Genomic DNA, 56076 nt, shown 5'->3' on the forward strand with positions numbered 1-56076 from the left:
AGACGGTCGTCGACCGCGACGAGCTGACCTTCCACATCGAGCGCGAACACCTCGTCCGCGTCGAGCCCGGCCCAGCAGTGGGTGAGCAGGGCGAGTTCCAGCGCGGCCTTGGCCGGGCGGTGGGCGCCGTCGGGCTCGCGGGCCGCCCGGCCCGGCGCCGGGCCCCGGCGCGCGAACGGGTCGAAGTCGTCGAGGTGGCGGACGAGCCAGCCGAGGGTGCCGTCGGAGAGCCGGCGCAGGCCGGGGGCGCGGTGGAGGGCGGATCCCGTGGTCACAGGCGCCCCGTCTCGTCGAGGTAGTCGAGCAGCGCGGCGTCCACCGTGTCGTGGAAGGCGGCGAGGGTGCGGCGGTCGTCCTCGCGCCGGTAGAGGTCCTCGCAGCCGATCCAGCGCTCCCGGGTGAGGGCGGCGGGCAGGTAGCCGGTGGTGACGGTGCCGACCTCCCAGTCCGGCCGGCCCGCCGTCTCCCAGCAGCTGGCGAGCGTGCCGTCGGCGCTCACCACCGCGCCGTAGCGGCCGTCGCCGTGGCCGCAGGTGGCGCAGGGCCGGTGGGCCTGCGGGCGGACGACGGTGAAGCCGAGGTCGAGCGCCCGGCGCTGCCAGCGGGTGAAGCGGTCGGACAGCTCCCGGGTGTGCCGCAGGTCGTTGCCGTAGCCGACGCCGACATCGCCGACCTGGGCGAAGTAGAGGGTGCAGCGGGCCGGGTCGAGGGAGCCGGCGAGCCGGCCGATCAGCGCGTCCACGCCCTCGTGGGTCTCCTGGGAGACGTTCACCCGCAGCTGCCAGTGCAGCGGGGAGGCCGCGGAGGCGCGGGCGAGGTTGCCGACGATGGTGTCGAAGGTCCCGCCGCCCTCGGCGCGCCGGATCCGGATCCGGTCGTGGTCGGGGCGGTCGCCGTCGAAGGTCACCTGGACGGAGCGCAGTCCGCGCCCGGCGAGCCGTTCGGCCAGCGCGGGGGTGAGCAGGGTGGCGTTGGAGATCATCCAGGCCGAGGCGAGGCCGTGGCCGGCGGCCCGTTCGAGGAGTTCCAGGCAACCGCGCGGGTTGAGCAGCGGCTCGCCGCCGAACAGCAGGATGCGCAGCTTCTCCAGGCCGGCGTCGGCCATCCGCCGCTCGGTGAAGTCGAGGATGTCGGTGATGGTGCGCGAGGTCAGCCGCTTGCGGGCGATCCGGGGCGGGCGGCTGCCGCCGTCCTCGTCCTGGGCGGTGTTCTGGAAGCAGTAGCCGCAGCCGAGGTTGCAGTGGGTGCTGGTGAGGACGGTCAGCGCGTAGCTGCGCGGGGCCGGGGCGGTCAGCAGGCCGCGTTCGCGCAGCCCGCGTTCGGTGCCGGGGCGCAGGGTGCCGTCGGCCGTCAACTGGCCGGGGCGCAGCCGGGCGAGGCCGCCGCCGGGGCCGAGGAACCACCAGTTCCGCTCGCCGCGCAGCAGGCGGGAGCCGCCCTCGGCGGTGGCCGGCGCGGGGCTCACCGGGCACCCGCCGACGCCGGGACCGTCGGCCGGCGGTGCAGCAGGACCACCGTCGCCAGGGCCACGACCAGGGTGGACTGGTAGGACGCGCGGAAGAACGTGAAGGGGTCCGCGCCCGCGCCCGCCCGGTCGGCGGCGGAGCGGCCGGGGACGGCGCCGTCGGGCCGCTGGACCTCGGCGAGCATCCGCAGGCCGGCCGCCCCGGACGGGGTGCTCAGCGGGTCGAGGCCCAGGCAGTGCTGGGCGAGCAGGAGCTTGCCGGTGAGGTCCCACTCCTCGCGCCGGACGCACTGTTCGGTGAGCCGGAGGACCCGGTCGCGGGCGTGCGCGAGGTCGGCGGCGCGCAGGCCGGGCTCGCGGAAGCCGAAGTCGGCGAGGTGGAAGACGGTGTGGGTCACGTTGCACACGTCCAGTTCGGCGAGCGGCCGGTCGTCGCCGTGAGCGGCGAGCCGGCTGATCCGGTAGAGCTCCGGGTAGTCGGCCAGGCGGTGCGGCACCCCGGCGAGTTCGGCGTAGTAGCGGGTCTCCAGGTGCAGGTAGGGCGACTTGCGGCGCGGGGTCAGGAAGTCGCCGGCGACCGCCTCGGCGAGGACCGCGCGGTGCGGGCCGTCGGCGGCCGCTCCGGGCGGGGCGAGCGCGCCGTACATCAGCCGGAACTGCCGGGCCCAGCGCGGCTCGGCGGCGAGCAGGCGCGGGTGGTCGGGGCTGCGCCAGACCCGGTCGACGGTGGCGGTGACTCCGGCGAGGTCCGGGTCCGCCGGGTCGGCCTTCGCCCAGGCGCGGCGCAGCAGGGCGAGTTGCAGCAGCGCCTTGACCCTGGGGGTCACGGGCAGTTCGGCGCGGCCCGCCGGTTCGTCAAGGAAGCCGCAGTGCAGGCCGGTCCACCGCCGTGCTCCCGCCGAGAGGCTCGTGACGGCCGCGAGGTCCGGGTCGGCTGGTCGCGTACCCATGGTTCTCCCTTGAGGTTGCGGGCTGCTGGGCGGTCTGCTCGACGAGGTCGGCGGCGCGCCGGGCGCTGCCGGTCTCGGCCCCGGCGAGGCGGCGGCCGAGGCGGCGGGCGTGCTCGCGCAGCCGCTCGTCGTGCCAGGCGGCGTCGAGCAGGGCGGCCGGGTCCGGCCGCGGCGGGCGCGGGAGGTGGACGGCGGCGCCCTCGCGCAGCAGGGCGCCGGAGAGCACCGGTTGCTCGGAGCCGTTGGGCGTGACGCCGAGCGGGCGGCCGCGCAGCAGGGCGCCGAGGACGGGGGCCGAGGTGCCGGCGGTCAGCACCAGGCCGGCGCGGTCGACGAGCGGCCCCAGCCAGGGTTTGCGGACGAGCAGGATGTCGGCGTCCGGGCCGGGCCGCGCCTCCCCGGTGCGGCCCTGTTCCACCACGGCCTGGTAGCGGCCGCCGGTGAAGGTCGCGTTGAGGCGGGGCCACGGGGTGCCGCCGCCGAAGAAGCGGCCGAGGTGGACGTAGACGACGGGCTTGCCGGTGCGGGCCAACGCGGTGTCGACGGCGGCGAGTTCGGCCGGGTCGGCGGCGGGCTCCCAGGCGAGCGGGCCGACGTGGTGGACCTGTGGCGGCAACTCGGCGCCCGGGTGTTCGAGTTCGGGGACACCGCGGAGCAGCAGCACGTCACCGAGCAGCGGGGAGTCGGCGGGTGAGGCGTCGCCGGGTGGCGTCGGGCGGGGCGCGAGACCGGCCTGCTCGCGGGTGGCCGCGTACAGCGCCAGGGTCTCCTGGGTCCGGTTCTCCCGGGTGCGGCCGTACTGCGGTTCGTCGGCGCCGCCGGAGCGGTAGGTCCACAGGTGGACGGAGAGCCCGATCACCACCACCGGCACGTCCAGCACCTCGGCGGCGAGCAGCGCGCCGTTGCACAGCACCGAGGTGACCAGCAGGTCGGCCCGGGCCTGCCGGGCGGCGCGCAGCACGGCCCGGTACTGCGCGAGGCCCGTGACGCCCCAGCGGGCCGCGTCGAAGGCCCGCTCGCCGCCGAACTCCTCCGCCGCCGCGAACGGCAGACCGGCCTCGGCCGCGAACGGTGCGGCGCCGGCGCGGCCGAGCACCGAGACCCGGTGGCCGCGGCGGCGCAGCTCGCGCCCGGCGGCGAGCGCCGGGTAGAGGTAGCCGCCGTCACTGAGCGGGCAGAGCAGGATGTTCACGGAGCCTCCGGGCCGGGGCGGGGGGCGTGGCGACGGGCGTCGTGGCGGACGGCGCGGTGCGGGTCGGGGGCCGGGCCGGACGGGAGGCGAGCGGACCACCCGGCCGCCGGCGGCTCGGGCCGGGGCCGGGTGGTCCGCTCAGGCGTCAGGACGCCACGTCCCTACGGACCGCGTCAGAGCGCCGCGCTGTTGTTGATGATGCAGATGTCCTCGACGAGGCCGTCCTCCTCCTCGATGCCGTGCGCGACGACGTCGACCTCCTCGTCCTCGGCCTCGGTCGGCTCCGGGTTGATGGACTCGGGCATGGTGTCCTCCCTCTGCAGTGCGGCGTCCGCTACGCCGGCCCGGGGCCACCGTAGGGAGGCCCGGTATGGCGGCGCTTGGGCGGCGGTTCGATTTCGGTATGACGGTTGGTCAGCCGCCGTTCGCCGGTGGTGCACGCGCTGTTCGACGTGGGCCCGCGCCGGCGTTCGGCGGTGGCGCACCGCGACCCGCCCGGCGGTGGCGTGCCGGGACCGTCTCAGTGGTGGCGCGCCGGGACCCGTTCGGCGGCCCGGGCGGCCCGCTCCCGGGCGTAGGCGTAGAGCAGCGCGGGCATCGCGTAGCGCACGGTGCCCGCCGGGCCGGGCGTGCCGGCCAGGGTCAGGATGCTCGCCTCCAGGAGGTCCTCCAGGGTGCGCGCGGCCGTCCCCGGGTCGCAGTCCAGCACCGCCGCGGCCCGGTCGAGCGTGAACACCGGCCGGGCGAGCAGCCCGAGCCGCAGCACCGCCCGGTGCCCGGCCTCCGGCAGCTCCCCCACCGATCCGGCCAGCCGCACCCGCACCAGCGGGTCGCCGCCGCACAGTTCGTCCAGCAGGGCGCGTCCGCCGGTCAGCCGGGCACCGTACTCGCCCAGCGGCACGTGCCGCAGGAAGGCCAGGCGGTCGGCGACCAGCCGCACCCCGAGCGGCAGCAGCCCGGCGGCGCACACGATCCGGGCGGCGGCCTCGCGGTCGGCCTCGACGCGCTCGGCGCCGATCGTCCGCCCGAGGAACTCCACCGCCTCGTCCACGGCGAGCGGCGGCAGCCAGAACCGGTGGGCGCCCTCCAGGCCGATCAGCCCGGGCCGGGCGGTGACCACCACCGCACTCTCCCCGGCCTCCGGCAGCAGCGGCCGGACCTCCGACTCGCGGCGGGCGTCGTCGACGACCACCAGGGCGCGGCGGCCGGTCAGCCACAACTGCCAGGCCCAGCGCGGGTCGCCGCCACCGCCGCCGCGCCCGGCGGGGGCGGTGGCGGCGAGCAGTTGGCGCAGCACGTCCTCCGGCGGGCGCAGCCGGCCGTCGTCCCCGCGCAGCCGCACGAACAGCCGGCCGTCCGGGAACCGCTCGCCGAGCCGGTGCGCGGTGTGCACGGCGAGCGCGGTCTTCCCGGCGCCGAGCGGTCCGCTCAGCACGGCGAGCCGGCCGGCTCCGCCGGTGAGCACCTCGGCCAGGCGGTGCCGGACGGCGGCACGGCCGGTGAAGGCAGGCGGGTCGACGGGCAGCAGGTGGGGCGGCGCCGGGCCCCCGACGGCGGCGGGCCCGTACGGCGCGGCCGGAGGGGGCGGGGCGGCCGGCCCGGACGGGGCGGCGGTGCGCGGCAGGACCGGGCCCGCGTCGCAGAGCAGCGCCCGGTAGAAGCGGGCCAGCGCCGGGCTGGGCGGCAGGCCGAGCTCATGGGCGAGCAGCTGGCGCAGCTCGTCGTAGACGGCGAGGGCCTCGAAGCGGCGCCCGGCCTGGCAGAGCGCGGCCATCTGCAGCATCCGCAGCCGCTCGCGCAGCGGGTGGCGCTGGGCGGTCTCGGCGACCCGCTCGATCGCCTCCGCCCCGCGCCCTGCGGCGAGTTCGGCGTCCAGCCAGTCCTCGAACACCCCCAGGAAGCGGCGGTCCAGGCGCTGCGCGGCGGCGTCGATCAGCGGCACGTCCCGGAAGCCGTCCAGCGCGGGTCCGCGCCAGAGCTCCAGCGCCTGCGCGAACGCCCCGGCCCGGGCCCGCTGTTCGAAGCGGAGCGCGTCGAGGCCGTCCTCGCCTGCGTGCAGGACGTAGCCGCCGGCCTGGTGGCTGATCCGCACGGCCGGGACGGCCCGCTCCCCGGCGCTCCCGGGCTCGGCCCCGAGCAGCCGGCGCAGCCCCGAGACGTACACCTGGAGGTTCTTGCGGGCGGTGCGCGGCGGCGCGTCGTCCCACAGCGCCTCGACGAGCGTCTCGGCCGACAGCCGGGTGTTCGCGTGGGACAGCAGTGCCGTCAGGAGGACCTGTTGTTTCCGTGATCCCGCGTCGAGCTCCCGGCCGTTCTCCAGCACGCGGAGCGGGCCGAGAATCCCGAATCCAACCGTCATCTCACGCCAACTTGATGACGAAGGAATGCCCTTCCACCTCGGCGTCCGAAACGGCGTCCAGCCGCTGTTTCACGGAATTGAGGACGGCCACCTCGTCCTCGGTGAGCCGGGACAGCACGTCCTGCTGTTCCAGGGTCAGCAGGTCGACCGGATTGCCCGCCTGCCGGAGGGCGTTGAGGGCGTCGAAGGTCATGGTCCCCTCCTTCTCGGATGCCAGATCATCATCACCGCCGCCCCGGGGCCCGTCCATGAGACCTTTGGGCCAGGAATCACCGCCGGTCGCCGGTGCGGGGGCGGACTCCGCGAGAATCAGCGCGAGCAGTCCGGCCTGCAGTCTTGACCGGAGTCCCAGTTTCGCCAGAATGGCGGTGACGAACCGTTTGACGGTGCGTTCGCTGATATGGAGTTCGTAGGCTATCGACCGATTGTCGTATCCGAGGCCCAGCAGGTGCAGCACGGCGCTCTCGCGCGGGGTCAGCGCCCCGGCGAGCGACAGCGCGGCCGCCGTCGGCCGTGGCGCGCCACCGGGCACCCGGGGGCTCCCGCACGCCGGACAGACCGGATCTCCACCACCCATCGACAGGATCCCCCCTCCGGCGGCACAGCACTGCGGTGCCCTCATGCTGACGCCCGCACCGGGCACCGGCAAGAGGGCGGGCGCGTCAGGAGCATGCCACCCGTGCGCGGCGCCGTTTGCCGGTGCCGCTCGCCGGGGTGCGGGGGTGTCGTCACCGATCGGCGCCGTCACCGGTCACCCCGAGGCCGCCCGCCTCCTCGACCGGCCGGGCGGCTTCGGCCCCGGCCGGGCCTGCCGTCAGCGCCGCTCGGCGTCGGGGGCCGGGTCGGGAGCGGGCGCCGTGCCGGGGGCGGGCGCCGGGTCGGGAGCGGGCGCCGTGCCGGGGGCGGCGTCGGGGGCCGCCTCGGCGAGGGCGTCCAGCACCGGGCGGATGAGCGGGTGGCCGTCGGCCCCGGCCCGGACGGCGGCGAACACCCGGCGGGTGGCGAGGGCACTGTCGACGGGGCGGACGGCGACCCGGGCCAGGTCGACGCCGAGCAGCGCCGAGCGCGGCACCAGCGCCACGCCCGCACCGGCGGAGGCGAGGGCGACGACGGCCCGGAAGTCGTCGGAGGAGTGCACCAGGCGCGGCTGGAACCCGGCGTGCTCGCAGGCCAGCAGCACCACGTCGTGGCAGGGGTTGCCCGGGTAGGGGCCGATCCACGGTTCTCCGGCGAGGTCGGCCACCGCGATCGGGCCCCGGCCGGCGGCCAGCGGGTGGGCGAGCGGCAGCACCGCCTCGAACGGTTCCGCGTACAGGGGCACCCGGGTGAGGCGGGCGTCGTCGGCACGCGGAGCGCCCCGGTACTCGACCGCCACCGCGAGGTCGGCGCGGCCGTCGAGCACCATCGGCAGGCTGGCGTCGCCCTCGGCGTCGAGCACCTTGAGCCGGACGCCGGGGGCGCGGGCGGCCAGGGTGCCGATCGCGGGCGCGAGGACGAGCGAGATCCCGGTGGCGAAGGAGGCGACGGTGACCTCGCCGGAGACGCCCGCGCTGTAGGCGGCGAGGTCGGCCTCGGCGCGTTCGAGCTGGGCGAGCACGGCGTCGGCGTGGCCGAGCAGGATCTCCCCGGCGGCGGTGAGCCGCACGCCGCGGCCCTCGCGGGCCAGCAGGTGGTGACCGGTCTCCTGCTCCAGCGCGGCGAGCTGCTGCGAGACGGCGGAGGGGGTGAGGTAGAGCGCGGCCGCCGCGGCGGTCACCGTCCGGTGGTCCGCCACCGCTCGCAGGGTCCGCAGCCGTCTCGCGTCGATCACAGCCCCAATTCTGCCAGCGCCCCCGCGCCTGCCGGGGCGGGGGTGAAGAGCCGGGGAAGGAGTGGCCCCGTGAAGTGGGAAGTCGGACCGGCCGACTTCCCGCTCCGCGGGGACACGCCCGGGGCTGCTCCGGGGCTGCTCCGGGGCTACTCCGGAGGGCTGCGGCGGACGGCCGGGGCGGCGGGGCGGGTCACCCGCTCCGAGGCGGGCGGTCCGGGCGGGGCGGCGGGGTCGCGGTCGGTGGGCAGCCGGCCGGTGAGCAGGAACGCCACCAGGCACCCGGCGAGCAGCACCGCCACGCCGCCGACCGCGTCCAGCACCCAGTGGTTGGCGGTGGCGACCACCACCAGGAAGGTCGCCACCGGGTAGAGCACCGCCACCGCCCTGACCCATGGCGTACGGGCGGTGCCGACCACCACCAGCGCGCACCAGGCCGCCCAGCCGATGTGCAGCGAGGGCATCGCCGCGTACTGGTTGGTCAGCGCCGTCAGCGCGCCGAGCGGGGACTCGCCGGGGGCGCCGCCCGGCTCCTCGTGCAGGCCGGTCCCGGGCACCAGCCGGGGCGGTGCGAGCGGGTAGCCCCAGAAGCCGAGCAGCGCCAGGCCGGTGGCCGCGAACAGCACGGTGCGGGCGGTGCGGTAGCGGGCCGGGTGGCGGACGTAGAGCCAGAGCAGCACGGCCAGCGGGACGGTCACGTGCAGCACCCGGTAGTACTCCTGGGCGAGGTCGCGCACCCAGTCGCCGGCCCGCAGCGCCCAGCCGTTCAGGGCGGGCTCGATGTCCAGGTGGAGGGCCTGCTCCAGGCGGTAGAGGCGCCGCGCGTGGTCGGTGGCGTCGGCGACCCGGTCCGGGGCGGCGTTGCGGATGTAGGTGTAGACGCCGTAGCCGACCTGGATGAGCAGGAGTTCCAGGACGGGGTTGGGCCGGGAGACCGGGCGCAGCCGGGCCGGCAACAGCGGGAGGCGTGGGGGGCCCAGGCGCCCGAGCGGGCCGGTGCGCCGGGGCGGGGGCGGTCCTGGGGCGCGGTGCAGTCGCCACCGCGGGTCGGTGCGGCGGCGGAACGGCAGGGCGGTGGCGGCGGCGAGGGCGAGCAGGACGGGGGTCTCGCGCAGCAGCCGGCTGCTGACCGGCTCGACGCCGGGGTCGAACAGGGTGGCGGGCAGCAGGGCGGCGGTGACGGCGACCACCGGCCACAGGGCGCGGTCCTCGGGGCGGCGGCCGAGGCGGCCGGTGGCGGCGAGCAGCAGCCAGCCGAGGTCGGCGGGGCCGGCGACCGGGGCGGCGGCCACGGTCGCGCAGCCGACGACGCCGACCGCGAGCAGCGGCTGACCGTCGGCGGCGAGGGCGCGGGCACGGCGCAGCGCGAGCACCGCGACGGCGGCGGCCACCACGAGCCGCAGGGCGAACAGCGGAGCGGACGGTCCGTAGGGGCCGAGCGGGCCGGGGCCGGTGAATCCGTACCGGAGGCGGAGCAGGAAGCAGAGGGCCGCGGCGGTGGCGGCGGCGGTCAGCGCGGCCCGGGCGCGCAGGAGGGGCGCGAAGAGCAGCGCGACGGGGTGCAGGGCGGCGGCCGCGCCGAGCGCAAGACCGCCCGCGCGCCGGGGCAGCACCTCCAGCAGCACGAGCGCAATGACCCAGACCCCGCGAACGGCGTCCTCGGGGCTCCCCCGCAGTGCGGCGCCGACCAGCAGCGCCGCCGCGCCGACCGGCCCGACGGCCGCCGGCACCGGCACCCCGGGCGGCGGCCACCGGGCGACCAGCGCACCGGCGAGCGCGACCGCGCCCAGGGCGGCGACCACCAGCACGGGCCGCCGTCCGGCGGTCCACGTCACCACCGCGCAGGCCGTCAGCGCCGCGACCCAGCAGACCGCCGTGACCACGGCCCTCGGCCTGCTCCCCGCCATCCCGCTCCTCTCCCGCCGCCCGCCGCGCCCCCTTCCCGCCGACTCTCTGCGCCCACCCGACACCCCGCACCCCGAGCACCCCCACCCGGGTGGCGCCACGGGGCGCGCCGACACTTCGCACCGTGCCCGGCGCCGTGCCGGAGAGGTCGTGGAGGGGCACCCGGAAACGGCCCCGGAGACCGCGAACGGGAGTGGGAAGTCGGGCGGGCCGACTTCCCACTCCCGTGGCGGGAGGGTGGGACAGATGGTTCGGAGGCCGTGCAGGCGTTGGCGAGCCCGTGGCGCGTCCGGTTCCGAGCGGACGCGCCACGGGCGATCAGGGGGGGCGGGCGGCTACTCGCCCAGGGCGGCGCGGGCGTCGATGAAGGCGGCGACGGCGCGCTCGACGTCCTCGGTGCTGTGCGCGGCGGAGAGCTGCACCCGGATCCGGGCCTGGCCGTGCGGCACGACCGGGTAGGAGAAGCCGATCACGTAGACGCCGCGCTCCAGCAGCAGTTCGGCGAGGCGGCCGGCCTCGGCGGCGTCGCCGATCATCACCGGGGCGATCGGGTGGTCGCCGGGCAGGATCTCGAAGCCCGCCTCGGTCATCTTCGCGCGGAACAGCGCCGTGTTGGCCGCCAGCCGCTCGCGCAGCTCGTTCGACTGCTCGACGAGGTCCAGCACCTTCAGCGAGGCCGCCGCGATCACCGGCGCGAGCGAGTTCGAGAACAGGTACGGCCTCGACCGCTGGCGCAGCAGGGCGACGATCTCGCGCCGCGCGGCGACGTAGCCGCCGGAGGCGCCGCCGAGCGCCTTGCCCAGCGTGCCGGTGATGATGTCGACGCGGTCCATGACGCCGTGCAGCTCGGGCGTGCCGCGGCCGTTCGCGCCGACGAAACCGACGGCGTGCGAGTCGTCGACCATGACCATGGCGTTGTAGCGGTCGGCGAGGTCGCAGATCTCGCGCAGCGGGGCGACGTAGCCGTCCATGGAGAAGACGCCGTCGGTGACGATCAGGCGGCGGCGGGCGTCCTGGCTCTCCTTGAGCTGCTGCTCCAGGTCGGCGAGGTCGCGGTTGGCGTAGCGGTGGCGGCGGGCCTTGCAGAGGCGGATGCCGTCGATGATGCTCGCGTGGTTGAGGGCGTCGGAGATGACGGCGTCGCGCTCGTCGAGCAGGGTCTCGAAGACGCCGCCGTTGGCGTCGAAGCAGGAGGAGTAGAGGATGGTGTCCTCCTGGCCGAGGAACGCGGAGAGGCGGTCCTCCAGCTCCTTGTGCACGTCCTGGGTGCCGCAGATGAAGCGGACGGACGCCATGCCGTAGCCCCAGCGGTCGAGGGCGTCCTTGGCGGCGGCGAGCACCTCGGGGTGGTCGGCGAGGCCGAGGTAGTTGTTGGCGCAGAAGTTGAGGACCTCGCCGGGGGTGCCGCCGCCGGTGACGGTGACGGCGGCGCTCTGCGGGGTGCCGATCACCCGTTCCGGCTTGAAGAGCCCGGCCTCGCGGATCTCGTCGAGGGTGGCGGCGAGGTCGTCGCGCACGGTGTCGAACACAGCTGCTCCTAAGCGGGGTGGCAACGGGGGTGGCGAGGGTGCCGGGGAGGGGGGATCAGGCGGTCCAGTCGAGGATGACCTTGCCGCAGCGGCCGCTCGCCGCCTCGTCGAAGGCGGCCTCGAAGTCGGCGGCGGGGTAGCGGCCGGTGATCACGGGGCTGAGGTCGAGGCCGCCCTCCAGCAGGACGGACATCGCGTACCAGGTCTCGAACATCTCGCGGCCGTAGATGCCCTTGATGGTGAGCATGGAGGTGACGACGGAGGCCCAGTCGATCGGGAACTCCTCGGCGGGCAGGCCGAGCATGGCGATCTTGCCGCCGTGGGTCATGTTGGCGATCATCGACTGGAGCGCCTCGGGGCGGCCGGACATCTCCAGGCCGACGTCGAAGCCCTCGCGCAGGCCGAGCTTCTGCTGGCCCTCCTCGATGGTGTGCTCGGAGACGTCGAGCGCCAGCGAGACGCCGACCTTGCGGGCGAGGTCGAGGCGGTAGGGCGAGACGTCGGTGATCATCACGTTGCGGGCGCCGGCGTGCTTGGCGACGGCGGCGGCCATGATGCCGATCGGCCCGGCGCCGGTGACCAGCACGTCCTCGCCGACCAGCGGGAAGGACAGCGCGGTGTGCACGGCGTTGCCGAAGGGGTCGAAGATCGCGGCGACGTCGAGGTCGACGGGGACGCGGTGGACCCAGACGTTGGAGGCGGGCAGGGCGACGTACTCGGCGAAGGCGCCGTCGCGGTTGACGCCGAGACCGACGGTGTTGCGGCAGAGGTGGCGGCGGCCGGCCAGACAGTTGCGGCACTTGCCGCAGACCAGGTGGCCCTCGCCGCTGACCAGGTCGCCGACGGCGATGTCGGCGACGCCGGCGCCGATCTCGGCGACCTCGCCGACGAACTCGTGGCCGAGGACGAGCGGGGTCCGGATGGTCTGCTGCGCCCAGCCGTCCCACTTGCGGATGTGCAGGTCGGTGCCGCAGATGCCGGTGCGCAGCACCTTGATGAGGACCTCGCCGGGGCCGATCACCGGGGTGGGGACGTCCATCATCCAGAGTCCGGGCTCGGCGTTCTGCTTGACGAGTGCCTTCACGGCGGTGGCTCCTGACGCACGGTGGGGCGGCCTGGTGTGGGCAGGCCGGCGGGGCCCGGTGGGTGGCGGCCTGCGGGGCCGGTGGTGTCCGCATTCCGGGCAGGCAGAAATCTGCCTGGTGGGAGGGGGTGCGGTCCATCGAGGAATTCTTAAGGGCCGCGACAGCTCGGCTAAACGATCGTGCCCGAGCAGGGGTCCGGGGCCGTCGCGGCGTGCCGGTCGGCACTCCGACGGCGGAGCGCGTGGGGCGCGTCCGGGGCGTACGGGCGCCGCTCCGGAGGGCGCACGCCCCCCGGTGCGGCCGGGCCGGGGCACCGGACCGGGGCGGGCACCGGACCGGGCGCGGAACGGGGTCGGTCGCGGAACGGGTCAGTCGCGGCGGGCGGTGACGGCGTGGACGAGGGCGGCCGCGGCGGCGAGCAGGGCGACGGCGAGCGCGAGCAGCAGGGCGGTGGAGGCGAGCAGGTCCGCCGAGCGGTGGTGGGCGGAGAGCCGGGTGAGCAGCAGGTTGACGGGAGGCAGACCCTTGCTGACGGTGAGGGCGAGGAGCAGCGCGAGGGCGAGCAGCAGGCCGTGGCCCGGTCGGCGGATCACCGGCCGGGAGGCGAGCAGGCCGACGGCGGTACCGGTGCAGGCGCAGGTGAGTTGGGCCTCGGTGCCGAGCAGCAGGTCGGCGGCGGTGGGGGTGTGGGTGCCGACGAGCAGCGGCAGGGCCAGGCCGAGGGCGGTGAGTGGCAGGCAGCCGAGGAGGGCGGTGAGGACGGTGCCGGTGAGCAGGCGCCGCCGGCCGCCGGTGGCGGCGGTGAGCAGCGCGCGGTGGGGCCGGTCCTCCAGGCCGGTGAGCGCCGTGGTGAGCCAGGTGGCGGCGAGCAGCATCGCGGCGGAGGCGGCCCCGTGGGCGGCGGTGAGCGGGCCGGTGTCGTTGCTGGTGAGGACGGCGACGAGGGCGGTGAACAGGAGCAGCGGGGCGAGGAAGCGCTGGGAGAGCAGGAGGGTGGTGAGCTGGTAGCGGACGAGGGCGGTCATCGGGTGGCGCTCCTCGGGGCGGATGCGGCGGGCGACGCGGGGGCGGTGGCCGGGCGGGTGACGGCGTGCACGGAGCACCCGTGGCGCAGGGCGGCGAGCAGCACGGCGTCGGTGTGCCCCTGCGCGACCCGCAGGTGGAGTTCGGGGCCGCGGCGGCTGAGGGCGAGGACGCCGGGCAGGGCGCGCCAGTCGGGGGCGCCGGGGCCGGTGCCGGGGCCGGTACCGGTGTCGGTACCGGTGAGGACGATCTCGGCGGACGGGTCGGGCGGGGCGGACGGGTCGGCGACGGGCGCCCACCGGCTCAGCCGGCCGTCGGCGAGGGTGCGGGTGGCGGTGGCCTGCGCCTCGGCGACGGCCTCGCGGTGGTCGGTGAACACCACGGCCCCGCCGTCGGCGGCGGTCTCGGCGATGAGTTCGGCGAGGACGGTGTGCGCGGAGGCGTCGAGCCCGGACCAGGGTTCGTCGAGCACCAGCAGGTCCGGCGGGAGCAGCAGGGCCTGGGCGAGCGCGACCTTCTGGGCGTTGCCCTTGGAGAGGGTGCGCAGGGCCGCGTCGGGGCCGCCGACCAGGGCGAGCCGGTCGAGGAGTTCCCCGGCGCGCCGGCGCGCGGTGGCGGTGGGCAGGCCGCGGATGCGGCCGAGGTGGGTGAGGTAGCCGGCGGCGGTGAGGCGTTCGTGGGCGGTGAACCGGTCGGGGACGTAGCCCACGCCCACGGCGGCCCGGCGGCGGGCGGCGGGGTGGGTGAGGCGGCCGGTGGTGGGGCGGGTGAGCCCGGCGAGGATGCGCAGCAGGGTGGATTTGCCGGAGCCGTTGGCGCCGAGGACGGCGAGCACGTCGCCGGCGTCGAGGCGCAGGTCGACGTCGCGCAGGATCCAGGGCCCGCGTCCGTAGCGCTTGCCGACGGCCACGGCTTCGGTGACCGCCACGGCGACGGCTCCGCTCTGCAGCACCTCGGTGTTCCCCTCCCGTCGGGTCCGGCGGTGCGCACCCTACTCGGGCGCGGGTAGGGGGCGGGTAATGGCGGCGGGGGGCGTGTGGCATGGGCGCGCGAGCGGGGTTGGGGCGGGTGGCTGACGCGTGGGTCCGTTCGGTCCAGCGGGCGGCCGGTGGGCGCGCGGGGCGCTGCCGGGGCGCATACGTTGGCGAACGCTCCCCCTTGCGGGCCCGTGGAGCGCTGCTCCGGGTCCGTCCGGCCCAGAGAGGCGTCCCGAAGATGACGAACCGTGTGACGGCCCGAGCCACGACGTCCCGACGGCGGTGGCCCGCCGCCCCGCCGGCGCTGCTGCTGGCGCTGTCCGCCCTGCTGGCCGCCGCCGGCTGTGCGGGCGGCTCGCCGTCCGATCCGCCGCCCGCCGGGGCGGTGACGGCCGCACCGGCGGCGCTGAGCCCCTCCCCCACGGCCTCCCCGACGGCCACCCGCACCCTGCTGAGCCCCTCGCCCACGACGCCCGCGGCGTCGCCGACCACCCCGGCGACCACGCCCCCGGCGGCCACCGCGAGCGGGACGACGGTGCCGTTGACGCCCGAGGTGACGGCGAAGCTGGACGCGGCCGTGCAGCGGGTCCTGACGCAGGCCTCGGTGCCGGGGGTGATCGTCAACGTGTCGACGCCGCAGGGCGAGTACCTGAAGGCCTTCGGGGTGTCCGAGCGGGTGCCGGGCACGGCCATGGTGACCGGGCTCAACATGCGGGTCGGCAGCCTGACGAAGACGTTCACCGTCACCGCGCTGCTGCGGCTGGTGGACCAGGGCAAGCTGGGGCTCGACGACACGATCGGCACGTACGTCACGGGTGTGCCGAACGGCGAGAAGATCACCCTGCGCGAGCTGGCGAACATGCGCAGCGGCCTGTTCTCGTACACCCAGGACGAGGACTTCGTGCGCACCCTCCAGGCGGACCCCCAGCGCGCGTTCACCCCCGACCAGCTGCTCGCGTACGCGTTCCGGCACCCGGTGGACTTCGCGCCGGGCACGCAGTTCGAGTACTCCAACACCAACACGGTGCTGCTGGGCAAGGTGATCGAGAAGGTCGGCGGGCGGCCGCTCGGGGAGTTCCTGAAGAAGGAGGTGTTCGAGCCCGCGGACCTGGACCGCACGGTGTTCCCGACCGACAACGCGTTCCCGCAGCCGCACGCGCGCGGCTACACCGACCAGACGGCGGACGGCACGATCACCGACGCCACCGACTGGAACCCGTCCTGGGGCTGGGCGGCGGGGGCGGCCATCTCGGACCAGGGGGACATGAAGAAGTGGGCGAAGGTGCTGGCCACCGGCTCGCTGCTGAAGCCGCAGACCCAGGCGCAGCGTCTGGAGCCGCAGCCGTCGACGGTCCCGGGCAGCTGGTACGGGCTGGGGGTGTTCGACAACCACGGGTGGATCGGGCACAACGGTTCGCTGCCGGGCTACCAGTCGGTGGTGGTGTACCTGCCGTCGGCGCAGGCGTCGCTGGTGGTGCTGCTGAACACGGACGTCGAGTACCGGGGTTCGGCGCCGTCGACGCTGTTCGCGAAGGCGATCACGGAGGTCGTCTCGCCGGGGAACGTCTACGACCTGCCGGCCGCCCCGGCGGACGCGGACGAGCCGTCGGCGTCGGCGTCGGCGACGGTGTCCTCGTCGGTGAAGCCGCCGGAGGAGTCTGCCTGACGGGTCGGCCGGAGGGGTCGGCCCGGCCCCGCGCCCCGCCCCGGGTGCGCTCAGCCGCCGAGCACCCGGGCCAGGTCGTAGGAGACCGGCTCCTCCAGCTGCTCGTAGGTACAGCTCTCGGGCGTGCGGTCGGGACGCCAGCGGCGGAACTGGGCGGTGTGCCGGAAGCGGGTGCCCTCCATGTGGTCGTAGGCGACCTCGATGACGCGTTCGGGGCGCAGCGGGATCCAGGAGAGGTCCTTGCCGCCGGTCCAGCGGCTGGTGGCGCCGGGCAGCCGGGCGCCGGCGTGGGCGGCTTCGTCGGCCCAGGCGCCCCAGGGGTGGGCGGCGAGGTCGGTGGTGCGCAGCGGGGCGAGTTCCTCGGCGAGTTCGCGGCGGCGGGCCATCGGGAAGGCGGCGCAGACGCCGACGTGCTGGAGGCGGCCGTCGGCGTCGTTCAGGCCGAGCAGCAGGGAGCCGACGACGGGGCCGCTCTTGTGTTCGCGGTAACCGGCGACGACGCAGTCGGCGGTGCGTTCGTGCTTGATCTTGTACATGGCGCGTTCGCCGGGCCGGTAGGGCTGGTCGAGGGGTTTGGCGACGATGCCGTCGAGTCCGGCGCCCTCGTACTGGGCGAACCAGGTCCCGGCGAGGTCGCGGTCGGTGGTGGTGGGGGCGGTGAAGACGGGGTCGGTGGCGTCGGCGAGGGCGGTTTCGAGGGCGTGGCGGCGGGCGTCGAGGGGCTGGTCGAGGAGGGCGTCGTCGCCGAGGGCGAGCAGGTCGAAGGCGACGTAGGAGGCGGGGGTGCGTTCGGCGAGGAGCGTGACGCGGCTGGCGGCGGGGTGGATGCGTTCGAGGAGTTCCTCGAAGCGCAGACGGCCGTCGCGGGCGATGACGATCTCGCCGTCGAGGACGCAGCGGCGGGGGGTCTCGCGGCGCAGGGCCTCGACGAGTTCGGGGAAGTAGCGGGTGAGGGGTTTGCCGGTGCGGCTGCCGAGCTCGACCTCGTCGCCGTCGCGGAAGACGACGGTGCGGAAGCCGTCCCACTTGGCCTCGTACTGCATGCCGGGCGGGATCTTCGCGACGGACTTGGCGAGCATCGGGGCGAGGGGCGGCATGACGGGCAGGTCCATGGTCCCGATCCTCGCGCCGAACGTTCCGGGGCGCGCGGCGGGCGGGGCGCCCTTAGCGTGAGAGGCATGGGCTCTGCCGTGGAACTGGATGTCGCCGGGCGCACCGTCCGGCTGTCGAACCCGGACAAGGTGTACTTCCCGGAGCGCGGGTTCACCAAGCTGGACGTCGCGGAGTACTACCTGGCGGTGGCGCCGGGGGTGCTGCGCGGGTTGCGGGACCGGCCGACGACGCTGCAGCGGTTCCCGGACGGGGTGGAGGGCGAGTTCTTCTACCAGAAGCGGGCGCCGAAGGGCCTGCCGGAGTGGCTGCCGACGGCGCGGATCGCCTTTCCGAGCGGCCGCTCGGCGGACGAGATCTGTCCGACGGAGCCGGCGGCGGTGCTGTGGGCGGCGAACCTGGGGTGTCTGACGTTCCACCCGTGGCCGGTGCGCCGCTCGGACACCGAGCACGTCGACGAACTGCGGATCGACCTCGATCCGCAGCCGGGCACGGACTTCAGGGACGCGGTGCGGGCGGCGCACGAGTTGCGGGCGGTGCTGGAGGAGCAGGGTCTGCGGGGGTGGCCGAAGACCTCCGGCGGGCGGGGGCTGCACGTGTACGTGCCGCTGGTGGCGCGGTGGTCGTTCACGGACGGGCGGCATGCGGTGATCGCGCTGGGCCGGGAGCTGGAGCGGCGGCTGCCGGGGCGGGTGACGACGGCGTGGTGGAAGGAGGAGCGCGGCGAGCGGATCTTCGTCGACTACAACCAGATGGCGCGCGACCGCACGATCGCCTCGGCGTACTCGCTGCGGGCGCGGCCGCGGGCGACGGCGTCGGCGCCGTTGCGCTGGGAGGAGCTGGACGACGTGCTGCCGGAGGACTTCGACCTGCGGACGTTGCCGGCCCGGTTCGCCGAGCTGGGGGACGTGCACGCGGGGATGGAGGACGAGCGGTTCGGGCTGGAGGGGCTGCTGGAGCTGTACGAGCGGCAGGTCGCGGAGGGGGCGCACGGCGAGCTGCCGTATCCGCCGGACCATCCGAAGGCGGCGGGCGAGCCGACCCGGGTGCAGCCGAGCCGGGCGCGGAAGAAGGTGTGAGCGCGACCTCTAGGCTGGGTGGTCACTTGGATCACGGAGGGGCGGTTCTGCGGTGGGTGCACGGGGGTTGCGGGAGGTCCTGGCGGACGCGGCGGACGGGGTGTTCCCGCCGGCGGACGGGTCGGTGACGGTGGTGGCGCAGCCGTCGCCGCGCGAGGCGGGGGTGGTGGCGTTCTCCGCGCACACGGTGGTGTTCACGGACGAGGACCCGGCGTGGGTGCGTTCCGCGCTGGCGGCGGTGCCGGGCGATCCGCTGGCGGCGCCGCTGTGTCCGCCGTTCCTGAGCGCGTTCGCGCGGCGGACGGGGCGGGTGAACGGCACCATCGACCTGCTGACGGTGGCGGACCGGCTGCCGGGCGCGCCGCCGCTGGCGGTGGCGGAAGTGGCGGACCGGGAGCATCCGCGGGTGGTGCGGGCGCTGTGCCACCGCGACGACGTCCGGGTGTTCGAGGCGGACGGCGGGCGCGGGGTGCTGGTGCTGGGGCGCGGGGTGGCGGGGCGCTGGGAGTGCGCGATCGAGGTGGACGAGGCGGCGCGCGGGCGCGGCCTGGGGCGGGCGCTGGCGCTGGCGGCGCGGCATCTGGTGCCGCAGGGCGACCGGGTGTGGTCGCAGCAGGCGCCGGGGAACGCGACCAGTGTGCGGGCCTTCCAGGCGGCCGGCTACCGGCCGGTGGGGGCGGAGACGCTGCTGGTGGCGCGGTGAGCGCGCTCGTGGCCGTGCCCGAGGAGGCCCGGGCGCGCCTGGAGGTGCGTTTCGGGCCGGGCGCGCGGGTGTGGTGCGCCGGGTTGCCGGGTCTGGTGGACGCGCTGGCCGCGCGCTGGGGCCTGGCGGTGCGGGAGGCCGGCGGGGGCGGGACGGCGCGGGTGTTCCGCTGCGAGCGGCTCGCCGACGGCGTGCCGGTGTGGCTGAAGCTGACGCCGGATGCGGTGGTGGCGGCGCAGGAGGCGGCGGCGCTGGGTGCGTGGCGGGGTGTGCCGTCGGTGGTGCGGCTGCTGGGGTACGACCCGGCGTCGGGGGCGCTGCTGCTCGCGGACGTCCGGCCGGGGACGTCGCTGCGCGAGCGGGGCTGGCGGCCGGCGCAGGTGGCCCCGCTGCTGGGCGCGCTGCGCTCGGTGCCGGTGGACGGGGTGGACCTGCCGCCGTTGGCCGGGCGGCTGGAGTTCCTGTTCGAGCTGACCGGGCGCCGGGCGCCCGGCGTGCCGACGGCGCGGGCGCGGGCGCTGGCCCGGGAGCTGACCGGGCCCGGCGCCCCGGTGGCGCTGGTGCACGGCGATCTGCACCCGGCGAACGTGCTGCTCGGCCCGGACGGTCCGGTGGCGATCGACCCGCGCGCGTGCCTGGGTGATCCGGACTTCGACCTGGTCGACTGGGCGCTGGACGGTGTCGCCGACCGGGCGGCGCTGGTGGCCCGGATCGGCGACCTGACCGCGCTCGTCCCGGGGGCCGACGCCGGGCGGGTCCTCGCCTGGTGCCGGGCGACGGCCGTGGTGGTCGCCGCCCCGCGCCTGGCCGCGGGCCGCCGGGACGCCGGCACGGTGTTCCTGGCGGAACTGGCGGGCCTGTAGCGCTCAGCGCGCGGCCAGGGCGCCCGCGAAGGTCGCGAGCGCCCCGGCCAGCAGGACGGCCGTGACCACGCCGAGCACCACCCGCTTGCGCTGGGTGCGGTCGCGGTGGCGCAGCAGTCCCTGGACGGCGACGAATCCGGCGACCGGGAAGGCGGCGAGCGCGAGCAGCAGCAGGCTCAGCCAGTACAGGACCCCGCCGGTGCCGGCGAGGCGGCACTCGCCGTCGGCGGCGCAGGAGACCGGGACGCGCTCGTGGGTGTCGATCCGCCAGTCCGTCCGGGCGTGCTCGTTCGCCGGGCCGCCGTCGTCGGGGAGGAAGGTGCCGCGGCAGTCGCCGGTCGGGCCGAGCGCGGGCCGGTCGGCGTTGACGCGCAGGCACTGCTCGGCGACCAGCACGCCCCTGGTCCCGGCGAGGCCGCCGGCGTAGGCGAGCCCCTGGCCGGCGTGGGCGGTGCCGCGGCCGCCGACGACCAGCAGCGCGAGCACCGCCGCCAGGGTGACCACCATCGTGACCGCCGCCCGGAGCCGCCTCATGCCGGGGCCGTGGCGGCGATGATCCGGACCGCGCCGGTGATCTGGTCGTCCGTCAGGTCGCCCCGGGCGGTCAGCCGCAGCCGCGAGACGCCGTCGGGGACGGACGGGGGGCGGAAGCAGCCGACGGCGAGCCCGGCGCGGCGGCAGTCGGCGGCCCAGGCGACGGCGGCCTCGGGGCCGGGGGCGCGCACGGAGACGACGGCGGCGTCGGGGGCGGAGGCGTGCAGGCCGGCGGCGGTGAGGCGGGCGGCGAGGGTGCGGGCGACCTCGCGGGCGCGTTCGGCGCGATGGGGTTCGGCGCGCAGCAGCCGCAGCGCGCCGAGGGCCGCGCCGGCGGCGGCGGGGGCGAGGCCGGTGTCGAAGATGAAGGTGCGGGCGGTCTCGGTGAGGTGGCGGATGACGCGCCGGGGGCCGAGCACGGCGCCGCCCTGGGAGCCGAGGGACTTGGAGAGGGTGACGGTGGTGACGACGTCGGGCGCGCCGGCCAGCCCCGCCGCGGCGGTGGCGCCGGCGCCTCCGGGGCCGAGCACGCCGAGGCCGTGGGCGTCGTCGACGAGCAGCGCCGCGCCGCGGCGCCGGGCGGCGGCGGCGAGTTCGGCGAGCGGAGCGGCGTTGCCGTCCACCGAGAACACCGAGTCGCTGACCACCAGCGCCCGGCGGTGGGAGCGCCCGGCGAGCACGTCGGCGACGGCGTCCGGGTCGCTGTGCGGGGCGCGGTGCACCTCGGCGCGGGCGAGCCGGCAGCCGTCGATCAGCGAGGCGTGGTTGTAGGCGTCGGAGACGATCAGGGTGTCGGGGTCGGTGAGCGCGGTGAGCGCGGCGAGGTTGGCCGTGTACCCGGAGGAGAACACCAGCGCCGCCTCGGCCCCGCAGAAGGCGGCGAGCTCCTCCTCCAGTTCGGTGTGCAGCGCGGTGGTCCCGGTGACCAGCCGCGAGCCGGTGGCCCCGGCGCCCCAGCGCAGCGCGGCCTCGGCGGCGGCCCGGGTGACGGCGGGGTGCCGGGTGAGCCCGAGGTAGTCGTTGCCCGCGAGGTCGAGCACCGCGTCGTCGGCGTCCCGGCTGCGCAACGTCCGGGTCAGCCCGGCCCCGGCCCGCTGCCGGGCGCTCTCGTCGAGCCAGTCGAAGACGGCGCCCGGATCGGCGACGGCCGAGCCGTCGGCCTCGTCGGACGCCTCGAACACGCTGCGGTTGACCATGCCCGGCACTCTGGCACGCCCCACCAGCACCGGGCAACGTGCGCCGGCGCACACCCCCGGGCGGCCGAACCCCTCGACGCAACCTCCACTGCTCCCCGAATATGGCCTGAATTCACCTGTCATTCATCCGACCGACCGCCGTCCGCCGATTCCCGGGAATTCGGCCGATCGTTCGCGCTCCCCCGGTAGTGTCCCCACAAGTCGAACAGTCCTGGGGGGACTTGGTGGCAGACCTCGAATTCGAGCGACGGATGAACCCGTGGCTCTTCGACAGTTCCGGAAACCTCACCGCGGAGGCGAAGAAGCAGTTCCCCGATCTCGCGGCGGCCGCCGCCGGGGCGCCGGCGCCCGTCACGGTCCCACCGGCCTCCGGCGGCCCGTCCGTCAAGGCGAACCCCGGGATGATCCGCCAGGCCGGTACCAACGCCGCGGCCCTGCGCGAGGCCGTCCGCACCGAATGCGCGCAGCCCTCGCAGCACGTCACCGGCGCGGTCGCCGCGCTGGCGGGCTGGAACCTCTCCACCGCCCTCAACACCGCGTGGAGCGTCTGGTCGGGCCAGGCCCACACGCTCGGGGAAGCCGTCGGCACGATCGGCAAGAACCTGCACACCACCGCGCAGAACTACGAGAACACCGAGAGCGCGGTCCACAGCCAGTTCGCCCAGCAGCACGGCTGAGAGGGGACCCGACATGGTGACGTACACCCAGCTCCAGAAGGTCGACCTCACCGGCCTGAACGCGGCGGCGGGCGACTTCGAGAAGATGGTCCGCGGCTGGGACCTCTCGACCAGGATCCAGAACGAGGTGATCGGCCCCGTCCAGCAGTCCGGCTGGACCGGGCCGAGCTCCGAGTCCGCCGCCGGCGCCCTCACCCGGGCGCGCGACCAGATCCGCGCCGCCTTCGAGGAGGCCTCGGCGATCGCGCGCACGCTGCGCGACGCGCACGACGAGTTCACCGCCGCGAAGAAGGACCTCCAGGTGGCCGTCCAGCACGCCACCGAGCAGGGCCTGACCGTCACCGACGACGGCAGCGTCCACTGGCCGCCGGCCACCGACCCGGCCGACAAGCACGACCTCGACTACGCCGAGACCCGACGGGCGAGCGCCCAGGCCGCCGCCCAGGAGATCGGCAAGGCGCTGGACCGGGCCACCGAGGCCGACTCCGCCGCCGCCCTGGCCCTGGCGATGGACACCGGCAACGACACCAAGAGCTTCAACAGCAACCCGCTGGGCAGCGTCGCCGACGCGGAGGCCAAGCAGGCCGCCCAGATCCTCAGCCTCGGCAGTGCCGCCACCGACGCCCAGCTCGCGCAGCTGCAGGCCCTGCTCCAGCACCACTCCGGCGACCCCCGGTTCGCCACCGCCTTCTACGGCGGCCAGGACCCGGGCACCTTCCTCGCCTCCTACGGCGCGCTGGCGCAGAGCGGCGACTTCGCCGACAGCCCGGCCCGCAAGGCCGCCGTCAAGGGCATCCAGGAGGGACTCGGCCTCACCCTGGCCACCGCGACCAGCACCGGGCAGCAGCCGCACCTGCCCCCGGACTGGGGCGACCGACTGCGCCGGGCCGGCAGCCGGCACATCCAGCTCGGGCCCGGCGCCGACTACGACTCCAGCCCGTACGGCTACCAGATCCTCGGCAACATCCTGAAGCACGGGAACTACGACGCCGCCTTCCTGAAGCCGATCGCCGAGCACGTCACCCAGCTCACCCAGGAGAACCCGGCCCGGTGGGACGCGGTGGCGATGAAGGGCGGCGCGCCGTTCCAGGAATTCTGGTTCACCGGCACGCCGGACGAGAAGGACAACTACCACGGGTTCAACCCGATGGGCTCGGTGCTGAACGCGCTCGGGCACAGCCCGGACGCCGCCACCAGGTTCTTCACCGACCCGCCGACGACGTACTGGCCGGACGGATCGGTGAAGAGCACCGGCGGGACGAACCTCTACTTCAAACTGCTCACCGACACGGGCGACCGCTCGCCGCTGCGCGACGTCTCCTACCCGCTCGGGCCGAACAACGGCAAGGCCGGCCCGATGCAGGTGGAGGCGCTCGGCCACGCCCTGGAGGCGGCGGCGACCGGGCGGGCGTACGACGACGAGACGGGGCCGCTGCCGCCGCACAGCAAGGAGATGGCGCAGGTGATGCGGACGACGGTGGGCCTGTTCGGCGGGGAGAACGCGTCCGCGCTGCTCTACGACAAGGACAAGGCGCTCTTCGGCGAGTTGCAGGAGTCCCTCGGCAAGATGGCCGGTGCCTACATGGGCGACGTGCAGACCGCGCTGGCCCCTCCGTCCACCGTGCTGCCGATCAACGGGGAGATCGCCAAGCTCAGGGCGATCGACGCACAGCGTCTGCTGGTCACCCTCGGCCACAACCCGGAGGCCTATGCCGCGGTGGCCGCCGCGCAGCAGGCGTACACCACCGCGGCGATCAACGACGTGCTGCTGCACCCCGCCGACCACGGCGACCTGACCGCCGCCGCCCTCGCGTCCGCACAGCCCGGCGGCACCGTCGCCGGGCTCCTCAGCAAGGGCATGGTCGACGAGGTCATCACTGCCGGAAACGACAGGGACGAGGACTTCAACTCGGCCGTCAAGACCACACGCGAATGGGCCGGCACGATCTGGGGGGCCACGGCCGGACAGATCGTGGACCGGGCACCGGTCATCGGCCCGGTCGCCAACGAGATGGTCGACAAGATCATGGACGGTGTCGCCGAGAGCTACGAGGTGAACACCAAGCCGAAGACCGCCAACGACGCGCAGGTGGCGTACAACGCGGCGTTGGAGGGTGCCCAGGGGTCCGTCCAGGACGCGATCCGTGCGGCGGCCAGCCGGGCCGGCTTCGAACGGAACTACCTCAACGACCTGGCCCCCGCCGTGGAAGGCCAGATCAAGGGCGCGTTCGGCATCGGCATCGGAATCCCGTGGCAGGTCACCCATCCGAAGAAGGAGGACTGAAACGGTGCGGCGCAACAGCGGGCGGCTCGCGGTCGCAGCCCTGGTCACAGTGCTGGTGCTCGTCGGGGGCGGACTGTGGTGGTGGCAGCGGCCCTCGGGGTCGGCGGACGTGCCGGCCAGTGCGTGTTGGGGTCTGGTCACGGCGGGCGACCTGCGGACGCTCATGGACAACACCGGGAAGGCCAGCGAGGAGGCACCCATCACCCCGACCGATCTGTCGGGCCTGGCCGCCAAGGCCGACTGTAAGGTCAGCCGGGAGCCGCGGGAGTCGCCTCCCTTGGTGCAGATCATGGTGGATCAGCTCGACGAGGCCAGCTACCGCGCCGCCCTCGACCACGAGACCGAAAGGGCCGGCGCCGGGAAGAACGCGGTGCTCGACTTCGGGGTGGGGGTCGATGGCTGGCGCCAGGAAACCTTCTCCCTGTACCTGTTGCTGCGGTGCGACAACGGCCGGCCGGCGCGGCCTGGGACCATCTACCGTGAGATCTACCTCTGGGGTACCAACTTTTCCGTGGACCCGGCCTCTCTGGAGCGCACCCAGCTCTACGTCGACATCGCCCACCGCACCGCCCGGGAGATCGTCCGGCAGGAGGGGTGCCCCGACGTGCGGATCGGCGAGCGGGCGCCCGTGGTGGCGGGGTAGCTTTGCCGGGGGTGGCGGCGAGCAGGCAAGATAGCCGGGTGACCCTCCTTGATCTGATGCCGAAGCCCGCCACGCCCGACGCGCTGTACGAGACGTTCGCCGCCTGGACGCAGGAGCGCGGGATCTCGCTGTACCCGGCGCAGGAGGAGGCGCTGATCGAGCTGGTGTCGGGCAACAACGTGATCCTGGCGACGCCGACCGGCTCCGGCAAGAGCCTGGTGGCGGCGGGTGCGCACTTCGCGGCGCTCGCGGAGGGGCAGCGCACCTTCTACACCGCGCCGATCAAGGCCCTGGTGTCGGAGAAGTTCTTCGACCTGGTGAAGATGTTCGGGACCGAGCAGGTCGGCATGATGACCGGTGACGCGTCGGTGAACCCGACGGCGCCGATCATCTGCTGCACGGCGGAGGTGCTGGCGCAGATCGCGCTGCGCGACGGGGCCCGGGCCGACATCGGCCAGGTGGTCATGGACGAGTTCCACTTCTACGCGGAGCCGGACCGCGGCTGGGCGTGGCAGATCCCGCTGCTGGAGCTGCCGCAGGCGCAGTTCCTGCTGATGTCGGCGACGCTGGGCGACGTGCGGCGCTTCGAGGAGGACCTCACCCGGCGCACCGGGCGGCCGACCACCGTGGTGCGCAACGCGACGCGTCCGGTGCCGCTGTTCTACGAGTACCGGCGCACCACGATGCACGACACGCTGGAGGAGCTGCTGAAGACCGGCCAGGCGCCGGTGTACGTCGTGCACTTCACGCAGAAGGAGGCGGTGGAGCGGGCGCAGTCGCTGATGAGCATCAACATGAGCTCGAAGGCGGAGAAGGACGCCATCGCCGAGCTGATCGGCAACTTCCGTTTCACCACCAAGTTCGGCCGCAACCTGTCGCGTTACGTCCGCCACGGGATCGGTGTGCACCACGCGGGCATGCTGCCGAAGTACCGGCGGCTGGTCGAACGCCTCGCCCAGGCGGGCCTGCTGAAGGTGATCTGCGGGACGGACACGCTGGGCGTGGGCGTCAACGTGCCGATCCGCACGGTGCTGTTCACCGCGCTGTCGAAGTACGACGGGCAGCGGGTGCGGATCCTGCGCGCGCGGGAGTTCCACCAGATCGCCGGGCGCGCCGGGCGGGCCGGGTTCGACACCGTCGGCCAGGTGGTGGCGCAGGCGCCCGAGCACGTCATCGAGAACGAGAAGGCCGTCGCCAAGGCGGGCGACGACCCGAAGAAGAAGCGCAAGATCGTCCGCAAGAAGGCGCCGGAGGGCTTCGTCGGCTGGTCCGAGGAGACCTTCGAGAAGCTGATCGCCGCCGACCCCGAGCCGCTGGTCTCCCGCTTCAAGGTGAGCCACGCGATGCTGCTGTCGGTGATCGGCCGGCCCGGCAACGCCTTCGAGGCGATGCGCAAGCTGCTCACCGACAACCACGAGGACCGCGCCGCGCAGCGCCGGCACATCCGCACCGCGATCGCCATCTACCGCTCCCTGCTGGAGGGCGGCGTGGTGGAGCGGCTGCCGGAGCCGGACGCCGAGGGCCGGATCGTGCGCCTGACCCTGGACCTCCAGGAGAACTTCGCGCTCAACCAGCCGCTGTCCACCTTCGCGCTGGCCGCCTTCGAGCTGCTGGACCCGGCCTCGCCGTCGTACGCGATGGACGTGGTGTCGGTGGTCGAGGCGACCCTGGACGACCCGCGCCAGATCCTCGCCTCGCAGCAGAACAAGGCGCGCGGCGAGGCCGTCGGCGAGATGAAGCGCGACGGCATCGAGTACGAGGAGCGCATGGAGCGGCTCCAGGAGATCACCTACCCGAAGCCGCTGGAGGAGCTGCTCACCCACGCCTACGAGGTGTACCGCCGGGCCCACCCGTGGATCGGTGACCACCAGCTGCAGCCGAAGTCGGTGGTGCGCGACCTGTACGAGCGGGCGATGACCTTCTCGGACTACGTCGGCCACTACGAGCTGGCCCGCACCGAGGGCATCGTGCTGCGCTACCTGGCCGGCGCGTACAAGGCGCTGGAGCAGACCGTCCCCGAGGACGTCAAGACCGACGACCTCAAGGACGTCATCGCCTGGCTCGGCGAGCTGGTCCGCCAGGTCGACTCCAGCCTGCTCGACGAGTGGGAGCAGCTGGCCAACCCGACCGAGCCGCAGACCGCCGAGGTGACGCTGGACGAGAAGCCGGCGCCGGTCACCGCGAACGCGCGGGCCTTCCGGGTGCTGGTGCGCAACGAGCTGTTCCGCCGGGTGGAGCTGTGCGCGCTGGAGCACTACGAGGAGCTCGGCGCGCTCGACGGCGAGTACGGCTGGGACGCGGACCGCTGGGCGGACGCCATGGACGGGTACTGGGAGGAGTACGACGACCTGGGCACCGGTCCGGACGCGCGCGGCCCCAAGATGCTGATCATCGAGGAGGAGGACTCCGCCTGGCGGGTCCGGCAGATCTTCGACGACCCGGAGGGCGACCACGACTGGGGCATCAGCGCCGAGGTCGACCTCTACGGCTCGGACGAGGAGGGCCGCGCGGTGCTGCGGGTCACGGCCGTGGACCGGCTGGACGGCTGACGCACCGCCGGCCCGGCACCGGCGCGCGCCGGAACGCCTGAACGGTGGTGCGGTGGTGCGGTGGAGCCGTCCCGGCGAGGGAGGCTCCACCGCGGACCGGCCGGACCGTTACATCCAGACGAACGGCGCGCCGGCGGTGAACGAGATGGCCCGGGTGGCCTCGTCGAGCAGCTGGTCGAGGTTGGCGGCGCTCGGCGAGGGCACCGGCAGCGGGCTCACCGAGGCGCCGGACGGACTCGGCGAGCCGGTGCCCGCACCGGTGGCGACGATCGCCCCGGGGTGCGCCTCGGCGGGCCGCGAGCTGGTCACCGTCACGTAGTGGCCGACGAGTTCGACCCGCGGCTCGGTCGCGGGCCGGGCCAGGGCGGTGGGCAGGGCGGGGGCGGTGGAGGCGTCCGGGAGGATGAAGGCCACCGAACCCGGCTTGGCCCGCAGCGACTCGGCGGCCTTGGCGGCCGTCGGGGCGTCGGCGAAGCGCAGCAGGGTGATGCTGCTGAGCACCGGCTTCTCCTGCGCGGTGAAGCTGACGGCCAGGTAGCCCTTGCAGCCGGCCTCCCGCAGCAGCTCCAGGGTGCGGTCCTGGAGCACCTCGGTGCAGTTCTCGCCGCGCCGCACCCCGGAGCGCTTGCCCTTGTAGCTGCCCGACTCGACGATCCGCTGGGCGGGGAAGTACACGTCGACGTCGAGGGCCTCGGGGTCGGCGACGGTGCGCGCCGGCGGGTCGCCGACGATCGGCGGGGTCTTGGACGCCTCCTTGCTGGAGGGGCCGAGCCCCGGTATGTAGTCACCGGGCGTGGGGCGGGTGACGATCCAGCCGCCGGCCGCCACCACGCCCGCGACGGTGACCCAGCCGACGACCCGTCGGGCGGTCACGCGTCTGGCCCGGTACGACCCGGGTTGCCGCTGGGACGTGTGCTCTGCCGATGGCCCGTCCGGTCGTTCTGCCGATGACGGGGCGCGCTCCCCCTGCGTGGTCATGCGGCAGATTGTATGCAGGTCACGGGTGGTGAAGATCACGGGGTCGGGGGCCCGCGAGGGGCCCCGGGGAGCCCCCGGCACCCGACGTGACCTGCGCCACTACCGTGAGCTGCGACACTGTGACAACTCGCACAGCTTCCCGGGGATCTTCTGGTGGGTTTCCTCTGGCGTCCGTCGCGGGGCAGCAGGCAGGATCAGCCCCATGGATCTGCTCGATACCCTCACCGCCAAGGGCCTGCGTGGGGAGACCCCCACCCGCGAGGAGGCGCTCGCCGTTCTCGCCACCACCGACGACGACCTGCTCGACGTCGTCGCGGCCGCCGGTCGGGTGCGCCGGCGGTGGTTCGGCCGCCGGGTGAAGCTCAACTACCTGGTGAACCTGAAGAGCGGGCTGTGCCCGGAGGACTGCTCGTACTGTTCGCAGCGCCTGGGCTCCAAGGCCGAGATCCTGAAGTACACCTGGCTGAAGCCGGGCCAGGCCGCCGAGGCGGCGAAGGCGGGCGTGTCGGGCGGCGCCAAGCGGGTCTGCCTGGTGGCGAGCGGCCGCGGCCCGACGGACCGTGACATCGACCGGGTGACCGACACGGTGGCCGCCATCAAGGAGGCCGACCCGGCGGTGGAGGTCTGCGCCTGCCTGGGCCTGCTCTCCGACAACCAGGCCGAGCGGCTGAAGGCGGCCGGCGTCGACGCCTACAACCACAACCTGAACACCTCCGAGGGCACCTACGGCGACATCGCCACCACCCACACCTACGCGGACCGGGTGGACACCGTGCAGAAGGCGCACGGCGCGGGCCTGTCGGCCTGCTCGGGCCTGATCGCCGGCATGGGCGAGAGCGACGACGACCTGGTGGACGTGGTGTTCGCGCTGCGCGAGCTGGGCTCGGACTCGGTGCCGGTGAACTTCCTCATCCCCTTCGAGGGCACGCCGCTGGCCAAGGAGTGGAACCTCACCCCGCAGCGCTGCCTGCGGATCCTGGCGATGGTGCGGTTCGTCAACCCGGACACCGAGGTGCGGATCGCCGGCGGACGCGAGGTGCACCTGCGCAGCCTGCAGCCGCTGGGCCTGCACATCGCCAACTCCATCTTCCTGGGCGACTACCTGACCAGCGAGGGCCAGGCCGGGCAGGCCGACCTCGACATGATCCGGGACGCCGGCTTCGAGGTGGAGGGCATGGGCGAGGGCACCCTGCCCCGGCACCGGGCGGACGTCGCGGCGCAGGCGTCCGGCGGCTGCGGGACGGCGGCCCCGGCGGCGGGCGGCTGCGGCAGCGGCGGCGGCTGCGGCCCGTGCGGCGGGCACGCCCACGGCGAGGCCGCGGCCGGCCCGGAGGCGGCTGCCACCGAGCCGGCCGACAGCGAGCCGGCCGGGGCCGACGAGGCGCGCACCGACCTGGTGCGGGTGCGCCGCCGCGGCGCCGGCACCGAGCTGGCACCGAACGCCTGAGCCCCACCGCCGCAGCCCCCGAACACCCCGGAAAGCCCCCTCCCCATGACCCAGCTGTCCACGGACACCCTGCTCGCGCTCGACCGGGCGCACGTCTGGCACCCGTACGGGCCGATGCCCGGCACCTCCATCCCGTACGTGGTGGAGTCAGCCTCCGGCGTGCGGCTGCGGCTCGCCGCACCCGCCCCGGGCGGGCACCGCGAACTCGTGGACGGCATGTCGTCCTGGTGGGCGGCGATCCACGGCTACGGGCACCCGGTGCTCGACGAGGCGGTGCGCGGGCAGCTGGGCCGGATGAGCCACGTGATGTTCGGCGGGCTCACCCACGAGCCCGCCGTGCGGCTCGCCGCCACCCTGGTCGAGATCACCCCGGAGCCGCTGCGGCACGTCTTCCTCGCCGACTCCGGCTCGGTGTCCGTCGAGGTCGCGCTGAAGATGTGCCTGCAGTACTGGCAGTCGGTGGGCCGGCCGGGCAAGCGGCGGGTGCTGACCTGGCGCGGCGGCTACCACGGGGACACCTTCCACCCGATGTCGGTGTGTGACCCGCAGGGCGGCATGCACCACCTGTGGGGCGGGGTGCTGCCCGAGCAGCTGTTCGCGCCCGAGCCGCCGGCCGGCTTCGACGCCCCGCTCGACGCGCAGTACGCGGACGGCTTCGCGGAATTGATGGAGCGTCATGCCGGCGAGCTGGCGGCCGTGATCGTCGAGCCGGTGGTGCAGGGCGCCGGCGGAATGCGCTTCCACTCCCCCGCCCACCTGCGGATGCTGCGCGACCTGTGCGACCGGCACGAGGTCCTGCTGGTCTTCGACGAGATCGCCACCGGCTTCGGCCGCAGCGGCGCCCTGTTCGCCGCCGACCACGCGGGCGTCGCGCCGGACGTCATGTGCCTGGGCAAGGCGCTGACCGGCGGCTACCTCACCCTGGCGGCCACGCTCTGCACGGCGGAGGTCGCCGACGGCATCAGCCGCGGCGAGATGCCCGTGCTCGCGCACGGGCCCACGTTCATGGGCAACCCGCTGGCCGCGGCCGTCGCCAACGCCTCGATCGGCCTGCTGCTCGACCAGGACTGGCGCGGCGAGGTCGGACGGATCGAGGGCGGGCTGCGCGCGGGCCTGGCGGACGCGGCCGCACTGCCCGGCGTCAAGGACGTCCGGGTGCTCGGCGCGATCGGCGTCGTCCAGCTGGACCACCCGGTGGACATGGCGGCGGCGACCGCGGCCGCCGCGCGGGAGGGCGTCTGGCTGCGCCCCTTCCGGGACCTCGTCTACACGATGCCGCCGTACGTGACCGGCGACGAGGACGTGGCGCGGATCGCCGCGGCCGTGACGGCGGCGGCGGTGGCCGGATGAGCGGGACGGCGGGGATCCGGACCGGGGAAAGAACGGCGGACGTGCAGGACGGGGAGGCGACGGCCGGCCGGGTCGTCTTCGTGACGGGCACGGGCACCGAGGTCGGCAAGACCGTCACCACGGCGGCCGTCGCCGCGAGCGCGCTGCGCGCCGGGCTGCGGGTCGCGGTGCTCAAGCCCGGGCAGACCGGCGTCGCACCGGACGAGCCGGGGGACGCCGCGGAGGTCGGCCGGCTGGCCGGGCCCGCCGCCCCGGCGCCGGACCGGCTGACGCTGCGTGAACTCGCCCGCTACCCCGAGCCGTTGGCGCCGGACACGGCCGCCCGCCGCTCCGGGCTGCCGTGCCTGGCGGCGGAGGACGTGGCCAAGGAGGTGGCCGGCCTCGCCGAGCGGCACGACCTGGTGCTGGTCGAGGGCGCGGGCGGACTGCTGGTCCGCTACGACGAACAGGGCCGCACGCTGGCCGACCAGGCCCGCGCCGTGCGCGACCTCGGCCTGCCCGCCGAGGTGCTGCTGGTCGCCTCCGCCGGGCTCGGCACGCTCAACACCACGGCGCTGACGGCGCAGGCGCTCACCGCGCGCCGGCTGCCGCTGCTCGGCGTGGTGGTCGGCGCCTGGCCGGACTCCCCCGCCCTCGCGGACCGCTGCAACCTGGCCGACCTGCCGCGCGTGGCGGGCGCCCCGCTGCTCGGCGCGCTGCCGCAGCACGCCGACCGGTCCGGGGACTTCCCCGCGCTCGCCGTCGAGGCGCTCGCACCCGCGCTGCACGGCCGCTGGGACGCCGCCGCGTTCACCGCCGCGCACGGCGCCGGCTGAGCCGCCCGGCCGGTGCCGGGGCTGCCTCGTCCGCCCTCGGGCCCGCGCCACCCGTCCGCGCGACGGAACGCCGCGATTGTCGCTCGAACGGGTGAGATCCCGCCCCGAGGCGGCCCGGCGCGCGGTGGCGCTCAATACCGTTCTCGGCATGACGGATGGCGATGGCCTGATGGTGGACGAGGCCCTGCGGGCCCTGGCGGCGCTCGAAGCGGCTTGGAAGGACGACGACGAGGCCCTGACCGCGCTGGCCGCGCGGGGACCGGCCGAACGGCCGCTCGCCGCCCTGGTCGCGCTGTACGGCGAGCACGCGGTCGACACGCTGATGGCGCTGGCCTTCGGGCTGCGCTCCAGCATGACCGACGAGGAACTGGCCGAACTCACCGACGCGGTGAGCTCCAACATCGGCGCCCGGATGAGCGCCCTGCTCACCCGGACGCTCTGCGCCTGGGGCGAGACGGCCGGGGACGACCTCGCCGTGGTGAAGGTGATCGCCCACGCGGTGATCGACGCCATGCGGGCCGTCACCGAGGAGCCGAGCAAGACCGACGTGCTGCCGCTGCTGGCCACCTTCCGCACCTACGCGCTGAGCAACAGCGGCTGAGGGACGGCCCGCCGTCGGCCGGTGGCCCGCAGGCGATCCCCCCCGTGAGTGCACCCGCGTTCCGGCCTTTCCCGGGGATTCCCGGCGCGTTCGCCACCGAACCCGACGGCGGAATTCCGGCGTTCCGGCCGGCTGCTAGGCTCCGCCGCATGGATCCGGATTCCGATTCCCCGCGCTTTCGGTCTTCGGGCGGCTCACGGCTGTCGGCCGGCCTCGTCGGGCTGTGGGCGGTTTTCCTGCTGCTGGACTTCCTGGCGAACGGCCGGTGGTGGTTCTGGCTGATACCCACGCTGGCGCCGCCGCTGCTCTTCCTCGCCGTCCCGGTGGCCCTGCTCGCCCTGGTGTGGACGGTCCCGGCCCGGGCGGCGCGGCGCTGGCTGGTGCCGGCGGCCGTCGCGCTGCTGGTCGCCGGACTGCCCCGGGCGGGCCTCAACTGGTCGGCCCTGGTGCCCGGTTCGCCGGCCGCGGCGGCCCCGGCGGCCGGGCCGGAACTCTCGGTGTTCTCCTGGAACACCGAGTACTGGGACACCACCGACGACCCGGACGCCTTCTACCGCTTCCTGCGCTCCCGCGACGCCGACGTCTACCTGCTCCAGGAATACCTGGAATGGTCGCACGGCTCCCACCACGAGGTCGACCAACTCGACCGCATCCACCGGGAGTTCCCCGGCTACCAGGTGGTGGCCGACGGTGAGCTGATCACCCTCTCCCGTTTCCCCGTGCTCGCCGCCCCACCGGTCGGCCCGGCGCTCGCCCCGGACGCGCCCTGGGCGGAGCGCTTCGACCGGCGCAAGGTGCTGCGCACCGACGTCGATGTGCACGGGCGCACGGTGTCCTTCTACAACGTGCACATCCCGGTGCAGGTGGAACCCCGGGAGTCGGTGTTCGACGGCGCGTTCTACCGGGTGGTCCGGGAGGCCGACACCGCCCGCCGCGAACAGTTCACGGCCCTGGAGCGCGACGCCGCCGCCAACCCGAACCCCCTGCTGATCGCCGGCGACTTCAACACCAGCCCCGCCATGGCCGACCTCGACCCGCTGCGCGCCCGCTTCGACGACGCCCGCTCGGCGAGCGGCGAGCTCTACCCCGGCAGCTGGGGCGGCGTCCTCGGCACCGACTGGTGGCGCCTGGACTGGGCGTTCACCAACCGGGGCCTCGCCGTGCGGCATTACGCCTTCGTCGACGACCGAGGGCTGTCCGACCACCGGGCCCAGGACCTGCGGATCTCCCTGCGCCACTGACCGCCCGACCACCGGGTCCGGCCCCCGCGGACGGCGCTACAGGGCGGCCCCGTCCAGGCGCCTGCGCTGCTCCGGCGTCAGCGTCACGTCGAGCGCGCCGAGCGCCTCGTCGAGCTGGGCGACCTTGCTCACCCCGACCAGCGGCAGGATCCCCGCCTCGTGGTCGAGCAGCCAGCTGAGTGCCACCTGGTTGACGGTGGCGCCGGTCTCCTCGGCCACGGCGCGCAGGGCGGCGAGGCGCTTCGGCGTGCCCGGGTGGTCGTAGGCGGCGCCGATCGCGACGTCGTCGCGGGTGAGGCCGCCGGACAGGATCGGGCTGTAGACCCAGAGCCGCAGATCGCCCTCGGAGCGCACGTAGTCCAGGAGTTCGGACGTCACGTGCACATGGGCCGAGGAGGGCAGCGGCACGTCGAAGCGCGGCTGGAGGTAGGAGTACCGGTACTGCAGGTGCGCGTAGCGCGGGCCGTCACCGGCGAGCGCGCGGGCCCGCTCGACCCGCCACACGGCGTGGTTGCTGGCACCGACCGCGCCCGCCCTGCCCGAGGTCACCAGCCCGGCCAGGGTCTGCACGGTCTCGGCGAGCGGCACCGAGCGGTCCTCGATGTGCGTCCAGTAGACGTCGACGTGGTCCGTGCCGAGGCGCCGCAGGCTGCCCTCGATGCCGGCCAGGACCGCCTTCGCGGACAGCCCCTCCGCCGCCTCCAGCCCGGCCCCGGGCACCGTGGGCCGGGCGCCCACCTTGGTGCTGATGACGACCCGGTCGCGCGCCCCGCGGCTGGCCAGCCAGCGGCCGATGACGGCTTCGCTCTCGTCCCCGGTGGCGCCGTCGAGCCAGAAGGCGTAGTTGTTCGCGGTGTCCAGGACCGTCCCGCCGCGCTCGACGTAGTGGTCCAGGAGCCGGAACGAGGTCTCCTCGTCGACGATCGTGCCGAAACCCAATGTGCCCAGGACGATCGTCCGCTGAGGAACCGTCATCGGTTCGCACCCCTCCCGTTGTGGTCCGGACCATTCAAGACCGGTTCGCGATCACCCGCAACGGTTTCCCGGGTCACTTGAGGAGGAACACCGACGCCGCGAGCGTCAGCGCCACGCTCCCCCCGAACGCCGACCCGGCCCACAACGCCGCCTCCGTCGCCCGCGCCCCCAGCCGGGTGCGGAGGATGAACGCGACCAGCCCGACGTCGGCGGAGAAGAGCACCGCCACCAGCAGCCCCACCGCCCGCCCACCCACGCCGGCCGGCGCCGCCACGGCTACCAGTCCGCGGCGCCGGCCTCGAAGAAGTCGCTCAGGCAGCCGGGTTCCCGCGCCGCCGCGCCCCCGGTCCCGGCCCCGGCCGTCAACCGGTCGGCGACGAGGCGCAGTTCGCCGGGCGTCCGGCCGGCCAGGGCGCGGAAGTCGCGGTTCATGTGGGCCTGGTCGTGGTAGCCGCTCATCGCCGCCACCTCGGTGAGGGAGAGGTGGGCCGCCCGGCCGGAGAGGGCGAGTGCGCGCTGGAAGCGGAGGATCCGGGACACCGTCTGCGGCGGCACGCCGACGTGGTCCCGGAAGACGCGCTGGAGCCGGCGCTCGCCGCGGCCGGTCGCGGCGGCGAGTTCGCGCGCGGTCAGCCCGCCGTGCGCCTCGCGCAGCCGCTGCCAGGCCTCGACGGCCAGCCCCGGGGCGGACGGGGCGGCGGCGAGCCGTGGTGCGAGGGCGTCGTCCACGACGGCCCAGCGGGCGTCCCAGTCCGGCGCCTGCGCCAGCCGTTCGGTGAGCCGCGCGGTCCAGCCCGGGCCCATCGCCTCGTCCGGGTGGGCGGCGGTGTTGGTGAGCAGGTGCAGCGGCAGGCCGAGGACCCGGGACGCCCCGACGGCCGTGAACTCGATCTCCACGGCGAGGCCCGACCCCCGGAACCCCGCCAGCACCGGTGCCGTCTGCAGGCCGGCGATCATCGCCTGCCGCGTCTCCGCGCGCCGCGTGCCGCCGAGACCCTGACGGATGTGCAGCGGTTCGCCCCAGCCCACCAGCAGGGTCACGGCGGCGCTGGGCAGCGTGACCCTCGGGTTCTGGACACCGACCGACCGGTACCCGCGGACCCTGACCACGTCACCGCGCATCCACGGCGGTGGCCGCCGTTCGACGTTCTCGCCCCGCTCGTCGGCCGTCCCGCCGCTCCTCGCCCCCATGTCCCCTCCTCGCCCTCGGCGCGCGGACTCCCCGCCGCGGCCCACCGGGTTCGCTTTCGTACAAGGAGCCGCCCGCCTCCCTGCCCCATGCTGAACGGGTGCCGCTCGGTGCCGGCCCCGCACGGGGGGCGGGGCCGGCATCGAGCGGGAACGCCGCCGAGCGGGAACGCCGGGGCGGCGGGAACGCCGGGGCGGCGGGCGTGGGCCCCGCGGCCCACCGTACGGCACCGCGCCGCGGGGCACCGCGATCGACGTCCGCGCCGTGGTCGTCGCGGTACTGCGCCGTCGTGCGCCCCTCGTCCCGGTCGCCCCCGGTTCGTCCCGCTGTGGGCCAGATCACGGCGACCCCCGCCGCCCCGCCCGCCTACGATTCGGGAACGATGCACCTGCCCCGCTCAAGGAGACGACACCCGTGACCACCAGCACGATCGCGCGCGAGAGCTACTACGAGCGGACGGGCGAGCACACGTTCAAGCCCACCGCGCACGCGGGCGGGGCGTGGAGCGCCGACGAGCAGCACTTCAGCCCGCTGGCCGGCCTGGTGGTGCACGCCGTCGACCGGTACCTCGACGGGCGCCCCGGCGGTCTGACGCTCGCGCGGATCAGCTACGACATCCTCGGGCGGATCGCGCTCGACGAGTGCGAGATCACCGTGCGCACCCTCCGCCCGGGCCGCACCATCGAACTCCTCGAAGCGACCGTGACCACGGGCGGCCGCGCCGTCGTGCGGGCCCGCGCGTGGCTGCTGGCGACCCTGGACACCTCGGCCGTCGCCGACAGTCCGCGCGAGCCGCTGCCCGCGCCCGAGGACCTCCCCGTCTGGACCATGGGCGACGCGTGGGACGGCGGCTACATCTCCTCCATCGAGGTCCGCCGGGTGCCGCCGGCCCGCCGGGGCCGCGCGACGGCCTGGCTGACCTCGGGCGTCGACCTGGTCGCGGGCGAGCCCAGCAGCCCGCTGGCCTCGTTCGTCGCCCTGGTGGACACCGCCAACGGCATCGCCCCGCAGCAGGACCCGGCCGCGTGGATGTTCCCCAACGTCGACCTGACGATCCACCTCCACCGCGCGCCGCGCGGGCCGTGGACCGGCCTGGACACCACCGTCACCTTCGGCCCGGCCGGCCAGGGCCTCACCAGCACCGTGCTGCACGACGTGGACGGCCCGGTCGGCCAGGCCGAGCAGATCCTCACCGTCCGTCCGCAGCCGCGTCCCCTGGGCTGAGCGGGCCGCCCGGGTCGAGCGCGCCGCCGGTCGCGTACGCCAGCGGCGGGGCGATCGCCTGCGCGTCGGCGCCCTCGCCGACCCAGAGGCCGATGAACAGCGCGGCGGTCGCCTCCAGCAGGCCCGCCCGGTCCAGCCCGCCGGCGGCCAGCGGCCGGCAGCCGGTGTCCCGCACCAGCCCGGACACCAGGGCGAGGGCGTGCGCGCCGTCCCCGCACAGCGGCACCGCCAGCGGCCGGCCGTCGAACACCGGTGGCCGCAGCCGCCACACGTCCTCGTGGCAGAGGTTGAAGGCCTTCACCACCTCGGCGCCGGGGGCGGCCTCGGCGAGCCGGCGCGCCGCCGAGGGACCGCCCTCGGTCAGCAGTTGGAAGCCGGGGCCGACGGGGTTGGAGCAGTCGACCAGCACTGTGCCGTCCAGCTCCGCGCGCAGGTCCCGCACCACCTCCGCACCGGCCCCGAAGGGCAGCGCGGCCAGCACCACCTCACCGGCCGCGGCCGCCGCCCGCAGCCCGGCGGCCTGCGCCCCGCCCCCGATCCGCCGCGCGAGCCGCTGCGCCCGGTCGGCGTCGCGCCCACCGACCGTCACCTCGTGCCCGGCCCGCACCCAGTGGGTGGCGAGCGCGTCCGCCATGTTGCCCGTGCCCAGCACACCGATCCTCATCGGGCTGCTCTCCGTTCGTCGTTCGGGACCGTCCCCTGCGACGTTAGGGAACCCGTCGGGCACCATTCGGTACGTGACCACCAACGCCTTCCTCGCCGACTGCCGTGCCCGGCTCGCCTTCGACCTGCTCGCCAACACCTGGAACGCGGTGGTCCTCCGGGCCCTGCGCGACGGCCCGCTGCGCCCGGTGGAACTGCGCGGGCGGATCGGCGGCATCAGCTCCAAGGTGCTCACCGAGACCCTGCGCCGTCTGCAGTTCAACGGCCTGGTCGAGCGCCGCGCGGTGCCCGGTGCCCCGCCCCGCGTCGAGTACCGGCTGACCGCGCTCGGCCGCTCCTTCCTCGCCCCCATCGAGGTGGTGGGCGCCTGGGCGTTCGAACACGGTGACGAGGTGATGGCCGCCCAGGAGCTCGCGGAGGCCCGCGCGCTGAGCGGGGAGGGACCGGCGGAAGGACCGGGCGCCTGACCTCTCCGCTCCGGCCGGGGCGGCCTCGCCGGGTCCGGCTCGACGGCGACCACGCCGGAGCCCGGGGCCACCGGTGCGGCGGTCGGTTTGCCGGTCCCGGCGCCGAGGTCGAGCACCCGGGGACCGGGGGCCGCTTCGAGCGCCCGTCGCACGGCGGCCTGCGCGTCGTCGGGCCGGTGCTCGGCGCAGGCGACGGCGGCGACGGCGACGGCGGCGCCGAAGGACGAGGCGTGTCGTGACGGTTCGTCATGATCCATGCCGGCCGGACCGGCCGGCCCGCTAGGTCACCGGACCGGCCAGGGTGTCGACGGGCCAGAACGGTGCGAGCGGTTCCTTGCGGGTGAGGGCCGCCAGGTCCTCCGGCGGCTCGGCGCCGTCGCGCACCGCCGTGATGTAGGCCCTGGCCTGCGGCAACCCCAGTCGCGGGGCCCGCCTGCGCAGCTCCCGCATCGCGGCCACGACCCCGGCGGAGCGCACCAGGGCGCGGACCTCGGCGGCCAGCGGATCGGGGCGCCGGACGCCCTTGGTCTGGAGCAGGTAGTGGTCCTCCCACCCCTCGGGCTGCCACCAGGCCTCGGCGACGTAGTGCAGGCTGCCGTCGTACCGGTCGACGAGCACATGGCTGTGGCCGCCGACGGGTCTGTCGTGCGTGCTGCGGGCGCGGTCGTCCGGGGAGGGGCCCCAGAACACCAGCCACCCGACCTCGTGCTCCTCGACGGCGTGGACGACCCGCTCCGGCCCGGGCCCGGGGCCGGGCCCCGCGGGCCGCTCGCCCGCCGCAGGCCGCTCGCTCTCCAGATAGGACTCGACGAGCCCGATCGCACGTTCCCTGTCGATCACCCTGCCATCGTCCACCCCGCGTCAACCGGGTTTCCGCAGCGCGGGCGCGGGCCGGCCCCGGAGGCGCCCGTCCCCCGGGGCCGGCCGTTCCACCGCCGGCTACCCCAGCCGGGCCAGGGCGTCGGCCACCCGGTCGATCGCCTGACAGACCACGTCCGGCCGGTAGGCCGTGAAGCACAGGCGGAAGAAGCCGGGCGCGGGGCTGTGCATGGTCTGGCCCGGCAGGAGGGTGACCTCGGTGGGCTCGCAGCGCAGGTACTCGAAGAGCCACTGCTCGTCGGGGTCCATGTCGTTGGGCGGCGTGAACTTCTGCGGATCGCAGGGCGCCTCGCCCGTGCGCTTGCCCAGGTAGGCCGTCAGGTCCAGCCAGAAGAACTGGGCCGGGTTGTCGCCCTCCGTGTGGACGAAGTCGATCCCCTTCTCGACCAGCTTCGCCCGCACCTGCTCGAAGCTCTCGCTCAGCATCTCCTGGTACTGCCGCATCGCGTAGGTGGTGTACAGCTCCGTGCCGCCGTTCACCGTGCCCTCCAGCACCTCGCCGAGGACGTAGTGCTTCAGCGAGTCGACCGGGGTGAACCACGACATCGAGTGGGTCTTCTCCTCGATGTCCGTCGCACCGGTCATCGCCCGGCGCACCGGCCCGTACTTCGACACCACGAAGCCGGTCCGGAAGCCCGAGAGCCCGAAGTCCTTGGCGAAGCCCCACACCACGTGGATCCGCTCCGGCGCCCGCGTGTACGCGTCCAGCGCGAACGCGCTCGTGAACGGCACCCGCACGCCGGCCACCTGCGAGTGGCAGTAGATCTCGTCGGAGATGATGTGCATGTCGGTCTCGTCGAGCACCCAGGCGTAGATCTCGTCGAGCAGCGGCAGACCGTAGTTGACGCCCAGCGGGTTGTGCGGATTGGTGAGCGCGAGCAGCCGGGGGAACTCGCCGAACAGCCGGTTGTACTTGAAGTACGCCTCCTTGATCACCTCCAGGGTCAGCCGGAACCGGTCCGGCCCCCGGGTCGGAAGCCCGACCGGCACGCACTTCAGCTTCGGGCGCTGCTCGAACGACCAGTTGAACCCCTGCCAGTACGGCGCCGGCAGCAGGACGGCGTCCCCCTCCTTCAACGGCGGCGGCCCGGCCTCCCCCTCCCTCGGCGGGGACTGCAGCGCGAACGCGAGGCACTCCAGCGCGGAGCCGACGCCGCCCGTGCCGAACACGTCGTCCGGTGAGACCGGCGCGTCGAAGGCCTTGGTCAGCAGGGCCGCGACCGGCTCGCGCAGTTCCAGGGCGCCGTACGGGGTGGCGTAGTGGATGTACTCCTCCGGCAGCAGGTCGATGTTGGCGAAGATCATCTTCTGCATCGAGCCCTCGTAGACGAGGACGTTCTCCGCGACGGACAGGTTGATCGCGGACTCCGGTTCCAGGCCGCGGTAGAGGGCGAGGGCCTGCTCGAAGTCGGGGATCCGGGCGAGGAGTTCGGCGGTCGGGGTCGGGCGGCCGGTCGAAGCGGTCATGACGGCGTGGCTCACTTCCGGGGTGATGTCGGTTCGTGTGCGGATGGCTCCAGCGCACCACGCCGCCCCGGCCCCCGCCAGCCGTTCGCGCCCATCCGGCGAGGGGCCGGCAGCTCACCCCTCCCGCCGCGCCCTCCCCCGCGCCCACGCGCCCCCGCCCACCAGCAGCGCCGCCCCGAGCGCGTACACCGGCAGCCACCGGGTGGTCGTCGCCGCCAGGCAGTCGTCCACCGCCACCCGGCTCTGCTGGTCCTGCGCGAACGCCAGCGCCACCGCGTCCTGCCCGGCGAGGTCGCCCAGGGCGGCCCGCGCGTGCAGGCTCTCGTAGCGGCCGGCCTGCACGCAGCCCTCCCGCGTGCCCGGCATCGGGAACAGCCAGTCCCACCGCTGCAGGGCCGGCGCCAGCGCGAGCGCCGCGCACAGGCCCACCACCAGGGAGTACGCCGCCAGGTTCCACCCGTAGCCGGCGGCCGTCCGCACCGGGACGCGCCCGAAGGCCAGGACGACCGCGAGGAGCGTCAGCCCCAGGTAGGTGGAGAACCACTCCCAGGAGCCCTCCGCGAGCGAGAACGCCAGGACCACGCCGAGCGCGGTGCCGAGGACCCCGGCGTCGGGACCGCCGCCCGCCGCTCCACCGCGACCACCCACACGCCCTCCCGACCGCCTGCCCGCTCCGGAGCCACCAGCCTCCCGCCCGCGCCCTCCCCGGCCCGCCGACACCGCCCCGGCGGCCGCAGGACCCACCCGCCCGGCCCAACCCGGCCGGGCGCGCGGCGTCGCGGCCCGGCCGGGGAGGGCTCCGGTGGAGCGGTGTCAGAAGCAGGTGGGCGGCGACTCCGTCCAGCCCGAGGTGTAGCTGCCGTTCGTGTACCACATCCGGGTGTAGAAGCAGTACCCCGGAGCCCCGCCCACGTAGATGTCCCCGACGTAGGCGTTGTACTTCCGGTCGACCAGCCCGGCGTTGAGCACCGCGCTGAAGCTGGTGGGCTCGCCCGCCTGCGACGCCGGCCGCCAGCCGACCTGGAGGTAGACCCGGATGTCGGTCTGCGGACTGTTCACGTAGCCGTAGCCGTCCGCCCCGTTGAAGGAGATGTTGCACGGGCGCAGCTGGACCCCGCTCGGGTAGGCGCCGGGCGCGGTCCAGTCCCGGCAGCCGCCGCTGCCGGCGGCTTCGGCGGTACCGGAGACGGTCAGCGGCAGCAGCGCGCCGGCCGCGACGGCGACGGCGACTCCCGCGGTGACCCTGCGGCTGGTCTTCCTCATGGTTTCCCTCCCTGGACCGGGCCGGCGCGTGCCGCCGCCGGCCGCTCGTCGACGGCCGGGCCCCGTGGTCCGGAGCCCGGCCGGGGCGATGCTGCCACCGCGTCCGGCCCGCTCCCAGGGGCGACGGCCCGGCTCGGACGGGCCCGGACGGGCCCGGACGGCTCCGGACACGCCCGTGGACGGGCAGGGGGCGATCGCGCCGGCCCGCGCGGGCCGTCAGCCGGCCTGCTCCGGCCCCGCCGCCAGCGGCTTCACCCAGCGGGTCCACTGGGGCTGCGGCCCGTACCCGGCGGCCCGCCACGTCCGGTGGCCGAGCGCGTTGCCGTCCAGCACCATCGCGTCCGCCCGCCGCCCGCCGAGCGCGGCGAACCGTTCCTCCGCGGCCGCCAGCAGCGCGGCGCCGATGCCGCGCCGGCGGTGCCCCGGGTCGACGGCGAGCCGGTAGAGGTGGCAGCGCCAGCCGTCCCAGCCCGCGATGACGGTGCCGAGCAGCACGGCCGGGTCGTCCGCCCGGACGGCCACCAGCAGGCATCCCGGGTCGCGGGCGAGCAGCGCCGCCACGCCGTCGGCGTCGTCGGTGATGCTGGTGCCCTTGGCGGCGCGGGCCCAGAGGGCGAGCACGGCGGGGATCTCGGCGGGGCCCGCGGTGCGCAGGGTGACATCGATCATGGGTGGCTGTCTACCAGCGCCCCGCGGCGCCGCGCGCGGAATTCCGGCCGCCGGACGCTCAGGCGCCCGCCAGCTCCCACACCGTGGTGGTCTTCAGCGCCGCGTCCTCCAGATCCGCGACCACCGGCACGTCGTACGCCGCCAGCGCGGTGAACCGCTCGCGCGGCAGGTACGCGCGGCCCGGGTCACCGACGATCACCACCGCGCCCCGCGCCCGGGCGCGCTGCAGGAACGGCAGGAACCGGGCCGCCATCGCCCGCTCGTAGAAGACGTCCCCGGCGAGCACCACCTCGGCCGGCGCACCGTCGCCGTCCAGCAGGTCCTCGACGGCGGCGGCCACCTCCACCCCGTTGGCGGCCGCGTTGACCTCGATGGCGGCGACGGCGTACGCGTCGATCTCGGCGGCCCGCACCGCACGGGCACCGCGCAGCGCCGCCGCGACGCCGACCAGCCCGGAACCCGCCGCGAGGTCCAGCACCGTCCGCCCGGCGACCAGCTCCGGGTGGTCCAGCACGTACCGCGCAACCCCGACGCCACCCGCCCAGGCGAACGCCCAGAACGGCGGCGGCAGCCCGCGCTCCCCGCGCGCGGACTCGGTGGTCTCCCACAGCGCGATGGCGTCCTCCGCCATGTGCAGGCGCACCTCCGGCACGAACGGCACCGGCCCGATCCGGGTCTGCGCCCGCACGAACTCCTGATCCGACAAGATGGCCGCCCCCGAACCCACCGGGCGTGTCTCGCTCAGCATGCGCAGCAGCATAAGCCCCGTGAGCAGCTGCTCCGCCCACCCCGCCGCACCCGGCCCCCGGGACCGGCCCCGCACCACGCACCTGCCCGGTCAACCGCCCTGCGGCCCGGGCCGGTTGGGAGTCCGGCTCTTCCACACGGACGCACGGCCACGAGCGGGCCGACGGCCCGGCGGAGGATCCCAATCACGATGTTTCTCATCATTTTTGACACATCATCGGTTCTCAAGTCCCGCGCACAAGCACCGCTGCGCCGGCCCCGGGACGCGCGGCGGCCCCGACCGACCCCTCGAACAGCGGACTGCAGCTGCACGTCGGCGCCTGAGGAGCGCCTCGCCGATCGGGCCCGGCCCGGGCGGTAGGTTCTCCCCGGGGCCGGTGTGCGGCCGGCCGGAGACGGGGTGTCGGGATGGCGGACGGGGTGCTCGCGGGCCGGGCGGCGGTCGTCACGGGCGGATCGCGCGGGATCGGGCGGGCCGTGGTGGAGCGGCTGGCGGCGGACGGTGCGGACGTGGTGTTCGGGTACGCGCACGACGACGCGGCGGCACAGGAGGTGGTGCGCGCGGTGACCGCGCGGGGCGCCGGGCGCGCGCACGCGGTGCGGGCCGACCTCGGCGCGCCGGACGGTGCGGAGTGGCTGATGGCCGCGGCCCAGGAGGAGCTGGGCGGCCTCGACGTCCTCGTCAACAACGCGGCGCGCGCCTTCACCCCCGCGCCGCTCGCCGAGACCGACCCGGCGGACTTCGACGCCATGCTCGCCGTCAACACCCGTGCGGTGTTCCTGACGTTGCGCTACGCGGCCCGGCACATGCGCGACGGCGGGCGGATCGTCAACGTCTCCACCCTCAACACCCGCCGCCCGGTCCCCGGCATCGCCCCGTACCTCGCCGGCAAGGGTGCGCTGGAGCAGCTGACGCAGGCCGCGGCGGTGGAGCTCGGGCCGCGCGGGATCACCTGCAACACCGTCTCCCCCGGGCCGGTGGAGACCGATCTGCTGCGCGCCACCAATCCCCCGCAGGCGCTGGAGGCGGTGGCCGGGCTGACGCCGCTGCGGCGGCTCGGGCAGCCGGCGGACGTCGCCGACGTGATCGCGTTCCTGGTCGGGCCGGACGGCCGGTGGGTGTCCGGGCAGAACCTCGGGGCGACCGGTGGCCTGCTCTGACGGCAGGGCGGAAAGGGCAGGGTCACGCACTGCCACCCGATCCGTACCATTTCGATACCGAAGCCTGGATGAGCTGGGAAGATGCTCGCCGGGCGGGGCGGGGCCCCGGTAGCATCCGGCTGAGGTCACCCGGACCGGCGCAGGCAACACAGCACCGCCGTGCCGTTCCCGCCGGGCGGCCGAATCCCGCGGGTCCGCCCGGGGGCGGCCGCCGGCGCGACCGGCCGGTGGCGTCGCCCGGTGGTGCCCGTGTACACGGCACGCGCGAAAGGGCAGTCGCGCGGAACGGCGAAGGGCAGCGTCTTGACGGACAGACTCACCGGTGGCGACTCCTCACTCCTGCGGCGGATCAACGCCGCGGTGACCCTCCGGGCGCTGCGCGAGGGCCATGCGGTGACCCTGACCAAGCTGGTCGGTGACACCGGGCTGTCGCGGCCGACGGTCGAGGGCGTGATCGAGGGGCTGGTGGAGACCGGCCTGGTCGCCGAGGTCGAGCAGCCGCAGCCGGGCAGTCAGCCCGGCGCCGGTCGGCGCGGACGGCCGGCCCGGTGGTTCCGGTTCCGTGCGGAGGCCGGGCACATCCTGGGCATCGAGATCGGGGTGCACGACATCCGGATCATCCTCGCCGACCTCGCCGGTGAGGTGGTGGGCAGCCACTTCCGGCCGGTCGACGAGACCCTGGACGCGGAGGAGCGGCTCACCGCGGTGCGATCGGTGGTCGCGGAGGTGCTGCGCAAGGCGGGCGTCTCCCGGGACAACCTGTGGGCGGTGGGCGTCGGCACGCCCGGCATCGTCGACCGGGACGGCACCGTGCAGTTGGGCACCGCGATGCCCGGGTGGACGGGGCTGGACCTCGGGGCGCGGCTGCGGCGCTCGTTCCGCTGCCCGGTGATGATCGAGAACGACGCCAACCTCGCCGCGATCGCCGAGCACTGGCAGGGCGCGGCGGTCGGCGCCGACGACGTCGTGTTCGTCATGGCGGGCCTGAGCCCGGGCGCCGGCTCGCTCATCAACGGCCGTCTCCACCGGGGCTTCGGCGGCGCGGCCGGCGAGATCGGCGCGCTGCACCTGCTGGGCCAGGAGGTGACGCCGGAACGGTTGCTCTCCACCACCGGCAAGCCGCTCAACCCGCTGGACGAGGCGGCGGTGGCGCGGGTGCTGAAGCTGGCCCGCGAGGGCGACGCGGTGGCGAAGGTCGCGACCGACCGCTTCCTGACCCGCCTGGTGCAGAGCGTCGCCGCCCTGGTGCTGGCCATCGACCCGCAGCTGGTGGTGATCGGCGGCTGGGCGGCCGGCCTGGACGGCGTCCTCGACCCCCTGCGCGAACGCCTCGCCCAGTTCACCCTGCGCGCCCCGGAGGTGGCGCTGGCCGCCCTGGGCTCGGAGGTCGTCGCGATGGGCGCCCTGCGGGTGGCCCTCGACCAGGTCGAGGAGCAGCTCTTCGCCGTCAACCCCCCGACGGCAGAGGCGGGTTCGGCCCGGGCCTGAGCAGCTCACGCCCGCCCCGCGGTCTCCGGTCCGGAGGCGGCGGGGCGGCGGCGTTCCCGCCCGGCGCTCCCCGTTCCGCCGCTCCCCCGTTCCGCCTCGCTCCCCGGCTCCCCCTCGCCCCCGGCTCACCGGCTCCCCGGCCGGAAAACGGCCCAGGCCCGGGCGCCTGGCGGGGCGCTCGGACCTGGGCCTGAGGGTTTTCGGGAATGGTTCAGGAGGCGGCGGCCGCGCCCACGGGGGCGGCGCCGACGGGGGTGACCTCGACGAGGCCGGTCTCGCCGAAGGTCAGCTTGCAGGTGTCCGCACGGTAGGTGGAGACGGCGAGCGCGACGAGTCGGCCGGCCGCGGCGTACTGCGTGGTCATCACCAGCACCGGCGAGCCGGGCGGACGCTCCAGCAGGGCGGCCTGCTCGGCCTCCGCGACGCCCAGCTCGACGGAGCGGGACTCGCCGTCGACCTCCAGGCGCTCCAGCTGGCGCAGCACCGAACGGGCACGGTCGCTCTCGGCCCGGAAGCCCGGCAGGTGCGGCAGCGCGGCGGCGGGCACGTGCAGCGACTCGGTCGCCACGGCCCGCCCCTGCACGAGGCGCACCCGGCGCACGGTGTGCACCGGCGCACCCTCGGCGACGCCGAGCGCCTCGGCCAGCCGCCGGGCGGCGGGGGCGGTGGTGCAGTCAACGGTGCGCCAGGCCTGGCTGCGGGCGGCTCCGGGCCAGCCCTCCTCCTGCCGGTTCACCGGGACGCCGACCCGGGGGGCGGCGATCAGGGTGCCGATGCCGCGCCGGCGGACCAGTCGGCCCTCCAGCTCCAGCTGGTCCAGCGCCTGCCGCAGGGTGGCCCGGGCGACGCCGAAGCGGGCGGCGAGCTCGCGCTCGTTCGGCAGGACCTGGCCGATGGTGAACTCCGTGTCGATGGCGCGGAGCAGCACCGTGCGCAGGTGCCAGTACTTCGGTTCCGGTACTGCCGTGAGCTGTCCTGTGGTTCCCACCGTGTCCTCCACCCTGGTGTCTTCCGCCCTGCTGAAAGAGGGCGGATCCCGGCCCGCTGTCCGCTGTTGCGGCAGGTGGGAGAGCGGGCTTTTTCCGTCCTTCTTTATTAAAGGTCCTTGCAGTAAGTGACCCTAGGGGTTCGATCGGGAGATGGTCAAGACCAATGGCGCGGCGCGGAGGGACTCCCGCACAGTTTCATGGTGCGTTCACGTCAGCTCCGCAACCGGACGCGTCGTGGCACTCCCCCGCACGGCGCAGTAGGTAGGCTGCCCGGGTGATCGTGGTGACGAGTGTGAACGTGAACGGAATCCGGGCGGCGGCCAAGAAGGGATTCATCGAGTGGCTGGCCGCCACCGAGGCGGACGTGGTCTGCCTCCAGGAGGTGCGCTCCGAGCCCGAGCAGCTCCCCGTGGAACTGCGCGACCTGGACGGCTGGCACGCGGTCTGGGCCCCGGCCGCCGCCAAGGGCCGGGCCGGCGTGGCGATCCTCTCCCGCACGGAGCCGACCCGCACGGTCATCGGCTTCGAGTCGGCGGAATTCGACAATTCGGGCAGGTACGTCGAAATCGACCTCCCCGGCCTGACCGTGGCCAGCCTCTACCTCCCCTCCGGCGAAGTCGGCACCGAACGCCAGGACGAGAAGGAACGCTTCATGGCGGAGTTCCTCGTCCACCTCCACAAACTCCGCACCCGCGCCGCCGCCGACGGCCGCGAGGTCGTGGTCTGCGGCGACTGGAACATCGCCCACCGCCCCGAGGACCTCAAGAACTGGAAGGCCAACCAGAAGTCCGCCGGCTTCCTCCCCGAAGAGCGCGCCTGGCTCTCCCGCGTCTACGACGAGGCCGGCTACACCGACGTCGTCCGCCACCTCCACCCCGACCGCACCGGCCCCTACTCCTGGTGGTCCTACCGCGGCCGCGCCTTCGACAACGACACCGGCTGGCGAATCGACCTGCATTGTACAACGCCTGGCATCGCCGCCAAGGCGGTCGAAGCCCACGTGGAACGCGCTTCCTCCCACGCCGAGCGATGGAGCGACCACGCCCCCGTGACCGTGACCTACAACCTGGAGCACTGACCTGACCGTGTCAGAAGGCTGGGCTGCACCTTGATCGGCAGCCCAGCCGGGACAATTCACACAGAGCGATCCACCCGACCATCGACACGCTCCGCACCCAGCCCGCAACACCGCTCCCCACAGCGCCGAGCCATACCCAGCTCGTGAACGTGAAGCGCTGCACCCCACCTCCACCCCGCTCCTGGCGGAACTTGCCACCAGCCGACAGCACGGTCGCCCGGCCAGGTCGACACGGGGGCAAGCCAGCTATCTCGGGCCTATCCGCACAGCTGTCGACCCCTCAGAAGATCGGCCGGACAGCACGGTCCACGCGTGAGCCCACAACGCGACGGGGCATTCGTGGCGCGGTACGAAGACGGCACCGGAAAATTCCTGTGCAGGACATGCACCGGCCGCCACCCACACGAACCCTCCGTCCTGGACCCTCATCCAGCCAGGAGGACTCGGCGACCCCTTGACCCCCAGCCCAAAGTGGTCCCAAGGCCGACCACCCCACTGCTGTCACTACCCGCGACCGGAATCTGTCGGCCATTCAGCAGGTGGCATCACGCGAGCTCGACGGCCGCCATTTCGGCGGCGTCGGCCAGCCCGCAGGGCGGGCGCCTGGAGGCGGATCAAGGTCGCCTACCCGCCGACTGCGGACTGCGGACTGTGATCTTCCGGGCGGTGTGTCGTCTTGAGCGTGTCATCTCCAGATGGTTCTGACGTGCCTCACGCACCGCCCCGCACGCTCTGCCGCCACTCCCGACACGGCGGCGAACCTTGGTCCCGGAACCACCCGGTCCAAGGAGAAGGGGAAGCTCATGGGACAGCGTGCGCAGCGGGGCAGGGTGTACCGGCGGTGCGGGCGCCAGGACGAGGGCGGGTAGCAGTTGGGTGCGTGGTGTGTGCGGCTGTTGGAGGAGGCGGAGCACAGGTCATGGACGTACTGCGTCGACCTGGCATCGGAGTACGGCCGACGGCATACCCGGCGGCGGGGAGGGTTCGCGACGAAGGCGGAGGCCGCATAGGAGCTGGGGCGGTGCTGGAGGGTGAGCTGAGCGGAGCGTACGAGGAGCGTCGTACCACCGTCGCGGACTACCCGCGGGAGTGGCTGGCGGCGCGGAATGATGGGCTCACCGCGAACACCTACGCCGGCTACAAGGCCCGCGGAGAGGGACCGGCCGGGGTGGGGTGGAGGCTGAGCGGAACGAACTCGTCCATACAGAATACGACTTCGGGTTCGCCTTCCGCAGGTACGACCTCGCCGTCGGCGATGGCCTAGAGGTACTCAACCCGGGCCTGCTTCGTGGCGTAGTCGGGTCATGGGAGGCCTTCCAGGTCTTCACACGCCGCCTCCCCGTGCACGTGCACGGGGAGGCGGACGTGTTTCCCACCGTTCCCTCCTCGGCGCGCCGGCGGCCGAGGGCGCGGCGGCCTTGGTCCGGCTCTGCCCGCCGCGGACGCCGCTGATCAACGGCGAGTGCTACGACGATGGCGGACTCGCCCCGACGGTTGCGGCCGCCCAGGAGGCGCGCCCGCGGAAGCGCCTCGTCAAGCTCGCCGACCGGCTGGTCGCCCGGTCCGCCTGAAGGTGACCCGTGATCCATCTGGTGCGGGTGCGACCTGTACCGGGCGGAACTCGGCGGTCTCCCGAGTCCGCCACGATCCCGGGAGCGGGAAGGAGGTCCAGCTCTCCATCCAAGGAACTCTCGCAGCTTCGGCCGGACAGGAGGGACAATTTATCCTTTGTTGACGAATCATGTACACCATGGCCAGCATGATCGCGATTTCCTCCGCGCCCGGCGTTCCCCGGATGACGTGCACCGTCGGGAGTGGAAGAGTGGAGCAGGGATGGCGCGACACGCTTGAGGCCGCCTATCGGGTCGGTGGTTACATTCAGTCACATGCGAGCAGGTGGCGCCTTTCTGAGGCGAATCGGGATGGAGCAGAATTGTTCCATCACGTATCATGATGGAGGAATGTGGGAGGGGGTGGGTATCGACCTGAAAGTGAAGTGGGTCCGATGAATCTCTCCTCAAGAAGTGACCTGGTGCGGGAAGTCTGCGATTTCTATGCCGAGGAGTTGGAGTTCCCATCCGAAGCGGTGGGGCCCGAGACCGAGCTGGAGGCGGAGCTGGGGGTCGATTCCCTGCACCAGATCACGCTGCTCGGTCAGATCCTCAAGAGGTACGGCGCCGAGGAGGCAGTCGATGACGTCGCGGACGGCCTGCGGGCGAACGAGTACCCGACGCCCTCCGCTGTGGTGGACCTGCTGCTCGAACTGGCCGCCGAGGCCGGCGGGAATCCTCAGGCCGGGAATCCTCAGGCGGTGTGAGGAAGGGGGCGAGGGAGGCCATGACGCGGCCGAGGGAGCGCCGCCCCGCAGGAAGCGGCCCGGGATGCGTCGCGGTGGTTGGGGCTGGACTGGTCGTACCGGGGGCCGCTAGTCCTGCGGAGCTGTGGGACCTGTTCCAGTCACCCCGCCCGCTGTTCACCGAGCCGGGCGACCGCTATCGCAACCGCTACTTCTGGGATCCCGATCCAGGGGCCGACGACTCGACGTACACACGGGTCAGCGGGTTCATCGACAATGCCGCTCCCGGATTCCGTCCGGCCCCGCCCATCGCGGCGGAGCTCGCCGCGGGCCGCTACGGTGCCAGTCAACTGTCGCTGCTCTGGCTGCGGCACAGCCTGGCCCAGGCGCTGACCGGGACGTCGCGGCGTCCGGAGGACCGGTACGGAATGTACCTGGGGATCGGCGAGGTCGGCTGCCAGGACGTCGAGGAGACCTTGCTGGTCGAGGCGGTTGTCGGCGGCATCGAGGACGGAATCGAGGGCTGCACGGCGGCCCGGAAGGGGAGCGGCGCGGCCAGGAGGAGCTGCCGCGCGGACAGGCTCCGGAGCTTGTTGCGCTCGCACTACCGACACGCCGCAGAGTGTCCGGGGAGGCTCCTGCCCGACCGGCTGGCCGAGGACGTCGCCGAGGGCCTGCTGCCTCGCCTGGACGAGTTCCTCGCCGTCGACGCCGCGTGCGCCTCCGGCCTTTACGCCGTAGACCTGGGCGTGAAGGGCATTCTCGACGGCGGCGTGTCCGTGGCCTGCTGCGGTGCGGTCGCCTCGGTCTCCCCCCAGCTCAATGTCGCCTTCGCGAAGCTGGGCGCGCTCAGTCCGGACGGGAGGGTGCGGGCGCTGGACCCGGCAGCCGCCGGAACGGTGCTCAGCGACGGTGCCTTCATGGTGGTGCTCAAGGAGTACGAGCGGGCCCGGTCCGACGGCGACTGCGTCCTCGGCGTTGTCGGGGGGTTCGGCGGGTCCTCGGACGGGGCTGGCCGTGCGGCTTACGCGCCCAGCACGGGCGGCCAGCGACTGTGCCTGCGGCGGGCCTGGTCGGCGGCGGGGGTCGAGCCCGCGCAGGTGCCGTGGGTGCTGGCCCACGGCACCGCGACCTTGGTCGGCGACGAGACGGAGACCGCCGTCCTACGGGACCTCGCTCCGGCGGGCGGGTTCCTGTGCTCGGCCAACAAGTCGTTGCTGGGACATTCGACGTACGCATCGGGCGGAGTCTCGCTGATCCTGGCACTGCTGGCGCTGGAGCACGCCTCGATTCCGGCCCAGCCCTGGTATTCCGGCCCCTCCGCGGCATCGGCCGACGAGCGGCTGCGCGTCCCGGTCATCGCCGTCCCCTACCCCGGAGACGGCGACGGGCCGCGGACCGCCGCGGTGTCGGCCATGGGGTTCGGCGGGATCAACGGGCATCTCGTCGTCCATGACCGGCCCTTGGCCCGAAAGGGCCCGGGCGACGCCGTTTGCCGGGCGGAACCCCTGGTCGTGGCGGGGTGGACGGCCGTGCTGCCCGGGTCACCGGACGACGAGGAGGTCGAGCGCGGTCTGGTACGCGGCCGGCTGCCGGCCGCCCCCGCTTTCCCCCGGCCGCACAGCATGCCCACATTCGCCGAGGCCCGGCTCCCCGCCTACGTGCTGCGCGCGACCGACCCGGGCCAGTGGCTGGAGCTGCGGACGGCGGCCCGGTTCAGCGAGAAGTACGGACCGCTGTGGGAACCGGTAGGTGAACGCACAGGGGTCTACTCCGCCCAGACCATGCCGTGCCAACTGCACCTGGATACGGCGGTGCGCTGCTACGCACGAGATCTGGATGCCCTGCTGGCGGGCGAGGACCAGGAGGTCCGCGAGGCCTTCCGGACCTGGCTGGCGAAGGTCCGGGCCCGCGCACCTGTGAGCAACTCGCACTCCTTGACGGGACTCCAGGGCAGCATCGGGGCCGCCCGCATCACCAACCGCTATCACCTGCAGGGGCCGGCGATGAACATCAGCGCGGCGCGCGGGGGCGGCGAACGGGCCTTGCTGGCAGCCGCCCGGGCGCTGAGCAGCGGTGAACTTGATCTCGCACTGGTGGTGGGCCTGAACGCCCATTCCGCCCCGGTCTTCGCGTCGCTGGCCGGAGTCCCCCCACGTCGGCTGGCGGAGGGGGCTTTCCTGGTGGCCCTCGCGCGCGAGCCGGTGGCCCGTGAGCAGGGGTGGCCGGTGTTGGGAGGGCTGACGGCGGATGTGGCCCCCGAAGCGGTTCCGGCGGCGGGTGGGCCGCCCCTCCTGCGTGACAGGCGCACCTATCTGGGCGGCGACGGCGTCCTGGCCGCCATCCGCGCCGTGTCCACCGGCGGCACGGGGTTGGTCGGCGATAGCGGCCGGCTGGGCGTTCCCGCGCTGCGCGTCACGACCGTTCCAGCGCGAACCCGAGGCCTCGCGGCATGCGCGGGGGGCCTGCGATGAAGACGGATCCGTCGGCGGTTTCCCGGGTCGGACCCAGGCGGTACGGACGCGGGCAGGTGGCCCCGGGCCAGGCCGACCACACTTTATGGGCCCTCTGTGAGGCGCCCTGCCGCGTGGCACTGGCCGCCGGACTGCTGTTGCAGTACCTGGTCGACGCGGCCTCGCCCATGGTTCCGGACTGGCCCGTGGCCGGGTTCTCCCGCGTGCGGCTTCGGACGCACGGAGACGCGGAACCGCCCGGGTCCCCGCTGCGGGCCGATGCGAGCATGAGCACGGGCGGACAGGGAGGCCGCGAACGGACCGTCCGAACCCGGCTCTTCACGGAGCGCGGGGAGAAGGCGGCGGTGGCGGACGTTCGCTTCGCGCGCGGCCTGGAAGGCGGCCGCACGGACACCTCCCGGGTCATCGAGGAATGGGAGGAACGGACCGGGGGCGGGGAAGGAGGCAGGACGGCCAGCGGGCCCCTGACCACCTTGACCGGGTTCACCACCCGCCCGAACGCGAGCGCGGCGCGGTGCCGGACCCAGGCCACCGCGCTGCCCGTTCTCGCCGGTCACCGGCTCCCGATCGCCGGGCTGGCGGCGCTGCTGCACTTCGCCGCGCTAACCTCGCCCCCGGTCCGGGAGGACGGCGGACACGCCGTCCGGCTCGCGCACCTCGACCTGTTCACCACCTGCAATGATCCCGAACTCGACGTGCTCTTCGGGGATTTGCGGCTCGTCCACTGCGCGGCGGGCCGGGCCCCGAAGGAGTCGCTGTTCGCCGTCGTGGCCCCGGACTCGCGTACCCTGCTCTCCGCACACGGCGTGCGGTGGGTGCGGTCGCCGCTCCCGGCCTCGCGAGGGCGGAGGGAGGAGTGCCCATGAACGCCCGGGCCGGGCGCCTCAAGCCCGGTGACACCTTCGTCGTCCGGCGGCACGTCTCGGCACACCTCGTCCGGATGTTCGGCGAACTCATCGGCGACCTGGGCGAACGCCACCTGCCTGCCGGCGATCGCGTGCCGATCGCCCACGGTTTCTACCTGGCCGCCTTCGTCTCGATGTTCGCCCCGGGTATGGACCTGGTCGGCCATCGTGCCGAGTTCACCTTCCACGGCGCCGCGCGTGTCGGCGACACCGTCACCGCCACGGTCACCGTCCGCTCGGTGCGACCGGCGGGGGCTTTCGGCGACTGGGCCGATGTGGGGCTGGAGTACCGCAACCAGAACGGCGAGTTGCTGGTCGAAGGCGCCATCGACCTGCTGAGCACGCCACGCGCACGACCGCGGGAGCGGGAGGCCCTGAATGATCAAAGCTGACGCATGGGTGCTGCGTCCGGGGCCGGCCGGCGCGCGACCAGGTCCGGGAGAGCTGGTCCGCGCGACGGTGCGGCTGCCCGAGCCGCGGGAGGACGAGGCGCTGGTGGAGGCCATCATGGGTTCGTGGGAAGCGAACATGACCCACGCCCTGCAACGGTCGCCCGTGGACATCTGCCGTCAGCGGCAGGACCCGTTCGCCATCCTCGGCAACATCGGGATCGTCCGGGTGCTGCGCCCCGCCGTGGCGGGCTTCTCGCCCAAGGAGGGGGACCTGTGCCTGTTCCTCGCGTTCGGCAGGCGTGACGAGAACGGGTACGCGGAGCTGATCCACGGCTACGACATGCCGGGTACCCACGGACTGCTCGCCACCCGGACGGTCGTCCCCGGAGACTGCCTGCTTCCCCTCCCGCCGGACAGCCGACACCCGCTCGCCAGCTGGGCCGGTTACGGCCGCTACTTCCCCGCCTGGGACAACTGGCGGGTCGCGAAGCGATGTTGGCGTGCGCAGCAGCGCGAAGCCGAGCCGTCCGAGCACCTCATCTTCGGCTGGGGCGGCGGGGTGGCCCTCGCCGAACTCGGCTTGGCCCGCCGCGAAGGCTTCCGGACGGCGATGACCGCCAGCTGCGACGACCGGCTGCGGGTCATCGCCGAGCACGGCATCACCCCCATCGACCGGCGCGACTACCCCGGCCTCGCCTGCCCGGCCGAGACCGGGCAGGAGGACGAGGCCGCCCGCGCACACCGCCGGGCGGAACGCGCCCTCCTGGCACGCCTCGACACGCTCAGCGACGGACGCGGCTGCGCCGTGGTCGTCGACAACCTGGGCGGACCCCTGTTCCCCACGACGCTGCGCGCGGCCGCGCGACTGGGCGTCATCACCACCTGTGGCTGGAAGGCCGGGATGCGCCTAGAGGTCGGGCGCGCCGCAGAGTGCCTGCGACGCCATGTCCATGTGCACACCCACGCCTGGCGGCACGGCGACTCGGCGACGATCCGGGACTTCCAGGAGTCCACCGGATGGCTCCCGGAGCCGTGGCTCACCGCGCACTACGAGTTCGACGACATCCCGCAGCTCGCACGGGATCACGCCAGCGGACGTGCTCCCAGCTACTTCCCCACCTACACGGTCAACCCGCTGTGACGGCACACTATCCGCGGCGCGAGCCCGGGAGGAGATGACGGAGCCATGAGCCCCGCTACTGGCCGGACCGCGCGTGACCCGGTCGCGGTCGTGGGCATGGGAATCGTCGTGCCCGGCGCCTGCACGCCCGACGGCTTCTGGCGCCTCCTGCTCCGGGGCACCAACGTCTTCACCGAACCGGGGAAGCTGTTCCCGATCGAACACTTCCACTCCGCTGCCCCCTCGGCACCCGACAAGGTCACCTCCCGCCTCGCCGGCTATGTGCACCATGACCTGCTGCCTGCCGGCGTCACCGACGCGGCCGCCGACGACCGCAGCGAAGCGGAGACCTGGCTGCGCTTCTGTCTGCGCGGGGCCCTGGCCGGCGTGCGGATGGACCCGGGTTCCCCCGTCCTGTGCTCGGCGGCCGTGCAACCCGCCGTCCTGCGCGAGTTCGAGTTCGCCATCGCCCGACGAGAACTGCTGAGGACGCTCTCCGAGCCCGGCGAGAGAGCCCCCCGGAGTGCGGATCCACCACTCCCGGCCCGGTGGTTTCCCACGGCACTGGTCCGCTCGGCGATGCGAGGACTCCTGCCGGACTC

General features: G+C 74.5%; 52 protein-coding genes and 2 pseudogenes (1 of these 54 only partly in view). 25 read left to right on the top strand and 29 right to left on the bottom strand.

Translation table 11 applies throughout. The features are described 5' to 3' along the window. The 13 genes and pseudogenes from ACFXAM_RS08635 to ACFXAM_RS08695 all read right to left on the bottom strand — a co-directional run. A pseudogene (locus ACFXAM_RS08635) lies at positions 1-275 on the bottom strand (hypothetical protein); the annotation flags it as partial. Continuing rightward, complete coding sequence (locus ACFXAM_RS08640; protein ID WP_380288829.1) at positions 272-1465, bottom strand: radical SAM protein; 1194 nt, start codon at positions 1463-1465, stop codon at positions 272-274. The pseudogene ACFXAM_RS08635 and the gene ACFXAM_RS08640, both read right to left, overlap by 4 nt. Beyond that, positions 1462-2415 carry a DUF6895 family protein gene (locus tag ACFXAM_RS08645; RefSeq protein ID WP_380288831.1) on the bottom strand — a complete coding sequence of 318 codons (954 nt, stop codon included), beginning with the start codon at positions 2413-2415 and terminating at the stop codon, positions 1462-1464. Before ACFXAM_RS08645 ends, ACFXAM_RS08640 begins: the two co-directional genes overlap by 4 nt. Next, positions 2321-3607 (bottom strand): glycosyltransferase, encoded by a 1287-nt coding sequence (locus ACFXAM_RS08650; RefSeq protein ID WP_380288833.1) that lies wholly within the window; start codon positions 3605-3607, stop codon positions 2321-2323. Before ACFXAM_RS08650 ends, ACFXAM_RS08645 begins: the two co-directional genes overlap by 95 nt. A 173-nt stretch (positions 3608-3780) precedes the next feature. After that, the gene (locus tag ACFXAM_RS08655; RefSeq protein WP_380288835.1) at positions 3781-3912 is read right to left on the bottom strand and encodes a hypothetical protein; all 132 of its coding nucleotides are present in this window, start codon (positions 3910-3912) and stop codon (positions 3781-3783) included. 215 nt (positions 3913-4127) lie between these two features. Further along, positions 4128-5966 carry a BTAD domain-containing putative transcriptional regulator gene (locus ACFXAM_RS08660; RefSeq protein WP_380288837.1) on the bottom strand — a complete coding sequence of 613 codons (1839 nt, stop codon included), beginning with the start codon at positions 5964-5966 and terminating at the stop codon, positions 4128-4130. Position 5967: 1 nt separating this feature from the next. Continuing rightward, positions 5968-6498 carry a helix-turn-helix transcriptional regulator gene (locus tag ACFXAM_RS08665; protein ID WP_380288840.1) on the bottom strand — a complete coding sequence of 177 codons (531 nt, stop codon included), beginning with the start codon at positions 6496-6498 and terminating at the stop codon, positions 5968-5970. Between the two features lie 282 nt (positions 6499-6780). After that, the gene (locus tag ACFXAM_RS08670; protein ID WP_380288842.1) at positions 6781-7776 is read right to left on the bottom strand and encodes a LysR family transcriptional regulator; all 996 of its coding nucleotides are present in this window, start codon (positions 7774-7776) and stop codon (positions 6781-6783) included. Positions 7777-7922: 146 nt separating this feature from the next. Further along, positions 7923-9680, bottom strand: a complete 1758-nt coding sequence (locus tag ACFXAM_RS08675) for a phosphatase PAP2 family protein (protein WP_380288844.1) — start codon at positions 9678-9680, stop codon at positions 7923-7925. A 333-nt stretch (positions 9681-10013) separates the two neighbouring features. Beyond that, positions 10014-11207 carry a glycine C-acetyltransferase gene (locus tag ACFXAM_RS08680; RefSeq protein ID WP_380288846.1) on the bottom strand — a complete coding sequence of 398 codons (1194 nt, stop codon included), beginning with the start codon at positions 11205-11207 and terminating at the stop codon, positions 10014-10016. A gap of 55 nt (positions 11208-11262) precedes the next feature. After that, positions 11263-12291, bottom strand: a complete 1029-nt coding sequence (gene tdh / locus ACFXAM_RS08685) for an L-threonine 3-dehydrogenase (protein ID WP_380288848.1) — start codon at positions 12289-12291, stop codon at positions 11263-11265. Positions 12292-12660: 369 nt separating this feature from the next. Beyond that, complete coding sequence (locus tag ACFXAM_RS08690; protein WP_380288850.1) at positions 12661-13317, bottom strand: hypothetical protein; 657 nt, start codon at positions 13315-13317, stop codon at positions 12661-12663. Then, on the bottom strand, positions 13314-14267 hold the full coding sequence (locus ACFXAM_RS08695; RefSeq protein ID WP_380288852.1) for an ATP-binding cassette domain-containing protein: 954 nt from the start codon (positions 14265-14267) through the stop codon (positions 13314-13316). Before ACFXAM_RS08695 ends, ACFXAM_RS08690 begins: the two co-directional genes overlap by 4 nt. Positions 14268-14530: 263 nt before the next feature. On the opposite strand from ACFXAM_RS08695, the gene ACFXAM_RS08700 reads away from it, so the two are divergent. Continuing rightward, positions 14531-15958: a serine hydrolase domain-containing protein gene (locus ACFXAM_RS08700; protein ID WP_380288854.1), complete on the top strand. Its 1428-nt coding sequence runs from the start codon at positions 14531-14533 to the stop codon at positions 15956-15958. A 50-nt stretch (positions 15959-16008) separates the two neighbouring features. Here the strand turns inward: ACFXAM_RS08700 and ACFXAM_RS08705 are convergent, their stop codons facing one another. Further along, positions 16009-17070: an ATP-dependent DNA ligase gene (locus ACFXAM_RS08705; RefSeq protein WP_380288856.1), complete on the bottom strand. Its 1062-nt coding sequence runs from the start codon at positions 17068-17070 to the stop codon at positions 16009-16011. Between the two features lie 66 nt (positions 17071-17136). On the opposite strand from ACFXAM_RS08705, the gene ligD reads away from it, so the two are divergent. The 3 genes from ligD to ACFXAM_RS08720 all read left to right on the top strand — a co-directional run bounded on the left by ligD (position 17137) and on the right by ACFXAM_RS08720 (position 19713). Then, on the top strand, positions 17137-18147 hold the full coding sequence (ligD, locus tag ACFXAM_RS08710; RefSeq protein WP_380288858.1) for a non-homologous end-joining DNA ligase: 1011 nt from the start codon (positions 17137-17139) through the stop codon (positions 18145-18147). 67 nt (positions 18148-18214) lie between these two features. Further along, complete coding sequence (locus ACFXAM_RS08715) at positions 18215-18850, top strand: GNAT family N-acetyltransferase (RefSeq protein ID WP_380288860.1); 636 nt, start codon at positions 18215-18217, stop codon at positions 18848-18850. Further along, the gene (locus ACFXAM_RS08720) at positions 18847-19713 is read left to right on the top strand and encodes an aminoglycoside phosphotransferase family protein (protein WP_380288862.1); all 867 of its coding nucleotides are present in this window, start codon (positions 18847-18849) and stop codon (positions 19711-19713) included. The genes ACFXAM_RS08715 and ACFXAM_RS08720 overlap by 4 nt, the downstream gene beginning before the upstream one ends. 3 nt (positions 19714-19716) lie before the next feature. On the opposite strand, the gene ACFXAM_RS08725 is transcribed toward ACFXAM_RS08720, so the two are convergent. Both ACFXAM_RS08725 and ACFXAM_RS08730 read right to left on the bottom strand, forming a co-directional pair. After that, positions 19717-20247, bottom strand: coding sequence for a hypothetical protein (locus ACFXAM_RS08725; protein ID WP_380288864.1), 531 nt, complete (start codon positions 20245-20247; stop codon positions 19717-19719). Beyond that, positions 20244-21443, bottom strand: coding sequence for an 8-amino-7-oxononanoate synthase (locus tag ACFXAM_RS08730; protein ID WP_380288866.1), 1200 nt, complete (start codon positions 21441-21443; stop codon positions 20244-20246). Before ACFXAM_RS08730 ends, ACFXAM_RS08725 begins: the two co-directional genes overlap by 4 nt. 224 nt (positions 21444-21667) lie before the next feature. Between ACFXAM_RS08730 and ACFXAM_RS08735 the strand changes: the two genes are divergently transcribed. Genes ACFXAM_RS08735 through ACFXAM_RS08750 form a run of 4 tightly spaced genes read left to right on the top strand, consistent with a single transcriptional unit; the run spans position 21668 to position 27596 of the window. Continuing rightward, positions 21668-22120, top strand: coding sequence for a WXG100 family type VII secretion target (locus tag ACFXAM_RS08735; protein WP_380288868.1), 453 nt, complete (start codon positions 21668-21670; stop codon positions 22118-22120). A gap of 13 nt (positions 22121-22133) precedes the next feature. Then, entirely contained in the window at positions 22134-24404 is a 2271-nt protein-coding gene (locus ACFXAM_RS08740) for a hypothetical protein (RefSeq protein WP_380288870.1), read from the top strand. A 4-nt stretch (positions 24405-24408) separates the two neighbouring features. Then, a complete protein-coding gene (locus ACFXAM_RS08745) occupies positions 24409-25047 on the top strand; it encodes a hypothetical protein (RefSeq protein WP_380288872.1) in 639 nt (212 codons plus the stop codon). A gap of 56 nt (positions 25048-25103) precedes the next feature. After that, positions 25104-27596 carry a DEAD/DEAH box helicase gene (locus ACFXAM_RS08750; protein WP_380288956.1) on the top strand — a complete coding sequence of 831 codons (2493 nt, stop codon included), beginning with the start codon at positions 25104-25106 and terminating at the stop codon, positions 27594-27596. Positions 27597-27704: 108 nt separating this feature from the next. On the opposite strand, the gene ACFXAM_RS08755 is transcribed toward ACFXAM_RS08750, so the two are convergent. Then, complete coding sequence (locus ACFXAM_RS08755; protein ID WP_380288874.1) at positions 27705-28469, bottom strand: hypothetical protein; 765 nt, start codon at positions 28467-28469, stop codon at positions 27705-27707. A gap of 307 nt (positions 28470-28776) precedes the next feature. Here ACFXAM_RS08755 and bioB point away from each other — a divergent pair, with 307 nt between their 5' ends. The 5 genes from bioB to ACFXAM_RS08780 all read left to right on the top strand — a co-directional run bounded on the left by bioB (position 28777) and on the right by ACFXAM_RS08780 (position 34028). Then, positions 28777-30021, top strand: a complete 1245-nt coding sequence (gene bioB, locus ACFXAM_RS08760; RefSeq protein ID WP_380288876.1) for a biotin synthase BioB — start codon at positions 28777-28779, stop codon at positions 30019-30021. A gap of 45 nt (positions 30022-30066) precedes the next feature. After that, positions 30067-31371 carry an adenosylmethionine--8-amino-7-oxononanoate transaminase gene (locus tag ACFXAM_RS08765; RefSeq protein WP_380288878.1) on the top strand — a complete coding sequence of 435 codons (1305 nt, stop codon included), beginning with the start codon at positions 30067-30069 and terminating at the stop codon, positions 31369-31371. A gap of 41 nt (positions 31372-31412) precedes the next feature. Then, entirely contained in the window at positions 31413-32186 is a 774-nt protein-coding gene (gene bioD, locus ACFXAM_RS08770) for a dethiobiotin synthase (protein WP_380288880.1), read from the top strand. A 148-nt stretch (positions 32187-32334) separates the two neighbouring features. Further along, positions 32335-32787: a hypothetical protein gene (locus ACFXAM_RS08775; RefSeq protein WP_380288882.1), complete on the top strand. Its 453-nt coding sequence runs from the start codon at positions 32335-32337 to the stop codon at positions 32785-32787. A gap of 149 nt (positions 32788-32936) precedes the next feature. Continuing rightward, on the top strand, positions 32937-34028 hold the full coding sequence (locus tag ACFXAM_RS08780) for an endonuclease/exonuclease/phosphatase family protein (RefSeq protein WP_380288884.1): 1092 nt from the start codon (positions 32937-32939) through the stop codon (positions 34026-34028). A 36-nt stretch (positions 34029-34064) separates the two neighbouring features. Here the strand turns inward: ACFXAM_RS08780 and ACFXAM_RS08785 are convergent, their stop codons facing one another. From ACFXAM_RS08785 to ACFXAM_RS08795, 3 genes are all read right to left on the bottom strand, one after another. Then, the gene (locus ACFXAM_RS08785; protein ID WP_380288886.1) at positions 34065-35003 is read right to left on the bottom strand and encodes an aldo/keto reductase; all 939 of its coding nucleotides are present in this window, start codon (positions 35001-35003) and stop codon (positions 34065-34067) included. A gap of 73 nt (positions 35004-35076) precedes the next feature. Next, the gene (locus tag ACFXAM_RS08790; RefSeq protein ID WP_380288888.1) at positions 35077-35277 is read right to left on the bottom strand and encodes a hypothetical protein; all 201 of its coding nucleotides are present in this window, start codon (positions 35275-35277) and stop codon (positions 35077-35079) included. A 2-nt stretch (positions 35278-35279) separates the two neighbouring features. After that, positions 35280-36194 carry a helix-turn-helix domain-containing protein gene (locus tag ACFXAM_RS08795; protein ID WP_380288890.1) on the bottom strand — a complete coding sequence of 305 codons (915 nt, stop codon included), beginning with the start codon at positions 36192-36194 and terminating at the stop codon, positions 35280-35282. Positions 36195-36606: 412 nt separating this feature from the next. Here ACFXAM_RS08795 and ACFXAM_RS08800 point away from each other — a divergent pair, with 412 nt between their 5' ends. Continuing rightward, entirely contained in the window at positions 36607-37416 is an 810-nt protein-coding gene (locus tag ACFXAM_RS08800) for a thioesterase family protein (protein WP_380288892.1), read from the top strand. On the opposite strand, the gene ACFXAM_RS08805 is transcribed toward ACFXAM_RS08800, so the two are convergent. Next, on the bottom strand, positions 37382-38080 hold the full coding sequence (locus ACFXAM_RS08805) for an NADPH-dependent F420 reductase (protein ID WP_380288894.1): 699 nt from the start codon (positions 38078-38080) through the stop codon (positions 37382-37384). The two genes, ACFXAM_RS08800 and ACFXAM_RS08805, sit on opposite strands and share 35 nt — an antisense overlap. A 73-nt stretch (positions 38081-38153) precedes the next feature. Between ACFXAM_RS08805 and ACFXAM_RS08810 the strand changes: the two genes are divergently transcribed. Next, on the top strand, positions 38154-38546 hold the full coding sequence (locus ACFXAM_RS08810) for a winged helix-turn-helix transcriptional regulator (protein ID WP_380288896.1): 393 nt from the start codon (positions 38154-38156) through the stop codon (positions 38544-38546). Positions 38547-38825: 279 nt separating this feature from the next. Here the strand turns inward: ACFXAM_RS08810 and ACFXAM_RS08815 are convergent, their stop codons facing one another. From ACFXAM_RS08815 to ACFXAM_RS08840, 6 genes are all read right to left on the bottom strand, one after another. Further along, positions 38826-39386 carry a hypothetical protein gene (locus ACFXAM_RS08815; protein ID WP_380288898.1) on the bottom strand — a complete coding sequence of 187 codons (561 nt, stop codon included), beginning with the start codon at positions 39384-39386 and terminating at the stop codon, positions 38826-38828. Positions 39387-39485: 99 nt separating this feature from the next. Beyond that, the gene (locus ACFXAM_RS08820) at positions 39486-40892 is read right to left on the bottom strand and encodes an aminotransferase class I/II-fold pyridoxal phosphate-dependent enzyme (RefSeq protein ID WP_380288900.1); all 1407 of its coding nucleotides are present in this window, start codon (positions 40890-40892) and stop codon (positions 39486-39488) included. Between the two features lie 114 nt (positions 40893-41006). Next, on the bottom strand, positions 41007-41540 hold the full coding sequence (locus tag ACFXAM_RS08825; protein WP_380288902.1) for a hypothetical protein: 534 nt from the start codon (positions 41538-41540) through the stop codon (positions 41007-41009). A 165-nt stretch (positions 41541-41705) separates the two neighbouring features. After that, a complete protein-coding gene (locus tag ACFXAM_RS08830; RefSeq protein WP_380288904.1) occupies positions 41706-42155 on the bottom strand; it encodes a hypothetical protein in 450 nt (149 codons plus the stop codon). 216 nt (positions 42156-42371) lie between these two features. Next, positions 42372-42824 carry a GNAT family N-acetyltransferase gene (locus tag ACFXAM_RS08835; RefSeq protein WP_380288906.1) on the bottom strand — a complete coding sequence of 151 codons (453 nt, stop codon included), beginning with the start codon at positions 42822-42824 and terminating at the stop codon, positions 42372-42374. A 58-nt stretch (positions 42825-42882) separates the two neighbouring features. Then, entirely contained in the window at positions 42883-43572 is a 690-nt protein-coding gene (locus ACFXAM_RS08840; RefSeq protein ID WP_380288908.1) for a class I SAM-dependent methyltransferase, read from the bottom strand. 407 nt (positions 43573-43979) lie between these two features. On the opposite strand from ACFXAM_RS08840, the gene ACFXAM_RS08845 reads away from it, so the two are divergent. Further along, positions 43980-44732, top strand: coding sequence for an SDR family oxidoreductase (locus ACFXAM_RS08845; RefSeq protein ID WP_380288910.1), 753 nt, complete (start codon positions 43980-43982; stop codon positions 44730-44732). 303 nt (positions 44733-45035) lie between these two features. Then, positions 45036-46220 carry an ROK family protein gene (locus ACFXAM_RS08850; protein WP_380288912.1) on the top strand — a complete coding sequence of 395 codons (1185 nt, stop codon included), beginning with the start codon at positions 45036-45038 and terminating at the stop codon, positions 46218-46220. A gap of 211 nt (positions 46221-46431) precedes the next feature. Here ACFXAM_RS08850 and ACFXAM_RS08855 read toward each other — a convergent pair whose 3' ends face one another. After that, positions 46432-47208, bottom strand: coding sequence for a GntR family transcriptional regulator (locus ACFXAM_RS08855; RefSeq protein ID WP_380288914.1), 777 nt, complete (start codon positions 47206-47208; stop codon positions 46432-46434). A gap of 275 nt (positions 47209-47483) precedes the next feature. On the opposite strand from ACFXAM_RS08855, the gene ACFXAM_RS08860 reads away from it, so the two are divergent. Then, positions 47484-48287, top strand: a complete 804-nt coding sequence (locus tag ACFXAM_RS08860) for an exodeoxyribonuclease III (RefSeq protein ID WP_380288916.1) — start codon at positions 47484-47486, stop codon at positions 48285-48287. Positions 48288-49451: 1164 nt separating this feature from the next. Here the strand turns inward: ACFXAM_RS08860 and ACFXAM_RS08865 are convergent. After that, positions 49452-49621, bottom strand: a pseudogene (locus ACFXAM_RS08865) (IS630 family transposase); the annotation flags it as partial. A gap of 84 nt (positions 49622-49705) precedes the next feature. On the opposite strand from ACFXAM_RS08865, the gene ACFXAM_RS08870 reads away from it, so the two are divergent. The 7 genes from ACFXAM_RS08870 to ACFXAM_RS08900 form a co-directional block, all read left to right on the top strand. Beyond that, positions 49706-49858, top strand: a complete 153-nt coding sequence (locus ACFXAM_RS08870) for a hypothetical protein (RefSeq protein ID WP_380288918.1) — start codon at positions 49706-49708, stop codon at positions 49856-49858. A 434-nt stretch (positions 49859-50292) separates the two neighbouring features. Then, a complete protein-coding gene (locus ACFXAM_RS08875) occupies positions 50293-50604 on the top strand; it encodes an acyl carrier protein (protein WP_380288920.1) in 312 nt (103 codons plus the stop codon). A gap of 74 nt (positions 50605-50678) precedes the next feature. Next, entirely contained in the window at positions 50679-53057 is a 2379-nt protein-coding gene (locus ACFXAM_RS08880) for a beta-ketoacyl synthase N-terminal-like domain-containing protein (protein ID WP_380288922.1), read from the top strand. Positions 53058-53401: 344 nt separating this feature from the next. Next, the gene (locus tag ACFXAM_RS08885; protein WP_380288924.1) at positions 53402-53923 is read left to right on the top strand and encodes a hypothetical protein; all 522 of its coding nucleotides are present in this window, start codon (positions 53402-53404) and stop codon (positions 53921-53923) included. Next, complete coding sequence (locus ACFXAM_RS08890) at positions 53920-54354, top strand: hypothetical protein (protein ID WP_380288926.1); 435 nt, start codon at positions 53920-53922, stop codon at positions 54352-54354. Before ACFXAM_RS08885 ends, ACFXAM_RS08890 begins: the two co-directional genes overlap by 4 nt. After that, on the top strand, positions 54341-55495 hold the full coding sequence (locus tag ACFXAM_RS08895; RefSeq protein WP_380288928.1) for a zinc-binding alcohol dehydrogenase family protein: 1155 nt from the start codon (positions 54341-54343) through the stop codon (positions 55493-55495). Before ACFXAM_RS08890 ends, ACFXAM_RS08895 begins: the two co-directional genes overlap by 14 nt. A gap of 45 nt (positions 55496-55540) precedes the next feature. After that, on the top strand, positions 55541-56076 hold the start of the coding sequence (locus tag ACFXAM_RS08900; RefSeq protein WP_380288930.1) for a beta-ketoacyl synthase N-terminal-like domain-containing protein. Its footprint extends 1753 nt past the window's final position; the window shows 536 of its 2289 coding nt (coding positions 1-536); the start codon lies at positions 55541-55543; its stop codon lies beyond the right edge, outside the window.

The organism is Kitasatospora sp. NPDC059462 (assembly GCF_042749955.1).
GTDB lineage: Bacteria > Actinomycetota > Actinomycetes > Streptomycetales > Streptomycetaceae > Kitasatospora.

What these genes read in the sequence shown, in the direction of transcription:
- ACFXAM_RS08780 (WP_380288884.1), top strand. Translation starts at nt 32,937, where the DNA reads ATGGATCCGGATTCCGATTCCCCGCGCTTTCGGTCTTCGGGCGGCTCA.
- ACFXAM_RS08725 (WP_380288864.1), bottom strand. Translation starts at nt 20,247, where the DNA reads ATGAGGCGGCTCCGGGCGGCGGTCACGATGGTGGTCACCCTGGCGGCG.
- ACFXAM_RS08895 (WP_380288928.1), top strand. Translation starts at nt 54,341, where the DNA reads ATGATCAAAGCTGACGCATGGGTGCTGCGTCCGGGGCCGGCCGGCGCG.
- ACFXAM_RS08830 (WP_380288904.1), bottom strand. Translation starts at nt 42,155, where the DNA reads ATGAGGAAGACCAGCCGCAGGGTCACCGCGGGAGTCGCCGTCGCCGTC.
- ACFXAM_RS08700 (WP_380288854.1), top strand. Translation starts at nt 14,531, where the DNA reads ATGACGAACCGTGTGACGGCCCGAGCCACGACGTCCCGACGGCGGTGG.
- ACFXAM_RS08660 (WP_380288837.1), bottom strand. Translation starts at nt 5,966, where the DNA reads ATGACGGTTGGATTCGGGATTCTCGGCCCGCTCCGCGTGCTGGAGAAC.
- bioB (WP_380288876.1), top strand. Translation starts at nt 28,777, where the DNA reads ATGGATCTGCTCGATACCCTCACCGCCAAGGGCCTGCGTGGGGAGACC.
- ACFXAM_RS08890 (WP_380288926.1), top strand. Translation starts at nt 53,920, where the DNA reads ATGAACGCCCGGGCCGGGCGCCTCAAGCCCGGTGACACCTTCGTCGTC.
- ACFXAM_RS08765 (WP_380288878.1), top strand. Translation starts at nt 30,067, where the DNA reads ATGACCCAGCTGTCCACGGACACCCTGCTCGCGCTCGACCGGGCGCAC.
- ACFXAM_RS08845 (WP_380288910.1), top strand. Translation starts at nt 43,980, where the DNA reads ATGGCGGACGGGGTGCTCGCGGGCCGGGCGGCGGTCGTCACGGGCGGA.
- ACFXAM_RS08795 (WP_380288890.1), bottom strand. Translation starts at nt 36,194, where the DNA reads ATGGGGGCGAGGAGCGGCGGGACGGCCGACGAGCGGGGCGAGAACGTC.
- ligD (WP_380288858.1), top strand. Translation starts at nt 17,137, where the DNA reads ATGGGCTCTGCCGTGGAACTGGATGTCGCCGGGCGCACCGTCCGGCTG.
- ACFXAM_RS08805 (WP_380288894.1), bottom strand. Translation starts at nt 38,080, where the DNA reads ATGAGGATCGGTGTGCTGGGCACGGGCAACATGGCGGACGCGCTCGCC.
- ACFXAM_RS08690 (WP_380288850.1), bottom strand. Translation starts at nt 13,317, where the DNA reads ATGACCGCCCTCGTCCGCTACCAGCTCACCACCCTCCTGCTCTCCCAG.
- ACFXAM_RS08645 (WP_380288831.1), bottom strand. Translation starts at nt 2,415, where the DNA reads ATGGGTACGCGACCAGCCGACCCGGACCTCGCGGCCGTCACGAGCCTC.
- ACFXAM_RS08750 (WP_380288956.1), top strand. Translation starts at nt 25,104, where the DNA reads ATGCCGAAGCCCGCCACGCCCGACGCGCTGTACGAGACGTTCGCCGCC.
- ACFXAM_RS08655 (WP_380288835.1), bottom strand. Translation starts at nt 3,912, where the DNA reads ATGCCCGAGTCCATCAACCCGGAGCCGACCGAGGCCGAGGACGAGGAG.
- ACFXAM_RS08775 (WP_380288882.1), top strand. Translation starts at nt 32,335, where the DNA reads ATGACGGATGGCGATGGCCTGATGGTGGACGAGGCCCTGCGGGCCCTG.
- ACFXAM_RS08730 (WP_380288866.1), bottom strand. Translation starts at nt 21,443, where the DNA reads ATGGTCAACCGCAGCGTGTTCGAGGCGTCCGACGAGGCCGACGGCTCG.
- ACFXAM_RS08835 (WP_380288906.1), bottom strand. Translation starts at nt 42,824, where the DNA reads ATGATCGATGTCACCCTGCGCACCGCGGGCCCCGCCGAGATCCCCGCC.
- ACFXAM_RS08675 (WP_380288844.1), bottom strand. Translation starts at nt 9,680, where the DNA reads ATGGCGGGGAGCAGGCCGAGGGCCGTGGTCACGGCGGTCTGCTGGGTC.
- ACFXAM_RS08820 (WP_380288900.1), bottom strand. Translation starts at nt 40,892, where the DNA reads ATGACCGCTTCGACCGGCCGCCCGACCCCGACCGCCGAACTCCTCGCC.
- ACFXAM_RS08875 (WP_380288920.1), top strand. Translation starts at nt 50,293, where the DNA reads ATGAATCTCTCCTCAAGAAGTGACCTGGTGCGGGAAGTCTGCGATTTC.
- ACFXAM_RS08785 (WP_380288886.1), bottom strand. Translation starts at nt 35,003, where the DNA reads ATGACGGTTCCTCAGCGGACGATCGTCCTGGGCACATTGGGTTTCGGC.
- ACFXAM_RS08740 (WP_380288870.1), top strand. Translation starts at nt 22,134, where the DNA reads ATGGTGACGTACACCCAGCTCCAGAAGGTCGACCTCACCGGCCTGAAC.
- ACFXAM_RS08705 (WP_380288856.1), bottom strand. Translation starts at nt 17,070, where the DNA reads ATGGACCTGCCCGTCATGCCGCCCCTCGCCCCGATGCTCGCCAAGTCC.
- ACFXAM_RS08840 (WP_380288908.1), bottom strand. Translation starts at nt 43,572, where the DNA reads ATGCTGAGCGAGACACGCCCGGTGGGTTCGGGGGCGGCCATCTTGTCG.